This is a genomic window from Mycobacterium sp. 852002-53434_SCH5985345 (genome assembly GCF_001667155.1).
Classification (GTDB): domain Bacteria; phylum Actinomycetota; class Actinomycetes; order Mycobacteriales; family Mycobacteriaceae; genus Mycobacterium.
In genome coordinates, this window is record NZ_LZIE01000074.1 from 169,928 (window position 1) to 226,163 (window position 56,236).

A 56,236-nucleotide genomic window follows, 5' to 3' on the forward strand; every position below is an offset into this window, starting at 1 on the left:
GCGATGATGCCGCTGACGTCGCCCAGCGATTCCCCGCATCGCAACGCCTCACGCGTCTCGTCGACCAAATCGTCGCCCCTGCACAGACCCAGCACCGCAACTGTTCCCGCGTAATGCGACATGGTCGCGTAGTTGAGGGGGCCGAGCGTATGTGCTTGTTCAAGGCCCTCCCGGAAATCCCGCTTGCCCTTACTGCAGTCGCCGAGGCACATGCCGATGATTCCGCGAAGAATTTGCGCCGCAACCGTTTCGTTCGCGGGCACATCCCCAGCCAGTGTCAGTATCGCGTCAATGACCCTTAGCGCGGCGTCGAATTCGCAGTTGGCAAACCGGATGAATGCTAACGAATTGAGGATTATGGCCCTGGTCGCCGCATCGCACACAATGCCGCTGACCATGTCTTCGAGCTCCGATGCCAGCGCCAGGGCCTCGGGAACCCGAATGTCGTTGATACTGAACGACCAGATGAGTCCGGCGGTCGCGAGCGCGAGCGGTGTCAGGTCGGTGGCCTGCGTGCTGAGACCGCGAAGCTCTTCGTAGAGACCGTCGGCGCCATCGGCGTCGCTCACGTAAAGCGCCGTAGAGATCAGCATGGCGCGCGGCGCGATTCGCATCGCGGTCACGTCCTCGTGGTCGTCGGACAGCCCATCTGCGATGCGGCGCGCACTCTCCCATTCCGCGCGGGCGGCGCGGATATCGCGCGGCCGAAGCCGTTCCGCCGCACGCAGATGCCAATGGTAGGCCTGGACGAGTTCGCCGCCCGACTCCAGGTGGGTTGCGATTAATGCCGCGTTGTCGTCGACGGCACCCGCGTCGCGCGCCTCGATCGCGGCGGCCAGCCGGCGGTGGGCCTGCACGCGGACGGCGCTCAGTTGTGACTCGTAGGCGACCGTGCGCACCAGCGGATGGTGGAAGCAATACCGTTGGCGCGGAACGAATTCGATCTGATCGATCAGCTCGGCCGACACCAGCTCGGCCAGGCTCGTGGATGCGCTCTCCGGCAGCAGAGCGTGCAGTGCGTCCACGTCGAAGTGGTTACCGATCACCGCCGCGGCGTTGAGGATCGACTTCGTGGTCGCGGGCAACCGATCGATGCGGGCGGCAAGCACCGCTTGCACCGTGGCCGGAACGGCGATTTCGTCGGCATCGCCCGTCAGGCGGTAGGCACCGCGACCGCCCGAGAGCACGCCGCGGCCCGCAAGGTCGCGAACGATCTCCTCGGCGAAGAAGGGATTGCCGGCCACCGCGGCTGCAATTCGTTCGCCCAGGCCACCCAGCGACTGGTCGCCCCCGAGGAGCTGGCGGACAAGGCGGACGGACGTCGATTCGGTCAGTGGCTGCAGCGTCACCGTCTGGTTCGATCGATTGCGTAGCGCGCCACGGAATTCTGGCCGGTAGGTCATGACGAACATCGACGTCGTCCCGTCGAGGGTGCTCGCGAAATCAGCGAGGACGTCGTCGCTGGGCTGATCGATCCAATGGGCGTCCTCCAGTGCAAACACCGTCGAAGTGGAGCGTGCCCGAACGGCATGCGCCAGGATTTCGATCAGCCGTCGGCGCCTCGCTTCGGCGCTGACCTGCAGGTGAGGGGCCATGGTGTCGGCGATGCCCATGGCCTCGAACAGGATTTGGGCGTCGGCGGAGTCCCGTCCAAGCAAATCTGCGTATTGCATGCTCGTGCGTTCGCGGGCCTCGCTTGCGCTAAGGCCTTCCAACTTGAACATGGCGCGCAGCAGGCGCGACAACGCCCGGAACGCAACCGTGCTGGTGTGCGCTTCGCAGCGGGCGACGACGATGTCGGCGCCTTGACTTGCGGCGATCGTCGTGAACTCCCTGAGCAGGCGGCTCTTGCCCAGCCCGGGGCGACCGACAATCCCAACGAGGCAGCCGGAATGGGCGGCGAACAGGGTTTGCAGCCGGCGCATCTCCGCATCGCGGCCCAGCATCAGGCCTTCCTGGCGGCCCAACACCATCCGCTCGGATTCCATGGCGAGGAGTTGTCGCGCGGGCACGGGTGCGTCGGCACCCTTGACGAAAATGTCTTCGACGGGACCGAGCCGGGCCGCTTCCTCGACGAGGCGTGCCGTGGAAAGCGAGCACATGACTCCACCCGGAGGGGCGGCGGCCTCCATGCGTTGTGCCATTCCGACGGGGTGGCCGACCGCGGTGTATCTTCCTTGGCCTGAACCTATTTCGCCGGCGATCACTGCCCCCGAGTTCAGCCCGACTCGCACCTGCAAGGTGACGCCGGCACGGCGAAGCACCTCGGCGGCAAGCTCTTTGGTGACCGATTGGATCTCCAGAGCGGAAATGCACGCCCGCAGCGCATGATCCTCCAGGGCCACCGGGGCACCGAACAGCGCCATCAAGCCGTCACCGGTGAACTTATCGACGGTCCCGTGATAGCGCTGAACCACGGCCGCCGCACGGTTGAACATCTCGTTCATGATCTCTTGGAGCAGTTCCGCGTCGAGGGCCGCCGCAAGCTTCATTGAGCCGACGACGTCGGCGAACAGCACGGTTACTTGTTTGCGTTCGCCGCTGGCCGGTCTTGGGATGACTGGAGCGCCGCAGACATCGCAGAAGCGCGCCTTGGCGCGCAGGTCGTTGCCGCACAGCCCACATCGGCCGGTGGCCTCGCTGACCGGACTAACCATCCACCGATCTCCTGCGCCGTAAAGCCCTTGCGTGATCCCCATGATCGCCCATAGCGCCCCGCGGGCGGCACATATCCGCGAAACCTGCTCGCTGGAGTTGCCCAGAAGCTGGTCGGACTCCGCCGCGCTTTGCAGGACGACGGCTGACTCGGCACCCGCAAGTGGCGTAGCCGACTACGCTATCCCCTCCGACGGCGGCCGGTGAGCATGACTTTTGTCAGCTATCGGTGAGCGAAGGCGGTGTGCGATGTCCGACAAAGAGGCCAGGATCGGCAGTCACGCGGTGGTGTTGGGGGCGAGCATGGCCGGTTTGCTGGCCGCGCGATCGCTAGCCGACTTCTTCGACACGGTGACGGTCGTGGAGCGTGACCCGCTGCCCGATGCCCACGCCGCCCGCCGGGGCGTGCCGCAGGGACGGCACCTGCACGCTCTGTTGGCCCGGGGAGCACAGGTGATCGAGGGGATGTTCCCCGGCGTCCTCGACGAGATGGTTCTCGACGGCGCGCATCACTTCGACGGCCAGGATCTCTCCGAGCTCTACTACAACGTCGGCGGGCATCTGATGGCGCGGCGCGGCAGCGCCACGGGGCTGACCGCGTACAGCGCGACACGGCCCTTTCTCGAAGACCATGTCCGCACGCGGCTGCGCGAGATTCCCAACGTCACCCTGCTCGACGAACACGTGATCCTGGGCCCGGTATCGACACAGGATCGCCACCGCGTCACGGGAGTGCGGGTGGTCTGCGGCCGCACCGGCGAGCCCACCACGCTGCCCGCCGAGTTGGTCGTCGATGCCACCGGGCGCGCCGCCCGCACCCCGACCTGGCTGGACGACTTGGGGTACGACCGCCCGCATGAGGATCGCGTCGACGTCCAGCTGACCTACGCGAGCCAGGCGCTGCGCATGACGGCGGAAGCGCCGCGGGAGCTCGGCTTCCTCATCGGTATCGTGCCCGGCAGGCCGAGAGGTTGCGGCCTGTTGCACTGCGAGGACGACACCTGGCTGCTCACGGTGATGGGGGTGGCCGGCCAGGAACCGGCGTCGCTCGACCTTGCGGAGATGTGTGATTTCGTGGCGGACTGCGCGCCGGCCCACCTGCTCGCCGCGGTGCGAGCCGCCGAACCCATCGGGGAACCGGTGCGGCACCGGACGCCATGCAGTCGATGGCGCCGCTACGACAAGCTGCGGCGCTTCCCCGAGGGCCTGCTGGTCATCGGAGACGCGATCTGCAGCTTCAACCCGGTCTACGGCCAGGGCATGACGGTCGCCGCGCTCGAGGCGTTGGCGCTGCGCGACTGCTTATCTGCCGGTACTGACGATTTGGCGCGGCGCTACTTCCGAGCCGCGGCAGCACCGATCCGCCAAGCCTGGCACCTATCGACCAACCCCGACCTTGCCCTGCCCGAAATCCACGGCACCGCACCGCTCGTCGCTCGGCTGTTCAACAAGTACGTCGATCGGGTGCTCACCGCGGCCGAAAGCGACACCGCAGCGCTGAATCAGTTCATCAGAGTGACCTCCCTCGTCGACCCCGCGACGCGACTGTTGCGCCCGAACATGATCTGGCGTGCTGCCCGCGCGCGCCGACCCGGCATCGATGCCGATATCGCGCCCGCCGACGTTCTGGTGGAAGCGCCGCGCTGACGCTAACCCCGGTGGTAGGCCGGCGGCAGCGGCATCCCGAGATCGGCCAACACGCCCCGCAACCGGGTCGGGTAGTCGGTGATGATGCCGTCGACGCCGTCGGCGATCTGTTCGCGCATCGCGGCCGCATCGTCGACTGTCCACGGGATCACCTTCAGCCCCAACGCATGTGCGCGATCGACATACGGCTGGCCGGCTACCAGCTGGTACCTGGGCGAGATGATGTCCGCGCCCACCAGCTTCGCCCCGATCATCGGATCGCCGATGGCGGTGGCGTTCGCCCCGGCCAGCCACGGCGAGTCCGGCACCCAGGTGTCCTCGTTGTACAACGCCACCAACGGAATTGACGGCTCTTCCCGGCGCACCATGGGCAAGGTCCGCCAATCGAAGCTCTGGATCTCCACGCGGCCGACCTTGCCGGCCGACCTGACCGCCGCCAGTATCACGTCGACAAACTGTTGGGGGTCGGCCGAGGTGCCGGGCTTGTCGGCTGCCACCTTCGTCTCGACGTTGTAGCGCACGGCCGCATGGTAGGAATCGGCCAGCGCAAACACCTCCGCCAGGACGGCTATCTTGTTGCCCCGCACAACTTCAGCATCGGGAAATTCGGCCAGCCGCCGCCCGCAGTCCAGCGTGCGAATCTGGTTCAGGGTGAGTTCGTACACCAACTTGCCGACGTAGGGATACTGCGGATCGCCGGCGAAGGCGGGCCCGGTGTCGGCGCATTTTTCGGCGTCGATCGTCGGATCGTGCCACACCAGCGGTTGCCCGTCTCTGGTGATGTTGATGTCGAGTTCAAGTGTGCTGACCCCCAACTCGAGTGATTTCGTGAAGGCCCGCAACGACTCCTCCGTCGTCTCCCCACGCCCGCCGCGGTGAGCCTGCAGGTCGAATTCGGGGGTTTGGGCGCCGGCCGCGGGCGCCAGCACAACGAGTAGCGCCAGCGCGGCACCGAGGCGCACGGGCCGCCGGCGCACCGGAGCTAAGCCCTGCGCTGGCGCGCGATTTCGGCGAGCACCACCCCGGCGGCCACCGAGGCGTTCAGCGATTCGGCGTGCCCGGCCATCGGGATGGACACCACCTCGTCGCAGTTCTGCCGGACAAGTCGCGACAGCCCTTTGCCTTCCGATCCGACGACCACCACCAGCGGGTCGGCGCCGTCGATATCGTCGACGACGGTGTCACCGTCGGCGTCCAGGCCGATCACCCGGATGCCTCGGTCGGCCCAATCTTTAAGCGTTCTGGTCAGATTGGTGGCCCGTGCCACCGGGATGCGCGCCGCGGCCCCGGCACTGGTGCGCCAGGCCACCGCCGTCACAGACGCCGAGCGTCGCTGCGGGATCAGCACACCGTGGCCGCCGAACGCCGCGACCGAACGCACGATCGCACCGAGGTTGCGCGGATCGGAGATGTTGTCCAGCGCGACCAGCAGGGCGGGCGGTGAGTTGATCGCGGTGGTCAGCAGGTCGTCGGGGTGGGCATAGTCGTACGGCGGCACCTGTAGTGCGATGCCCTGATGCAGGTGGTTGCTCGTCATCCGGTCCAGGTCGGCACGCGGCACCTCGAGGATCGAAATGCCCGCATCCGCTGCGCGGGTCACGCTTTCGGTGACCCGCTCGTCGGCCTCGGTGCCCAGCGCCACGTACAACGCCGTCGCCGGCACGCCGGCCCGCAGGCACTCGAGCACCGGGTTGCGGCCGAGCACCGTCTCCGTCTCGTCGGTGGCGCGCTTGGCCGGCCGCCGCGGCGGCGACTGGGCGCGTTTGGCTGCGGGATGGTTCGGACGCAGGTGCGCCGGCGGTGTGGGACCGCGGCCCTCGAGCGCGCGGCGACGCTGGCCGCCCGAACCCACGGTGGGTCCCTTCTTGCTGCCCGCTTTGCGTATTGCCCCGCGGCGCCGCGAGTTGCCGGCCATCTAGTTGTCGCGCTTTTCTTCGCGGGCCGACAGCTCCCACTGCGGCCCGTCCGCGGTGTCGGTGACGTCGATGCCGGCGAGTTTCAGGCGATCCCTGATCTCGTCGGCGAGCGCCCAATTGCGTTGCTCGCGAGCCTTTTCCCGGCTTTCCAGTTCGGCCCGCACCAACACCTCGACCGCGGCCAGCGCGGCCGTCGTCTCGTCGCGGGTTTCCCAGCGCTCGTCGAGCGGGTCGCAGCCCAAGATGCCCATCATGGTGCGGATCGCGCGGGCTTGCTGCAACGCGCCGTCGTGGTCGCCGGTGTCGAGGGCGCGGTTGCCCTCGGCCCGGGCGTGGTGCACCTCGGCCAGCGCGGCCGGAACCGCCAAGTCGTCGTCGAGCGCCTCGGCGAACCGCGGGGTCCATTCGCCGGGCTGGACGGCACCGACGCGAATGCGGACGCGGTGCAGGAATTCCTCAACGCCCACATAGGCTTTCACCGCGTCCTGTAGTGCGGTGTCGGAGAATTCCAGCATCGAGCGGTAGTGCGCGCTGCCCAGGTAGTAGCGCAGCTCCGCCGGTCGCACCCGCTGCAACAGCGCCGGGATGGCCAGCACGTTGCCCAGCGACTTGCTCATCTTCTCGCCGCCCATGGTGACCCAGCCATTGTGCAGCCAGTAGCGGGCGAATCCGTCACCGGCGGCGCGGCTCTGCGCGATCTCGTTCTCGTGGTGCGGGAAGACCAAGTCCATCCCGCCGCAATGGATGTCGAACTCCGGCCCCAGGTAGGTGCGGGCCATCGCGGAGCATTCCAGGTGCCAGCCCGGGCGTCCGCGCCCCCAGGGTGTGGGCCACGACGGCTCGCCGGGCTTGGCGGCCTTCCACAGCGTGAAGTCGCGTTGATCCCGCTTGCAGGTGGCCACGCCTTCGCCCTGATGGACGTCGTCGATCTTGTGACCGGAGAGCTGGCCGTACTCCGGGTAGCTGAGCACGTCGAAGTACACGTCGCCGCCCGCCGGGTACGCGTGGCCGGTTTCGATCAGGCGGTCCATCAATTCGACCATCTGGGTGATGTGCCCGGTGGCGCGTGGCTCGGCCGACGGCGGCAAGACGTCCAGAGCGTCGTAGGCGGCGCTGAACGCGCGCTCGTAGGTGGCCGCCCACTCCCACCACGGCCGGTCGGCGGCGGCGGCCTTGTTGAGGATCTTGTCGTCGATGTCGGTCACGTTGCGAATGAAGGCGACGTCGCAGCCGCGCGCCATCAGCCAGCGGCGCAGGATGTCGAAGGCCACGCCGCTGCGGACATGGCCGATGTGCGGCAAACCCTGAACGGTGGCGCCACACAGGTAGATGGAGACGTGGCCCTCGCGCAGCGGAACGAAATCACGCACGGCACCGGCCGCCGTGTCGTGTAGCCGCAAGCGGGCGCGATCGGTCACGACGTGCCAGCTTACCGGGTGGTTCCGAGTTGCCCGGCGCTGCGCGCGCCTTAGCCGGCGGCGATCACCAATGCGGTGGCGATGGCGGCGCGGCCCTCGCCGCGGCCGGTCAGGCCCAACCCGTCGGTCGTAGTCGCCGCCACCGCGACCGGAGCCCCCAGCAGCTCCGATAGCACGCGCTGCGCCTCGGCCCGGCGCGGACCGACCTTCGGCTGGTTGCCGATCAGCTGCACCGCGGCGTTTCCGACCCGAAAACCGTCCCGGGCCACCAAATCGGCGACGTGGCGCAGCATGTCCGCGCCGCTGATCCCTTTCCAGCGGGGGTCGTCTACCCCGAAAACGGCGCCGATGTCGCCCAGCCCCGCGGCCGACAGCAGCGCGTCGCACAGCGCGTGCGCCCCCACGTCGCCGTCGGAGTGGCCGGCGCAGCCGTCGGCGCCTGGAAACAGCAGACCCAGCAGCCAGCAGGGCCGGCCTGGTTCGATCGGGTGCACGTCGACCCCGAGGCCGACCCTAGGCAGCTCGCTCACCGGCGCACGACCGCTTCGGCCAGCAACAGATCGAGCTGGGTGGTGATCTTGAACGCCAGCACGTCGCCGTCGACCACCTGCACCTGGCCGCCGACATGCTCGACGAGCGAGGCGTCGTCGGTGAAATCGGCGGTGCCCGCGCGCTGGTACGCCCGCAGCAACAAGTCACGGGCGAAACCCTGCGGCGTCTGCACGGCGCGCAGCCCGGCCCGCTCGCGTGTACCCAGGACCACGCCGTTGGCGTCCACGGCCTTGATGGTGTCATGCAGGGGCAGCGCGGGCACGACGGCGTCATGCCCGGCCCGCAAGGCGTCCACCACGCGCACGATCAGTTCCGGCGGCGTCAGGGCACGCGCGGCGTCGTGGACCAGGACGAAATCGGGTTCACCGGCGAGGGCCGCCAGCGCCAGGCTCACCGATTCAGTGCGATCGGCGCCGCCGGGGACGACGGTCGCTCGCTCCCCCAGGGCCCGCGCAGCCTCGTCGACCCGGGCCGCAGGGACGGCCACGACCACGTGGTCGACGACTCCGGATTTCAGCAAACCCTCGACGGCGCGGTCCAACAGGGTGCGCCCGTCGACCTCGCAGAATGCTTTGGGAATGCCTGCGCCCAGTCGCTCGCCCGACCCTGCGGCCGGAACCACTGCGACAACCGTGCCCGAGGAGAGCGTCCCCGTGACCACCGAAGAGTCAGGGCCTTCAGGAAGCGGCGGCCAGAACCTCGTCGAGGATGGTTTCCGCCTTGGCGTCGTCGGTGCTCTCGGCCAGCGCCAATTCGCCGACCAGGATCTGGCGGGCCTTGGCCAGCATGCGCTTCTCGCCCGCGGACAGGCCACGTTCCTGGTCCCGACGCCACAGGTCGCGAACTACCTCGGCGACCTTGTTGACATCGCCGGAGGCCAGCTTTTCCAGGTTGGCCTTGTAGCGGCGCGACCAGTTGGTCGGCTCTTCGGTGTGCGGAGCCCGCAGCACCTGGAACACCTTGTCGAGGCCTTCTTGCCCGACGACGTCGCGGACACCGACGTACTCAGCGTTGTCTGCGGGTACTCGAACTGTCAGGTCTCCCTGCGCCACCTTCAAGACGAGATATTCCTTTTGTTCCCCTTTGATGGTGCGGGTTTCAATCGCCTCGACTAACGCAGCACCGTGATGCGGGTAAACAACGGTGTCGCCGACCTTGAAGATCATCTGATTCGAGCCCCTTTCGTTACTTCAGTCTAACACGGCCGCCCAATCGCGCGTGGAGCAACGATGCAGGTCAGGGGCACAACACGCGCAGATTAGGGGTTGACAGGGGGAGCAGAACGTGCAGTGATGCACATTACCAATGCGTCTATTCGGCCCCGGGAGCGGCCCCTGAGCGCCGTAAGGGAGCCCGCGGGACGGGCTCCCGGGCTGGTCTAACGCCCCGCGCTACCGCGCGCGAAACCTTCCTACTACTGTGCATAGTTGCATCAGTCGAACCGGCCCAGCAGGAGGCATTGAGTGAACCGATTCGAGATCAGCCTCTCGTTCCGGGCCGCGCTCGTCGGCCTGGTAGCGGTGCTCGCGGTCCTGCTGAGTGGCTGCGGGGCCGGCCAGGTATCGCAGATGGCCGTCCAGGAGCCCGCCATCAACGGCAACAAGGTCACCTTCAAAAATGTGGCACTGCGCGACATCCGCATGCAGGCCACGCAGACCGGTGAAGCCGTGCAGCCGGGCCGGACGGTCGATCTGGTGCTGGTAGCCATCAACCAGTCGCCTGACGTGCCGGACAGATTGGTCAGTATCACCAGCGACGTCGGCTCGGTGGCCTTGAGCGGAGACGGCCGCCTGCCCGCCGGCGGAAGGCTGATGATCGGGACGCCGGAGGGACAGAGGGTGGCGCCCGGACCCTTGGGCGCCAACACCAACGCCGCCAAGGCGACGGTCACCCTAGCCAAGCCGGTCAGCAACGGCCTCCTGTACAACTTCACCTTCAACTTCGAGAAGGCCGGCCAGGCCACCGTGCTGGTGCCGGTTTCGGCCGGGTTGAATCCACCCCAGCAAAGCTAGGCGCGCGTAACCGCCTGTCATAGCGGGGATTTGTCGTACCGGCTCGATACCGTCATGGCGTGGCAAATCCGCGCTCGCATTATCGCTGCTCCGAATGCCAACACGTCACCGCCAAGTGGGTGGGTCGGTGCTTGGAGTGCGGTACCTGGGGCACCGTCGACGAGGCGCCGGTACTGACCGCGGTCGGCGGCCGGCGAGCGGGTCCGGCCTCGGCTTCCGCTTCCCGGCCGGTCCCGATTACCTCCGTCGAACCCAACGCCAGCCAGCACCGCTCGACCGGCGTCGGGGAACTCGACCGGGTGCTCGGGGGCGGCGTGGTGCCCGGTTCGGTCACCCTGCTGGCCGGCGATCCCGGCGTGGGAAAGTCGACGCTGCTGCTCAAAGTCGCCCATCGCTGGGCGCTTTCGGGCCGGCGCGCGCTGTACATCTCCGGTGAGGAGTCCGCCGGCCAGATCCGGCTGCGGGCCGACCGGATCGGCTGCGGCGCCGACGAGGTCTACCTGGCGGCCGAATCCGATGTGCACACGGTGCTGGACCACATCGCGACCGTGCGGCCCGCCCTGGTGATCGTGGACTCGGTGCAGACCATGTCCACGACCGAGGCCGACGGCGTCGCCGGCGGGGTCACGCAGGTCCGCGCGGTCACCGCCGCGCTGACCGCCGCCGCGAAGGCCAACGGCGTCGCGCTGATCCTGGTCGGCCACGTCACCAAGGACGGAGCCATCGCCGGGCCGCGCTCGCTGGAACACCTGGTCGACGTGGTGCTGCATTTCGAGGGCGACCGCAACGGGTCGCTGCGGATGGTCCGCGGGATCAAGAACCGGTTCGGCGCGGCCGACGAGGTCGGCTGTTTCACGCTGCACGACAGCGGAATCGAGGACGTATCCGACCCGTCGAACCTCTTCCTGGATCAACGGCCGGCACCCGTCGCCGGGACCGCCATCACCGTGACGCTGGACGGGAAGCGGCCGCTGATCGGAGAGGTGCAGGCGCTGCTGGCGACCCCAGGGGGCGGCTCCCCGCGCCGCGCCGTCAGCGGCATCGACCCCTCCCGGGCTGCGATGATCAGCGCCGTGCTGGAAAAGCACGGCAGGCTGCCCGTCAGCGTCCACGACATCTACCTGTCCACCGTGGGCGGCATGCGGCTGACGGATCCCTCCTCGGATCTGGCCGTCGCGATCGCGCTGGCCTCCGCATACTCCGATCGACCGCTCCCGACGACGGCGGTGATGATCGGCGAAGTGGGGCTGGCGGGCGACCTGCGGCGGGTCAGCGGCATGGATCGACGGCTGGCCGAGGCCGCGCGCCAGGGATTCAGCATCGCGCTCATCCCGGACGGCGACGACCCCCGCCGCGAGATCGTGCCCGATGGGATGCGGGCGCTGCGGGCACCGACCATCGTCGCGGCGCTGCAACACATGAAAGCCATCGCCGAGCCGCGCAACGGCTGGACGCGTAACACCGCGGGGCCGCACAATGACACGCTGTGACACGTCCGACACTGCGTGAGACCGTCGCCCGCCTGGCGCCGGGCACCGGGCTGCGAGACGGCCTGGAGCGCATCCTGCGTGGCCGCACCGGTGCGCTGATCGTCATCGGCAACGACGAAAACGTCGAGGCCATCTGCGACGGCGGCTTCGCCCTCGATGTCCGGTACGCGCCGACCCGCCTGCGCGAGCTGGCGAAGATGGACGGGGCCGTCGTGCTGTCCACCGACGGCAGCCGCATCGTGCGGGCCAATGTGCAGCTGGTGCCGGACCCGTCGATACCCACCGACGAATCCGGGACGCGGCACCGCTCGGCGGAACGCGCGGCGATTCAGACCGGTTACCCGGTGATCTCGGTGAGCCACTCGATGAACATCGTGACCGTCTACGTCGGCGGGGAGCGCCACGTGGTGGCCGATTCCGCGACCATCCTGTCGCGGGCCAACCAGGCGATCGCCACCCTCGAGCGGTACAAGACGCGGCTCGACGAGGTCAGCAGGCAGCTTTCGCTCGCCGAGATCGAGGACTTCGTCACGCTGCGCGACGTGATGACGGTGGTGCAGCGGCTCGAGCTGGTCCGGCGGATCGGTCTGGTGATCGACTACGACGTCGTCGAGCTGGGCACCGACGGTCGCCAGCTGCGGCTGCAGCTCGACGAGCTGCTGGGCGGCAACGACATCGCGCGGGAACTGACCGTGCGCGACTACCACGCCAGCCCGGAGCCGCTGTCCAAAGCGCAGATGACCGCGACACTCGACGAGCTGGACGCCCTCTCGGACACCGAGCTGCTCGAACTCACCGCGCTGGCAAAGGTTTTCGGCTACCCGACCACGGCGGAGGCACAGGACTCGGCCGTGAGCCCGCGCGGCTACCGCGCGCTGGCCAGCATCCCGCGGTTGCAGTTCGCCCACTCCGACCTACTGGTCCGGTCGTTCGGGACGCTGCAAGGCTTGCTGGCGGCCAGCGCCGGCGACCTGCAGTCGGTCGAGGGCATCGGCGCGATGTGGGCCCGCCACGTGCGTGAGGGACTATCGCAGCTCGCGGAGTCGACGATCTCCGATCCGCTTAGTTAGCCGGCTGGGGCCGGCGCGACCGGCGGTGCCTCCGGCGGCGGCGCGGCGGCCGGCTGACCCGGCCCGGGCGCCGGGCCCGGCGGCGGTGGCGGCTGGTTCATGATGAACGGGACCGGCTGCGAGCGCAGGTTGCCCAACTGCACGACGAGGTTGTAGGTGCCCGGCCCGATGGCCGGCCGGGGCAGCGGGCAGTGCGGCGCCGACCCCATCCCCGTCCACGTCACCGCGGTCGTCACCTGCTCGCCCGGGGTGAATGTCTTGATCAGCGTCTCGTTGGAGGGCGCGCAGTCCAGGTTCGACCACAGTCGCTTGTTGTCCAGCGAGTACACGTACGCCGCCAGCACCGCGGCGCCGACATCCCGCTTGCAGGACACCAGGCCGATATTGGTGACGACCATGGTGAACTTCGGCTGATCGCCGATGAAGTACTGGGGCGCATTGGTCAGGCCCTTGACGGCCAGCGTCGAATCGGGGCAGTCATCGCCCTCTTTCAGCACCGGCGGCGGCTGCACCGCTGCCGTCGGGGTGGGCATCTCCGGGTTCTGGCCCTGTTGCGGCGGCACCCCCGGGTTGGGCTGTTCCCCGGGCGCGGCCGGCGGAGGCGCCTGCGGCGCGGGCGAGCCGGGCTTGCTTTGAGCGGAATTCGGTTTGTCGGCACTGGCGGGCTTGGCGCCCGTGTTGTGTCCCATGAAGGCGATGACCGCGGCGACCACGATCCCTAAGACGACGACCGCGACGCCCACGGCCAGGCCACGGCGCCGCCAATAGATCTCGGTAGGTAGCGGGCCACGCGGTTCAAGATCCAGCACGTTTGCAGCGTAGGTCCAGGTCACGTCGAGTTGCCTGACCCGCCTCGGCGTGTCGCGGGGTTTGCTGGCTGACCGCCGTGTTAGTGACGACCGCCCTGGGCCCCGCTGAGGCTGGCTATTCGCCCGCTATTCGCCGATGTCGCCGACGTGATCGACCAGGGCCGCGCGCCCGTCGGCGAGGTGATAGGTGGCGCCCGCTATCGCCAGGGTGCCATCCGCGATCCGTTCGGCGATCGCCGACGAACGCGACACGAGCTGGGCGACCGTTTCACGCACATGCCGTTCCTCGAACTCGTCGACGCGGCTCAGGCCGTCGCGACGGCCCATCAGGACCGAGGGCGCGACCCGCTCCACCACGTCGCGCACGAAACCGCCCGGTATCGCACCGTCGTTGATGGCGGCCAGGGCGGCCTTGACGGCCCCGCAGCTGTCATGGCCCAGAACGACGATCAGCGGCACGTCGAGGACCGTCACGGCGAACTCGATGGAGCCCAGCACAGCCGAGTCGATGGCCTGTCCGGCGGTGCGCACCACGAACATGTCACCCAGACCCTGGTCGAAGATGAGTTCGGCCGCCACCCGGCTGTCCGCGCAGCCGAACACGACCGCGGTGGGCTTCTGCCCGCCGGCCAGGCTGGCCCGGTGTTCGACACTCTGGCTGGGATGCTGAGGCTTCCCGGCGACGAATCGCTCGTTACCCTCTTTGAGTGCTTTCCACGCGGTTACTGGGCTGGTGTTAGGCATGGCTGACATCATGCCGCATCCGCCGGTAAACGGACGGCCAAATATTGCGGCCGATGAGTTGCTCGAGTGGTACGAACGATCCCGGCGCGACCTGCCCTGGCGGGAGCCCGGCGTCACCGCATGGCAGATCCTGGTCAGCGAATTCATGCTGCAGCAGACGCCGGTCTCGCGGGTACTGCCGATCTGGTCGGACTGGGTGCGGCGGTGGCCCACCCCGTCGGCCACCGCGGAGGCCAGCGCCGCCGACGTGCTGCGGGCGTGGGGCAAGTTGGGTTACCCGAGGCGGGCCAAGCGCTTGCACGAGTGCGCGACCGTCATCGCGCGGGAGCACGGCGACGTGGTTCCCGACGACGTCGACACCCTGCTGACCCTGCCCGGCATCGGCAGCTACACCGCACGCGCCATCGCCTGTTTCGCCTACCGTCAACCGGTTCCGGTGGTGGACACCAACGTTCGCCGGGTGGTGGCACGCGCAGTGCACGGGCTGGCCGACGGAGGTTCGGCGTCGGCGGTGCGGGACATGGCCGACGTCTCCGCGCTGCTGCCCACCGACGATAGGGCGCCGCGGTATTCGGTCGCCCTGATGGAACTGGGCGCGACGGTGTGCACCGCGCGAACGCCGCGGTGCGGGTTGTGCCCGCTCACCCGGTGCGCGTGGCGGGACGCCGGTCATCCCCCGGCGCAGGGGCGCGCCCGGCGGGTGCAGACCTACGCCGGAACCGACCGGCAGGTCCGCGGACGCCTGCTGGACGTGTTGCGCGGCAACGACTCTCCGGTCACCCGGGCGGAGCTGGACGTGGCGTGGTTGACCGATACGGCCCAGCGGGACCGGGCCCTGTATTCGTTGCTGGTCGACGGCCTTGTGACGCAGACGGCCGACGGCCGGTTCGCACTGGCGGGCGAAGCGTAATCGCGCGTCAGAGGTCGTTGCCGGCGTAGGACTGGTTGAAGCTTTTGTTGGCCAGCGGGAAGTCGGGGACGATCGTGTCGGCCATCGCGACCGGCAGCGCGGGCCAGTTGAACCATGACGGATCGACGATCTTCGCGCGAGTGATCCGGTTGGCGGCGCTGGTTTCGACGCGGTGGACGGTGGTGCCGCGCCAGCCTTCGACGATGCCGATGCCGCTGCCGGGTGTGCGCGGCGCGGCCACGTCTTCGGCGTATTCGATTGGCCCGCTGTGTGATTCGATCAGATGGCAGGCCAGCTCGGTGGACGCGGCGAATTCCTCGCGCCGCACGGTGTATCGGGCCAGCACGTCACCGCCGGCGGCGTCGGTCTCGGTGACGGGCAATGCGGTGATGGGGTGTTCAAGCCGGGCGTCGGTGCGCATACCGCTGGCCCGAGCGACGTAGCCCAGGCAACCGAGCGCCTGAGCGTCGTCCCGCTGTAGGACGGCGGTCCCGGCGAATCGGTCGTACACCACGGAGTTGCGCAGGGTCAGCTCGGCAACCTCCGCGACGTCGGCCGCAATGGACCGCAGGTCGCCGACGTCGGGTAGCCCCCGCAGCGCGACCCCGCCGGGGCGGATGGCACCACGCAGCAGCCGGTGCCCGGTGACATTTTCGTTGAGCCGCAGCAGTTGTTCGCGGATGCGTTGAGCGTGGGCGTTGGCGAGCCCGAACCCGACGTCGTTGGCCAGCGCGCCCAGATCGGCGGCGTGGTTGTAGAGACGTTCGAGTTCGACCAGTAGCGCCCGCAACCGGTGCACCTCGTCGGGAAGCTCCATTCCGAGCGCGTCTTCGACGGCGAGGCAGTGGGCGAGCGCGTGCGCGGCGGAGGTGTCGCCGCTGACGCGCTCGGCAAGACCGACCGCGGCGCCGGCCGGCCGGCCCTCGAACAGCTTCTCGATGCCGCGGTGGACGAACCACAGTCGGGCCTTGAGCCGCAGCACGGTTTCGCCGGCGACGGAGAAACGGAAATGGCCGGGTTCGATCAACCCCGCGTGCACCGGACCCACCGGGATTTCGTACACGCCGGGACCCTCGACGGTGACGAACGGGAAGCGGCCGGCGCCATCGAACTTGGGGGCGGGCGACGCGTCACCGCGCATGGGATACCAGTCCTCGGGCCAGTGGGCGTGGCGCACCAGCCGGCGCGCCTTGGGGTGGCCCACGCACCGGATGCCGTACAGGTCCGCAATTTCGCGCTCGAACCGGCTGGCTGGAAAGGACAGGTAGGCCAGCGATCGGACCGTCGGGTCATCCTTAGGCACAACGCATTCGAGCTCGACGCGGCGATCGGGATATCCGGCGAGGAACAGGTAGACGACACGTAGAGCGGCACCGTCGTCGTGGGCGGCCACCAGGGCCAACCGAAACCCCTTGCCCAGCAGGTCTTCTGTCGTTTCGGCCAATCTGCCCTGAGACAGCCGGTGGCGCTGCCATTGCGGCTTCATAGCGGTCCCCCGACGCTGCTGGCCGCGGCGGTGAACAGGTCGGTCAGTGGACCGGCGGTGACACCGAGAACGATCGATGCGGCGATGCCGACGAGCAGGGCGGCCGCCACCGTTCGCGGGACGGCGATTTCGGGAGCGGGGCCGGGGCCGCCCAGCAGGATTCGGCCCGAGTTGCGGGCCAGCGCGGCGAAGGCAACCGCAACCAGCGCCATGCCGGTGGCGAGCACCCAGGTGAGCCGGGCGTCGGCCAGCGATCGGCCGATGGCCAGCTCACTGGCGAACATCGCGAACGGCGGCATGCCGAGCAGCACGATCACGCCGACGGCGAGCGACACACCGATGAGGCGGGAGCGTTGCAGCACGGCGCGGATGTCGGCTATCGCGGTCGAGTTGTGCGCGGCCTGCAGCTGTCCGCTAGCCAGGAAGAGGACCGTCTTGCCGATGCCGTGCGCCAGGACGTGCAGCAGCAGCGCGGCGATGGCCAGGGTGGTTCCGGCCGCGGCGGCGATCGCGATCAGGCCCATGTTCTCCATCGAGGAGTAGGCGAGCATGCGTTTGAGGTCCGTTGTCACCGTGAGCATCAGGGCGGCGACCAGCAGCGTCGCCAGCCCGAGCACCAGCAGGCCCGACCGCATGAAAGTGGGTCCGGTGGCCGTGCCGATGATCGGCTTGAGGCGGATCAGTACCGAGAAGGCCACCGACAGCAGCACCCCGCTCATCAGAGCAGACACCGGCGCCGGGGCCTGGCTGTGGGCGTCGGCCAACCAGGTGTGGAAGGGAACCAGCCCGGCCTTGGCGCCGTAGCCGACGAGCAGCAGCCCACCCGCAAGTCGAGCGATGCCCGGATCGAGCCCGCCCGCATGCGCCGCCAGCACATCGAGGTTGAGGGCCGCGCCGGCCGGCGCCCCGGCATGCTCGGCGGCGTAGTAAAGCAGCACCGTGCCCAGGAAGGCGATGGCGATGCCGACCGAGCAGATCACGACGTACTTCCACGTCGCCTCGAGCGCGCCGCGGGTGCGGCGGTGCCCGACCAAAAAGGCGGTGATCACGGTGGTCGCTTCGATCGCGATCCAGATCACGCCGATGTTGTTGGCGCACACGGCGACAACCATCGCGGACAGGAAGCCCGCCGTCAGCGCGCCGTATGCCCGGGCACCGCGCGTGTCCGTGTGACCGTGCGCGAGTTCGGCATCGAGGTACCCGATGCTCGCCCAGGTGGCCAGTGTGGCAACGATTCCGATGACGATCAGCATCGTGACGGTGAGCGCGTCGAGCCGCAGCAGGCCGCCCAACGCGAACCGCGTTCCCGACCCGACCCGCAACGCGAGCGCCGCGCCACACGCGAGCACCGTGACCGCCGAGAGGACGATCAGCGTCGCTGTCGCCCGGCGCCATCCGGCAATCAGGACGGCGACCGAGGCGCCGACCGGGGTAAGGATCGCCGCAAGCAGTAAACCGGTCATCAGTCGTGCAACTCCTGCAACGCGTCCAGATTCGCGCCGCCGAACGCGCGGGACAGCCGGCCCGTCAGTACGCCGATCACGATGACCGCGAACAACACGTCCAGCGAGGCGCCGAGCTCGACGATCAGCGGCACTCCGGCGGTGAGCAGAAACGCGGTGGCCGCGATCCCGTTGTCCAGCATGAGGAATCCCGCGGCCTGCGACACCGCATGCCGCCGCGTGACCATCACGAGCAGCGCGATGAGCACCACCGCGGTGGCGGCCGGGACGGCGGTGGTCGTGGCGGCCGGCTGCAGATTCACCAGGGGCCGGGTGGTGGCGAACGCGGTCAACGTCAGCGCGGCGGTGATCAGGAGCGACGTGGCGGTGTTCACCAACGGGGTGGCTTCCCTGCGCGATCGCGCTTCGGCGCCGCCCGCGCGGGCCAGCAGCCGCGGTAGCACCGCAACCCGCAAGATCAGCACGGCCACACCGACACTGATGAGCGCACCGTCGCCGTCGTACAGCCCCCGGAGGACGGGAATGGCCGCCAGGGCGACCCCCTGCCATGCCAGCAGGCGGATGATGGCGACCAGGTCGCGGCGCCACACGATCAGCACGGCGGCCAGGAGCAGCCCGCCGGCGGCGAGGTCGACGAGTACCGAAAACGAGCCGTACGTCATGTCGGAACCACGAAGAAGTTGGCGGCGACGACCGCAAGCAATGCCAGCAGGAACGATCCGGCCAGCAACTCGGGCACCCGGAACAGCCGCAGCTTGGCGACGAACACCTCGACGGTGGCCAGCAGTCCCGCCAGCAACGCGACCTTGGCCGCCACGGCCGCGACACCGATGACGATGTCAACGACACCGGGGCGGCCCCCCGCAATGCCCCACGGCGCGAACAGGTTTGCCAGCAGCGCCAAGAGCACGGTCAGCCGCATCCCGGCCGCCCACTCGACCAAAGCCAGCCGCGGACCGGCGTATTCGAGGACCATCGCCTCGTGAACCATCGTCAGCTCGAGATGGGTGGCCGGGTTGTCCACCGGCAGCCGTCCGGTCTCGGCGACGATCACGATCACCAGCGCGGACAACGCCAGCACCGCCGCCAGCGACACCACTTGCCCGGGATGGGTGATCGTATGTGCAACCAGCGCACCGAGATTCGCCGATCCCGCTGGCATGGACAGCGCGAACACCGCCAGTAGAATGGTGGGTTCGACCAGCGCGGCGATGGTGATCTCGCGGCTGGCACCCATGCCCCCGAACGAGGTGCCGGTGTCGATGCCGGCCAGAGTCAGCGCGACGGTGCCCACGAACAGCAAACCGACCACGGCGAACAGGTCGGCGCTGGTATCCAGTGGCGATCCGGTGGCGACCAGCGGTGCGATGGCGGCGATCAGCAGTGTGGTTCCGGCGACGATCGCGGGCGCCGCCCCGAATACCACCGTGGTTCCGCGCGGCGTGATCTGTTGCTTGCCAAGCTGTTTGACGATGTCGCGCCATGGTTGCAGGATGCCGCCGCTGGCGCGGCCTTCCCAGCGCGCGCGTACCTGCCGGGTCAGCCCGACCACCAGCGGCGACCCGGCCACGACGCCGCCGATCTGGGCCGCGCCCGCGACATAGGACAGGACATTCATCGGGCTACCACCAGCACGATCAGCACACCGAGCCCACCGTAGGCCAGATACAGGTGCACGCTGCCGGTGTGGGCGCGCCGCACCAGGCCCGCCGCGGCCCAGACCGCCCGGATCACCGGCGCGTAGCAGCGCTCCTCGATCGCGTCCGCGATTCTGGTGCGGTAGGTGATTTTGTCGGCCAGATACCGGGATTCGACGCTGTGGGTGACTTCGATGTCGGTGTCGGGTCGCAGGACGTCATCGAAGATCCGTTGCAGCGGCTCGGCGAACGACGTGGCCGTGTATTGCATTCGCGCGGTGAGATCGTCGGCGCCACAGGCCCACAGCGGCAATGTGGCGGGCGCCGGCCGCCGCGTCCGGCGCCAACGGGCCAGCGCGGCCGCGGTCAGCGTGGCCACCACGACGCCGACTGCGATCGCGCCGGGTGCGATCGAGCCCGGTACGCCCGGCAGGCGCACCATGGCGCCGAGGGTGGTGAATTCCATTGCCCGGGTAGCCGGCAGCGCGGCGACCGCCTGGCGCAGCGCGGGTGCCACCACCGCGGGCGTCACGGCCAGCACCAGGCAGGTGGCCGCCGCGATGGCCATGCCGGCCAGCATGGTGCGGGGCGCCTCGCGTGCCTGGGCGGCCTGTTCGGAGCGCGGCCGCGCCAGAAACCCGATACCGAACGCCTTGACCATTGCCGCCACGCCCAGCCCCGTGGTGAGCGCGACCGCGCCGACCGCGAGCGGCGTGGTCAATGCCAAGACGGCGGAATGCTCTCGCGCAGTGTGGATCAGCGACTGCACCAGCAGCCACTCGCTGACGAACCCGGCGCCCAGCGGCAGCCCGGACGCGCCGAGCGCGGCCACTCCGAAAAGGCTTGTCGTCACCGGCATCCGGCGGGCCAGGCCGCCCAGCCGGTCGAGGTCACGCAGCCCGGTGGCTGCCAATACCGACCCGGCGGCGAGAAACCCGAGGCTCTTGAATGCCGCGTGCGCGACGAGGTGCAGCATGGCAGCCGCCGCGGCGATCGTCGCCGGACCGTTCGCGCCGGCGGCCGCGAACAGCGTGGCCGCTCCCAACGCCAGCGTGATCAATCCGAGGTTCTCGGTAGTCGAATACGCAAGTAGCCGTTTGAGATCCGTGGCCACCGACGCCTGCACCACGCCGTAGAGCGCCGACACCCCGCCGACGACCATCAAGGTCAGCCCCCACCACCGCGGCCCCGGGCCGAGCAGCTGCAAGTCGACGCGGCAAATGCCGTAGACCCCGAGGTTGACCATCGCCGCGCTCATCAGCGCCGAAACGGGACTCGGCGCCTCCGGGTGGGCGCGCGGCAACCACGCGTGCAGCGGCACCAGCCCGGCCTTCGAGCCGAACCCCGCAAGCGTCAGCAGGAACACCGCGGTGCACGCGCCCTGCGGTATCCGGTGCAGGTCGGCGAACCGGTCCGCGCCCCCCGCCGCCGACAACATCAGCAGGCCGACCAGTATCGCCACGAACCCCAACTGGGTCATCACGGCATACACCAGGCCGACCGAGCGGACCATCGGGCGGGTGTGGTCGGTCAGCACCAGCACCAGCGACGCGACCGCCATCAACTCCCACACCAGCAGGAAGGTGGTGACCGACCCCGCGGCGGGCACCAGCAGCATCGCCGCGACGAACGCCGGCAGGACGGCCAGGGTGACGGGGCCCAGCCGCTCGCGTCGGGCGTATCCGATCGTGTACAGCCCGACCATCAGCGCGACCGCCCCGGTGATCGCCATGAAGAATCCGCCCAGCGGATCGAGCCTCAGCTCGACGCCCGCCAGCGGAAGCAACCATCCGATGCGGACGGTGCGCACCGGGCCGAACATTCCGAGCCCACCGGCCCATATCCCCGCCCCACCCAACAGCGAGGTCAGCACGCCCGCGCTGACGTACCCAGAGTACTTGCCATGCAACAGGTTTGGTTCCGGCGCCACGCGGGCCGCCAAGGCATCGGTCACCGGCCGGTCACCGACCGCAGGGCCGCGACGATTTGGCTCGGCGTCGGCGGGCATCCCGGGATTTCCAAGTCCACGCACACCGTCTCGCCGACCGAGCCGGCCACACCGTAGGCGTCGCCGAACACCCCGCGATCGATGGCGCAGTCCCCGCAGGCGATCACCCGTCGGGGTCGCGGCGTGGCCTCGATCGTGGCGCGCAAGGGGCCGACCATGTTGTGTGTCACGACACCGGTCACCAGGAGCGCGTCAGCGTGCCGTGGGGAGGCCACCAGGCGGGCGCCGAACCGCTCGGCGTCATAGACCGGCCCGAAGGCGCCCGCGATCTCCACCTCGCACCCATTGCACGAACCCGCGTCGACGTGCCGAATCTGTAGCGAACCACGCACCCCGGCAGGCGGCTCGGTCATCGCCTCCGGTGGCGGGGCTGCGGGTTCGGCGATCCGGCCGACGCGCAATACTTTGCTGATCCAGCCCATCGGCGCTACCCCGCACCGCCGGCGCGCAGGCCTTCCAACATCGCGACGCGGTCGCTCAGCACCCCGGTGAGCACCTTGCGTGCCACCGTGAGCAGTTCGGCGATGTCCGGGGAGGCGATCGAGTAGATCATCGTGTTGCCATCCCGCAGCGCCTCGACCACCCCGGCCCGGCGCAGAACGCCGAGCTGCTGGGACAGGTTTGATGCTTCGAGCCCGACCTCGGGCAGCAGTTCGGCGACCGACTTGTCACCAACCACCAGAAGCTCCAGGATCCTGATCCGCGCCGGGTGCCCCAGCGTCTTGAAGAACTCGGCCTTGAGCTTGTACAGCGGCTGCGTCACGCAAATCTCCTGAAGACTACAAGCATTCTATATTCGAACGATTGAAGAATTTATCATATGGTGATACAGGTCGTCACATCGAGCGGCCAGGCACTCGGAGTCAGTCGCGTGCAGGCAACGCCGCCAAGAAGGATTCGACCGCGTCGCGGTACACCTGCGGCGCCTCGTCGTGAATCAGGTGGCCGGCTTGGGGGACATGCAAATACGTTGCAGCCGAGTTCATTTCGGCCATTTCCCGCATCTGCCCCGGCGGCGTTACCGAGTTGCCGGCCTCGATGAGCAGCGCCGGGGCCCGCACGGCCCGCCACTGCTCCCAGTAGTGGCGCGTGCCCCATTCGGCGGCGATCTCGATCCACCGCGCGGTATGTCCGTGCAGGCGCCAGCCGGTGGCGGTGCGGTCGAAGGCCTCCAGGAAGTACCGTCCGGCAACGGCCCCGAACTCCTCGAATACCCGCTCTGCGGAACCGAATTCGACTGGCAGCGCGTGTAGCCACGGTTCCCATGGGCCGGTGGTGCGGCCCCGGAAGTCGGGGGCCATGTCTTCAAGCACCAGCGCGGAGACCAGTTCCGGACGCTCCGCGGCCAGACACCACGAGTGCAGCGCGCCCATCGAATGCCCGACCAGCGTGACCGGCGTTTCCAGGGTGCTCACCGCGTCGGCCAGGTCGGCCACGAAACGTTCGGTGCCGACCGGGTTCGGGTCGTCGACGCCGCGCCCCCGATGCCATAAGGCGTCGTAGGTGTACACCACGCCCAGCCGAGTCAGCCACGGGAGCTGCCGCGACCACGTGGTGCCCCGCCCCATCAGGCCGTGCACCAGCACCAACGGCTCGCCTTGGCCGCCGCGGCAAGTCAGCAGTTCACTGGGCATGTCACCATCCTGCGTGCCCCGCCCTGCAGATGGACAGGCCGGGCGAAGGGGTAGCCTAGCGGCATGCCGCCAGTGGTGAAGATCAACGCAATCGAAGTGCCCGCCGACGCCGGCCCGGAGCTGGAGAAGCGGTTCGCACACCGGGCACACGCGGTCGACAACCAGCCCGGCTTCCTCGGCTTTCAGCTGCTGCGCCCGATCAAGGGCGAGGACCGCTACTTCGTCGTGACGCAGTGGGAGTCCGAGGAGGCATTTCAGGCGTGGGCGCAGGGGCCCGCGATTGCTGCCCATGCAGGCGAGCGGGCCAACCCGGTGGCGACCGGGGCCTCGCTGCTGGAATTCGAGGTTGTGATGGACGTTGCCGGCAACAAGCAGGCTGGCTAGCGGGTACTCGGCCCGGCGCCGCGCGGTGGCGTTGAGTGCCGCCGCCGCACTGGTAGTCACGTTCGCGCCCGGTTGCGCCTCCTCCCCCTCACCGCAGGCGAACGCGGCCAATCCCGGTCGGCAGATCGACGTGCGGACGCCGCCCGGTATCCGGGCACAGCAGACGCTGGACATGCTCAACTCGGACTGGCCCATCGGCCCGGTCGGTGTCGGCACCCTCGCCGCGCCCGACATGGTCAAATCGGTGGAGACCACCATGGAGTCGCTTTGGTGGGACCGGCCGTTCACCCTCAACGGCGTCGATCTGGGCGCCAGCGTGGCCACGTTGCACCTGACGTCCTCCTACGGTGCGCGACAAGACATCCGAATCCACACCGACGACGGCGGCTGGGTCGATCGGTTCGACCTCGACACGCAGGCACCAAAGATCGATTCGTGGCACGACATCGATGCGGTGTTGAGCAAGACCGGCGCCCGCTACTCCTACCAGGTCGCCAAGGTCGACAACGGGCGCTGCGATCCGGTGGCGGGTACCAACACCGGTGAATCTTTGCCGCTCGCATCGATTTTCAAGTTGTACGTGCTGCACGCCCTGGCGGGTGCCATCAAGGACGGAACGGTCTCCTGGGACGATCAGCTGACTGTCACCGACAAGAGCCGCGCGGTGGGCTCGTCCGGTTTGCAACTGCCTGCCGGAGCGCAGGTTTCGGTTCGGACGGCCGCCGAGAAGATGATCGCGACCAGCGACAACATGGCGACCGACCTGCTGATCGGAAAGCTGGGCACGCACGCCATCGAAGAAGCGCTCGCCACGGCGGGCCACCACGACCCGGCCAGTATGACGCCGTTCCCCACTATGTACGAGCTGTTCTCGGTCGGCTGGGGTAAGCCGGACTTGCGCACCCAATGGCAGCATGGGTCACCACAAGTCCGCGCTCAGCTGTTGGAGCAGGCGAATTCGACTCCCTACGAACCTGATCCGGTCCGTGCCCACTCCCCGGCATCGTCCTACGGCGCGGAGTGGTACGGCAACGCCGAGGACATCTGCCGCATCCATGCGGCCCTGCAAGCCGACGCCGTCGGCAAGGCCGCACCGGTCAGACAGATCCTTTCAGCGGTCGCGGGCATCCAACTGGACCGCAACGTCTGGCCTTACATCGGCGCGAAAGCCGGTGGGCTGCCCGGTGATCTGACCTTCAGCTGGTACGCCGTCGACAAAACCCAGCAGCCGTACGTGGTCAGCTTCCAGCTCAACTGGCCGCGCGACCACGGGCCGACGGTCACCGGGTGGATGCTGCAGGTCGCCAAGCAGACCTTCGCGCTCATCGCACCGCGCTAGCGGTTGGCGGAGCGGCAGGGTATTCGTCCGATGGCTAAAGTGACGCAGACCACATACCACGCGGGACTTTTGGCCCTTCCCGACGGGGCGGCGCCAGACGAAACTGCATAACCTGCCAGAGTCGGGGGTCCGGACGGAGGTAGCGCGGTCTTGTATGTGCAGATGGGCCTTCGGCGGCAATTGAGAGTGGCTGCGCCTCATGATCGCCGCGACCGCACCGGTCACGCATGCGGTGGCGCGCATCGAGCGGAGACTGGCGAATGACAGCGTTGACACCGCCGCGCGAGGTGATCCAAATCGATGACCGCGAGGCGATGGGATTGCTGGGCAGTATCGACCATGGTCGGGTGGTGTTCACCGAGAGGGCACTGCCCGCGATCCGACTGGTCAACCATCTCGTCGACGACGGGCGGATCATCGTGCGTACCCGCCTGGCAGCCAAGGTGTCCACCGTGGTGCGGTCGGGCGCCGACGCCGGTGTGGTGGTGGCCTACGAGGCCGACTGCCTCGATCCCGAGCGGCGGGCCGGCTGGACCGTGGCGGTCACCGGGTGGGCAACCACGATCACCGACCCCCAGCAACACGCACGCTACGAACGACTTTTACGCCCGTGGGTCAACATGACCATGGACACCATGATCGCGATCCAGCCGGAGATCATCACCGGCATCCGCATCGTCGACGACGCTGGCGGAGAATAGCCGCCTCGGTCGGTCCGGCCGCAGTCAGAGGCGTAGCGTCCAGCGGCCATTGCGAAAGTGCAGTCCGGTGCGACTCATCGGTGCAACGTCGATGCCCCAGAACGATTTCGGGGGTGAGTCGAGGCCGTGCAGGATCGCCGCCCGGATCACCGCGGGGTGCGTCACCGCGACGGCGGCCGACGCGCTCTCGGTCAACGAATTCAGCCATCCGGCCACCCGCCGCATCAGGTCGGTGATCGACTCGCCGCCGTGCGGCGCCCGGGTGGGATCGGTCAGCCAGACCCTCAGGTCGCCGGGGGGCACGTCCTGAAGCCCCTTCCCCCGCCATCGACCACAATTCAGGTCGGCCAGCAGCGGGTCGGTTGCGGCATCCAATCCCAGCAGCTCCGCCGTTTGCCGGGCCCGTCGCTCGGGCCCGGTGAAATGTCGTGCGTCACGGCCTAATTGGGCGACGGCTTCGGCCTGCCGACGGCCCATGTCGTTGAGGGGTTCGTCGGCGGGGAAAAGCGCGGCCGCCATGGCATCGGTCATCGCGTGCGACACCAAGGTCAGCCGGACGACCTCCGTCACGCCGCGATGCTCGATGCCCGTCCACTCCCGGCGCGCTCCTGTCGCAGCCGCCCGGCGAGCGTCGCGAACACCACGCCGATGGTCGCCCACAACACCAGCTGGGTGGCCAGCGACAGCATCCGGAATTCGTAGAGGACGTCGGCGGGAAAGCCCGGATAGACGATCGCGCCCGACGCGTCGCGCTGCGGTCCGGGCGTCTCGTCGACGTTCGGCAGCAACATCATCACCACCGCAACCGCCGCGACGTATCCGCCCACCGCGAGCAGCCGGCCGTTCCACGCGCCGAACCGAGCCGTCAGCCCCCGCGCCAGCCACGCCGCGGCGGCGGCCAGCACCACTGACGCCAGCAGCATCACCAGATACCAGCCGGTGCGCGCCCCGATCGTGTCCGCCTGCCCCACCGCCGGTGGGTTCGGCGGATACTTCACGAACGGCACCAAATAGACCGCGACGAACGCGGCCGTCGCCAGCAGCAGCGAAAGCGCCCGCGCCCCAACATTTGTCGCACGCGCGGCGACGACGCAGAACAGCACTCCGAACAGCGCGCCCATCGCGAGGCCGAAGACGAGCACACCGAAGCCCAACCCGGCAGTGGACTGGACTCCGCGGCTGAACAACTCGGCGCCGTGCTCGTGCACGCCATGGGCGTTCTCGGCGTCGGCGCGGCCGTCCTCGAAAGCGATCGCGCGGCCGATCACCGGCTCGGCGCAGACGCGGGCGAAGGCGAACGCCAGCACCGCGCCGACTGCACCGGCCAGCAGGCCGCGTCCGATCAGACGCTTCTCCACGCGATCAGTGGCAGGGGAAGCCGAGCAGGTGCCGCGCGTCGTGCATGAACTCGTGCACGTGCGAATCGCTGCCGAAGAGCGACACCGCGCCCTGGTCGACGCCGACGAAGTAGAGCGCCAACAGCGCCAGGAAAGCGGTTGCCGCCAACCAGACCGCGGCACTTGCCGCCGACAGGTCAACCGATCGGGTGCGGCTGCCGGTCAGCTCGGGATTCGACACGATGGCACTCCTTCCGGGGATATACGCGTCCCCGTTGGTGATGACGAGCCATGGGTCTGACTATCGACAGTGGCGCGACCGTTCTGGACTTTCACCAGATTCCGTTGCCCGTCAGGACGAAGTCAGTGTAAACCGGGGGTCAATGCTGCGGCGGTGGGGCGCCGTAGCCCAGCTGGCTCGCCGTGTATTTCGCGGCCTCGGTGACCGGTGTGGCCTGAACCGCCGTGCCGTACGCGCAGATCTCGGTCCACACGTCACCGATCTCGGTCGTGTCGAAACGCATTGCGACAATCGCGTTGCCGCCGCGTTTACGCGCCTCGTCGATCAGCCGGCCCATCGCTTCGTTGCGGCTCTCGGCCAGGTTCTTGGTCATGCCGGCCAGCTCGCCGCCGAACATGGCCTTGAAGCCCGCACCCATCTGGGAGAACGCGTTGCGCGAGCGGACGGTCAACCCGAATACCTCGCCGCAGACGCGCTGAATCTCCCAGCCCGGAAGGTCGTTGGTGGTGACGATCAGCACAGGCGGACTCCTTAGCTGCGAAACGGGCGGTTAATCCCGTCAGAGATTAACCACCCGTTTGCTGCAGTGCTACGGCGTTTCAGGGGCCGCGTGCGCTCCGGCCTTCGCCAGGTCCGGCTCGGCCGGCGGCTTGCGGGCCCCGGTGAAGGTGAACACCGCGTCCTCGCCGGGGCTCTCGCCGTCCCAGTTGTCCACGTCGACCGTGACGATCTGCCCCGGCCCGACCTCCTCGAAGAGGATCTTCTCGGACAGCTGGTCCTCGATCTCGCGCTGGATGGTGCGCCGCAGCGGGCGGGCACCCAGCACCGGGTCGAAGCCACGCTTCGCCAGCAACGCCTTCGCCTTGTCGGTCAGCTCCATGGCCATGTCCTTGGCCTTGAGCTGCTTGCCGACGCGCTCGATCATCAGGTCGACCATCTGGATGATCTCGTCCTTGGTCAGCTGGTGGAAGACGATGATGTCGTCGATGCGGTTGAGGAACTCCGGGCGGAAGTGCTTCTTCAGCTCGTCGTTGACCTTCTGCTTCATCCGCTCGTAGTTGTTGTCGCCACCACTCTGGGTGAACCCGAGGCCGACCGGCTTCGAGATGTCGGACGTACCGAGGTTCGAGGTGAAGATCAGCACGGTGTTCTTGAAGTCCACCGTGCGTCCCTGGCCGTCGGTGAGGCGGCCGTCCTCGAGGACCTGCAACAGGCTGTTGTAGATCTCCTGGTGGGCCTTCTCGATCTCGTCGAACAGCACCACCGAGAACGGCTTGCGCCGCACCTTCTCGGTGAGCTGGCCGCCCTCTTCGTAGCCGACGTATCCCGGCGGGGCGCCGAACAGCCGCGACGCGGTGAACCGGTCGTGGAACTCGCCCATGTCGATCTGGATGAGCGCGTCGTCGTCGCCGAACAGGAAGTTGGCCAGCGCCTTGGACAGCTCGGTCTTACCGACACCGGACGGGCCGGCGAAGATGAACGATCCCGACGGCCGCTTGGGGTCCTTCAGGCCGGCGCGGGTGCGGCGGATCGCCTTGGAGACCGCCTTGACGGCATCCACCTGGCCGATGATCCGCTTGTGCAGCTCGTCCTCCATGCGCAGCAGGCGGGTGGTCTCCGCCTCGGTGAGCTTGAACACCGGGATGCCGGTCCAGTTGCCCAGCACCTCGGCGATCTCGTTGTCGTCCACCTCGGCAACCACATCGAGATCGCCTGAACGCCACTGCTTTTCACGCTCCGCGCGCTGGGCGACAAGGTTCTTTTCGCGGTCGCGCAGGCTGGCGGCCTTCTCGAAGTCCTGGGCGTCGATGGCCGATTCCTTCTCCCGGCGCGCGTCGGCGATCTTCTCGTCGAACTCGCGCAGGTCTGGCGGCGCGGTCATGCGGCGGATCCGCATCCGGGCGCCGGCCTCGTCGATCAGGTCGATCGCCTTGTCCGGCAGGAACCGGTCGTTGATGTAGCGGTCGGCCAGGGTGGCCGCGGCCACCAGCGCCGAGTCGGTGATGGACACCCGGTGGTGCGCCTCGTAGCGGTCGCGCAGACCCTTGAGGATCTCGATGGTGTGCTCCACCGTCGGTTCGCCCACCTGCACCGGCTGGAAGCGGCGCTCCAGGGCGGCGTCCTTCTCGATGTACTTGCGGTACTCGTCGAGCGTGGTGGCGCCGATGGTCTGCAGCTCACCGCGGGCCAGTTTGGGCTTGAGGATGCTGGCCGCGTCGATCGCGCCCTCGGCGGCACCGGCTCCGACCAGCGTGTGCAGCTCGTCGATGAACAGGATGATGTCGCCGCGGGTGTTGATCTCCTTGAGCACCTTCTTCAGGCGTTCCTCGAAGTCACCGCGGTAGCGCGAGCCCGCCACCAGCGAACCGAGGTCGAGCGTGTAGAGCTGCTTGTCCTTCAGCGTCTCCGGCACCTGACCGTGCACGATGGCCTGCGCCAGGCCCTCGACGACGGCGGTCTTGCCGACGCCGGGCTCGCCGATCAGCACCGGGTTGTTCTTGGTGCGCCGGCTCAGCACCTGCATCACCCGCTCGATTTCCTTCTCACGGCCGATGACCGGGTCGAGCTTGCCTTCCATCGCGGCGGCCGTCAGGTTGCGCCCGAACTGGTCGAGCACCAACGAGGTTGACGGGCTGCCCGATTCGCCGCCGCGGCCACCGGTTCCGGCCTCCGCGGCCTCCTTGCCCTGGTAGCCGCTCAGCAGCTGGATGACCTGCTGGCGCACCCGGGTCAGCTCGGCGCCCAGCTTCACCAACACCTGGGCGGCCACGCCCTCACCCTCGCGGATGAGACCCAGCAGGATGTGCTCGGTGCCGATGTAGTTGTGGCCGAGCTGGAGCGCCTCGCGGAGGCTCAGCTCGAGAACCTTCTTGGCGCGCGGCGTGAACGGGATATGTCCCGACGGCGCCTGCTGGCCCTGGCCGATGATCTCCTCGACCTGGCTGCGGACGCCCTCGAGGGAGATGCCCAGCGACTCCAGCGACTTGGCGGCGACGCCCTCGCCCTCGTGAATCAGGCCCAACAGGATGTGCTCGGTGCCGATGTAGTTGTGGTTGAGCATCCGGGCCTCTTCTTGCGCCAGGACGACGACCCTGCGGGCACGGTCGGTAAATCGTTCAAACATCGGTGGTTACCTGCTCTCCCTCACCATCGGTACTAGCCTCTCAGTGGCCCACCGGTCCCCGTTGGGGCCGGAATCGCATACCTGCCATCCACTGTAATGGTCGGCCTGCCAGGGGGCATAACCTTGCGGTTCCTTGCTCTTCAAGACCCGCAGGGCCGGTTTAGGGCGATTCCCCTGTGATTACAGCGCCGTAACTGAATCAACGTGGCGGAGTGGCAATTCGTTTCCTTACTCACCGGCGACATTTTTCGCGGCCAGCGAAACGACAAACCGGCGCCCAGGCCTGCCGCCCGGACGCCGGTTGAGAGGTTTGTCAGGTCGCCGCGTGGAACGCGTCGATTACGTCGGCCGGGATGCGGCCGCGCGTCGAGACGTTGTGACCGTTTCGGCGAGCCCACTCGCGGATCGCCGCGCTCTGTTCACGGTCGATCGCGCCGCGGCCGCGGCCGGAACCGGAACGCCCACGCCGGCGACCACCGACCCGACGGCCGGCTTCCACCCACTGCTTCAGGTCGCTGCGGAGTTTCGCGGCATTCTTGGACGAAAGGTCAATCTCATAGGTCACCCCGTCGAGCCCGAATTCGACAGTTTCGTCGGCTGCGCCCGCACCGTCGAAATCATCGACCAAGGTGACGGTCACTTTTTTCGCCATTAGCTTATCCTCGCATTTCGTCCTGAACAGTTGCCGAGCAGATTGGGTGAGCCTCCCCGGGTCATCAATCTGCCATAACAACGCAGCATACTCAATCCGGCCCCAAGCCGCACAGTTGCACTTTTCAAGTGGAGTGCGGCCGAACAATCGGGAACAAAACTGTCTCTCGAATTGACAGTCCGGTCAAAGACATCAACAACCGATCGATACCCATTCCCGTTCCGGTACACGGCGGCATCGCATACTCGAGGGCGGCGAGAAAGTCTTCGTCGAGCACCATCGCTTCGTCGTCGCCGGCCGCCGCGGCGCGGGCCTGCGCGGCGAATCTCTCCCGCTGCACGACGGGGTCGTTCAATTCGGAGTAGCCGGTGGCCAGTTCGACGCCGCGCACGTAGAGGTCCCACTTCTCGGTCACACCGGGGATGCTGCGGTGCTGGCGCGTCAAAGGCGTTGTCTCAACCGGGAAGTCCCGCACGAAGGTGGGCGCGGTCAACGTATCTCCCACCGTGTGCTCCCAGAGTTCCTCGACGAGCTTTCCGTGCCCGTAGCCGCGATCGCGGGGAATCTCGATTCCGAGCCGGTCCGCGATGGCCCAAAGCCGCTCAACCGACGTCTCGGGTGTGATCTCTTCGCCGAGTGCCGCCGACAGCGACGGGTACATTTGAATCGACGCCCATTCTCCGTCTATGTCGTAGACGCTCCCGTCGGGCAGCGGTAGTTGTCTGGTTCCGATCGCCTCATCGGCGACCTCTTGAATAAGCTCACGCGTGACGACTGCCGAATCGTCATAGGTTCCGTACGCCTGGTAGGTCTCCAGCATGGAGAATTCCGGAGAATGGGTGGAATCGGCGCCTTCGTTTCGGAAGACTCGATTTACTTCGAAGACCTTGTCAAAACCCCCGACGATGCAGCGCTTCAGGAACAGTTCCGGCGCGATCCGCAGGTACAGATCCATGTCGAGAGCATTGGAATGCGTGACGAACGGTCGCGCCGCCGCGCCCCCCGCCAGCGTCTGCAACATCGGCGTTTCGACTTCGAGAAACCCGCGCCGTTCGAGCGAGTTGCGTATGGCGCGCACCACGGCGATCCGCTGCCGCGCCACCGTCCGGGCCTGGGGCCGGACGATGAGGTCGACGTAGCGCTGCCGCACCCGCGCCTCTTCGCTCATCTCCTTATGGGCCACCGGCAGCGGTCGCAACGATTTCGCGGCCAGTTGCCATGAATCGGCCAGGACGGACAACTCGCCGCGGCGTGAGCTGATCACGTTGCCGTGCACGTAGACGATGTCGCCGAGGTCGACGTCGGCTTTCCACGCATCGAGCGCTTCGGGGCCCACCTTGTCGAGGCTGATCATCACCTGGAGGCTGGTGCCGTCACCCTCCTGAAGTGTCGCGAAGCACAATTTCCCGGAGTTGCGCGCAAACATCACCCGGCCCGCGACGCCGACGACGTCGTCGGTCGCGGTGTCGATCGGCAGGTCGGGATGGTCGGCGCGGACCTGCGCCAGGGTGTGGGTGCGTTCGATCGCGACCGGATACGGCTCACGGCCCTCCGCCAACAAGCGAGCGCGCTTGTCCCGGCGGATGCGGAACTGCTCGGGCAGGTCTGCTGGGTCGGCGTCACTCACGACGTGCCAGCTTAAATGACCGGTCTTCGAGCTTGCGTTGACGTGGTCTCAGCGCGCGGTTTTCAGCCGACCGCGCTGGGTGTCCCGGTTGCGCTCGAACACCAGGCGCAGTCCCTGCAGGGTGAGGTGTTGGTCGTAATGGCTGGCGGTGTGCAGCTCGGGCAGCAGCAGCGGTGCCGTGTGTCCCGTCGCGACCACCGCGACATCGTCTCCGGCAAAGCCCTCGACGTCCTCGCGAATGCGCCCGACCAGACCGTCGACCAGACCGGCGAAGCCGAATACCGCTCCGGCCTGCATGCATTCGACGGTGTTCTTGCCCACCACCGAACGCGGGCGGGACAGCTCCACCCGGCGCAGCGCGGCGGAGCGGGCCGCGGCGGCGTCCGAGGAGACCTGCACGCCCGGGGCGATCGCGCCGCCGAGAAATTCGCCCTTGGCCGAAACCACGTCCACGCAGATCGAGGAACCGAAGTCGATGACGATGGCGGCGCTTTGAAACCTGTGAAATGCAGCCAGGCAGTTGACGATTCGGTCGGCGCCGACTTCTTTTGGATTATCGACGAGCAGTGGGATGCCGGTGCGCACCCCCGGTTCGATCAACACGTGCGGCACCGACGGCCAGTACTGGTCAAGCATGATCCGCACTTCGTGCAGCACCGACGGGACGGTGGAGAGGGCGGCCGCGCCGGTGAGCCGCTCGGAGTCGTCGCCGATCAGGCCGTCGATGGTCAGGGCCAGCTCGTCCGCGGTCACCTCGGACTCGGTCCGGATCCGCCAGTGCTGCACGACCTTTGCGTGCTCCTTGGACCCGGAGATCAGCCCCACCACGGTGTGGGTGTTACGGACGTCGATGGCGAGCAGCACTGTTACCGCGCAACGATTCGGGGATCCAGCAGCTCGGCGGCGTCCGCGGGCACGAATGCCGGATCGTGGCCCAGGTCGATCGCCTTGTTGTCGGCGTCGACGAACACGATCCGCGGCTCATACGACCGCGCCTCGGCCTCTTCCATGGTCCCGTACGCGATCAGGATCACCAGGTCACCGGGGTGCACGAGATGGGCTGCGGCGCCATTGATTCCGATCACGCCGCTGCCCCGCTCCCCGGTGATCGCATAGGTCACCAGGCGGGCGCCGTTGTCGATGTCGACGATGGTCACCTGCTCGCCCTCGAGCAGGTCCGCAGCTTCCATCAGGTCGGCGTCGATGGTCACCGAGCCGACGTAGTGCAGGTCAGCCTGGGTGACGGTGGCGCGGTGGATCTTCGACTTGAGCATCGTCCGTAGCATCAATTCCTCCAAGATGATTCACGGGTGTCCCGATATCCGTCCGGCCCCACGGGTGCCGGCGAAGTTTCGATCTCGATCGAGATGTTGTCCAGCAGTCTGGTGCTGCCCAGCCGGACCGCGACGAGCAACCGGCCGATTCTGTTGGCCCCCAACGGGCCCAGGTCCGCGTCGCGCAACTCGAGGTAGTCGACCGTGAGCTCAGGCACCGCATCGAGCACCGCGCGCGCCGCGGCCAGCGCGGCCTGCGGCCCGGCGTCGGCGGCGTGCGCCGCCGCCGTGAGCGCCGCCGAGACCGCCACGGCCGCCTCGCGCTGCCCCGGGTCGAGGTAGCGGTTGCGCGACGACATGGCCAGCCCGTCGGCTTCGCGGACGGTGGGCACACCGACCACCGCGACGTCGAGGTTCAGGTCGGCGACCATCTGTCGAATCAGCACCAGTTGCTGATAGTCCTTCTCGCCGAAGAACACTCGGTCCGGGCGCACGATCTGCAGCAGCTTGCACACCACGGTCAACACGCCGGCGAAGTGGGTGGGTCGCGGACCGCCCTCTAGGTCGGCGGCCAGCGGACCGGGCTGCACGGTGGTGCGCAGACCGTCGGGATACATGGCCGCCGCCGTTGGGGCGAAAACAATTTCGACGCCTTCGCCGCGCAGCAGCGCCAGGTCGTCATCCAGGGTCCGCGGGTAGGCGTCCAGATCTTCCCCGGCACCGAACTGAAGCGGGTTGACAAAGATCGACACCGCCACCACCGAGCCGGGCACCCGCTTGGCGGCGCGCACCAGGGTGAGGTGACCGTCGTGCAGCGCGCCCATGGTCGGCACCAACATCACCCGGCGGCCGGTGTGGCGCAGGGCCCGGCTGACGTCACTGACGTCCTGCGGCCGCGAGTACACATTGAGGTCGCCGGCCTTGAAGGCGGGCGGCTTGCCTGGTCTCATCCCGCCAGGACCTCGACGACGTCGGCGGGGGCGTGGGCGCGCCGGGCGGTCCGCAGGGCGTTCACCCGGTACGCCTGCGCCAGTTCCGGGTCGGCCTGGTCCAGCGCGGCAAGGTGCCCGGCGACCGCGGCGGCGTCACCGCGCGCGACCGGACCGGTCAGCGCGGCCTGCCCGCGTTGCAGGGTGTTCTCCAGCGCCGCCCTGGCCAGCGGGCCGACGATGCGTTCGGCGATCCCGCCCGGCTGGTCGTCGACGGACTGCTGCCCGAGCAGTTCGCTGCCGCGCAGCGCGGCCCGCAACGCCTCGAGCGCGTCGGCGAGCACCGTCACCAGGTGGTTGCCCGCATGCGCCAGGGCGGCGTGGTAGAGCACGCGCGCTTCCTCACGCACGCAGAACGGTTCGCCACCCATCTCCAGGACGAGCGACTGACCGATCGCATAGCCCACGTCGTCGGCCGCGGTGATGCCGAAGCAGGTGTCGGGCAGCCTGCTGATGTCCTCATCGGAGCCGGTGAACGTCATCGCCGGGTGAATCGCGAGCGGTATGCAACCGTCCTGGGCCAGCGGCGCGAGAATGCCCACCCCGTTGGCGCCGGACGTGTGGACGACGATCGTGCCCGGCCGCACCGACGACGTCGCGGCCAGCCCGGACACCAGGCCGGCGAGCTCGCTGTCGGGAACGGCCAGCAAGAGCAGCTCGGCGCCGGCGGCCACGTCCGGCGGGGCCACCACCGGGGTATCGGGCAGCCAACGCTGCGCCCGCTGTCGCGACACGTGGGAGATGGCGCTGCACGCGACCACGACGTGGTCGGCGCGCTCCAGCGCGACCCCGAGCGCGGTGCCAACCCGGCCGGCGGAGATGACCCCCACCTTGAGCCTGGCCGGGCGCAAACCGTCGAACTGCACCATCGCAGACGACCTCACAGATTTCTTCGTTCGTTCCGGTCCCACGTGGTGGGTACCGTTCGGTCACTAAAACTGTAGTCGATTACCGGGCGGCACCCAATGTGAGGAAGCTCCCAGCTCAGCCGTCGCGGCGCCGGCGGCGGCCGCCCTCGGACGGCTGCACCTGCAACCGCGCCAACAGGTCGGCAACCGACTGGCCTCCGGTCGAGGGGCCCTCGCCCATCCCGTTCAAACCCTCCGCCTGCGGGTCCACGCCGCCGTGTCGGGGCGTGTGTTCCGGCGCGGGCGGCGGTGCCAGGCGCGGTGGTTGCTCGGCGGCGGGGGGTGGCGACTGTGGTGGCGGCGGTGGCGGGGGCGTGGCCGGAACGGGCGGCGGCGGTGCGAAGGCCGGCTCGTTCGTGGGCGTGAAATTGCGCACGCCATAGTCGCGGTATTCCGCCGAGTGGCGCGATCGCGCCCGGCGCCGCGATTCGCCGTACGGCGGCGTCACCGGCTGGGCGGGCGGGCCGGCCCAGGCCTCGTCCGACTCGGTCTGCCGGGCGCGCCGCCGCCGGCCCGATGTTTCGTCGGCCGGTGTCACGGACGATTCGGAGCCGGTCCAGCTACTGCCCGGCGTTCCGGGCGGCAACCACAGTCCCGACGCACCCGCCGGCTGCCAGCCCTGCACTTGCGGCTGAGGCGCCGGCTCCGGCTGCGGCGGGGGCGGTGGCGGCTGCTGCTGCTGGGGCGGCGGAGGGCGAGGTTCGAACCGCGGCTCCGGCTGGGGCGGCGACGCGCTGTACGACGGCTCCGGCTGGGGCGGGGGCGCCGGCTCCTGCGGCGCTTCGTACTGGTGAGGTACCCGCTCGCGGCGGGGCTGCGCCTGCCGGGGTGGCAACAGCGGTTCCTCGGGCACGTCGATGATCGCCGTTTCGTCGGCACGGCCCGGCTGGTTGTCCTGGGGGACGGAGGTGACCCGGTCGCTGGCGACCCAGTCATAGGGCGCGTCACGCGGGGTTTCGCCGTTGCGGTCCCACTCGCTGTAGGCGCGCTCGCGTGGCGCCTCGGTCTCTGGCGTCTCCAAGGCCGGGCGCTGCGCGAGGTCGGTGTCGAACAGGATCTCCAGGCTGGTGCGCAACGCGCTCAACTCCGCCCGCAGCTCGGCCAGGTCGTCGGCGGCCTGAGCGCGCAGCTCGGAAGCCAACTCGCGGCGCAGCTGGGACTCCACGGTCAGTTCATACTCGCGACGGGCCGAAATTTCGCGATCCAGCTGCAGGTCGTACACCAGCTTCAGGTCGCGGACGCGGGATTGATCCGCGTCGCTCTGGCGGCGGTACAGCACCGATACGAAGGCACCGGCGACTGCGGCCCACAGCGCCAGGATTACAGCGAGCTTGAGGAGTTCCACCCGATTGGTGAAAACCAGTGCGGAACTGGCCCCCATCGCGAGGACCAGCAACGCGGTCAAGAGCACCCAACCCGGCCTGCGGCCGCCGCGCCGAACGCGGGCGCCGCGGGACAGAACGGTCATGGCCTGACTGTACCTGCGCGAGGTCATTCAGCGTGTCGCCCTAGTCCGGCGATTCTCACGCGGGTTGTCGACGGCATACGTGTGGGCTAGTTTTCCGCGCCTTCACCGTGCTCGGTCTGATCCGGCGGGGACTTGCAGCAATGCTGCAGCCACAGCGCGGCGACGAGTAACGCCAGCGCGCTGACGGCCGCGACCACGGCGCCGCTGGTGTCCTCGGCGGCCGAACGCAGCCAGGACCGCCGCGGCAGGAAATACACGAGCACGCCGACCCACCAGCCCAGCACCAGCGCGCCCACCCAGGCCGACGCCTTGGCGACCATGAGGCTGCGCGCCACCGCCAGCGGGTGCAGCCAGCCGGTGCCAACGCCGATTTCGCCGTCGGTGATCTTGGCCCGCACGTGGCGCGCCCATAAGGCTTCCGCGATGGCCACCGCCAGCAGCGACAGGCCCGTCCAGACCGTGATGGGCGGAAACCACCGGTAGAGGGCATTCACCAGCAGATAACCCACCACCGCAGCGGCGACGACCGCGGCCGTGAGGTCACGTTTGCGGGTCGGGCCCATCAGGCTTCCGGTCCCGGGCCGGCCCGGTCGAGCGTCAGGCTGGTCAACCGAACGCTTTCCCGGTCGGCCGGCTCCAGTTCGGCGAGCAGGCTCGCAACCGGTCGCGGGCCCTCGCCGACGGTCAGCTGGGCATCGGGGTCGATGGCAATCCACGGGATCATGACGAAGGCCCGCAAATGGGCCAACGGATGCGGCAGCGTCAGGTTGTTCTCGCGGGAGACCACCTCCGCCTCGCCGTAACAGGCGATCAGGTCGACGTCGAGGGTGCGCGGGCCCCAGCGCTCGCCGCGCACGCGGCCCGCCGCCCGCTCGAATTCCTGGGCTCGGCGCAGCCAGCACTGCCCGTCGCACCCCGGATCGTTGGCGATCAGCACCGCGTTGAGAAACGGCGCCTGATCGACCCGGCCCCACGGATCGGTCTCATACACCGGCGACACCGCGAGCACCTTCTCATCCAGCCCGTCGACGACCGACTGCAGGCGCGCCAGTCGGTCGCCCAGGTTGGAGCCGATGGACAGCACCACCCACGTCATAGGCGCCGCTCCACCGGAACCACCGAACCGCGACCACCGCGCCGCGACCGCCGCACCACCACCGCGACGTCGGCGAACTGCTGCGGGATCGGGGCCTGCGGCTTGTGCACCACCACCTCGACGGCGTGCACTCTGTCGTCTTCCATCACCCGGTCGGCGATCTCGCCACCGACCGCTTCGATCAAGTTGCGCGGCGGTCCGGCCACGACGTCGGTCGCCAGCTCGGCCAGGGCGGCGTAGTCGTAGGTGTCGGCCAGCTCGTCGCTGGCGGCGGCCCCGGCGAGGTCGATCCACACGGTCATATCGACAACAAACTCTTGCCCGTCGGCCCGCTCGTGATCGAAAACTCCGTGTCTTCCACGAATCGTCAACCCCCGCAATTCGATTCGATCAGCCATTGTCTCCAGCCAGGTCGGTCTGCTGCGTTTCGCTCTGCGTCCAGGTCCCCACCACCTTGAGCGCGTCGGTCGTGGCCCGCACGTCGTGCACGCGAACACCCCACGCTCCGTACAACGCTGCCAGCGCGGAGATCACCGCGGTCGCAGTCTCGCGGCCGGCGGGCGGGCGCGGCGAGCCATCCGGCCCGGCTAACAACGTACCGAGGAACCGTTTGCGTGAGGCGCCCAGGAGCACCGGGATCCCCGTGTCGACCAGCTGCGGCAACGCGCGCAGCAGCGCCCAGTTGTGTTGACCCGTCTTGGCGAACCCGAGCCCCGGATCGATCACCATGTTGGCGGGGTCCACGCCGGCGGCCACCGCGGCATCAACGCTGGCGAGCAGCTCGGCGCGCACTTCGGCGACCACGTCGTCGTAGTGCGGGGCCGCATGCGGGCGATCGGCCGACACCGACCGCCAATGCATAAGCACCCAGGGCACCCCGGCGTCGGCCAGCAGTGGCGCCATCGCGGGATCTGCACGACCGCCCGACACATCGTTGACGATCCGCGCGCCATTCTGCAGCGCCGCCCGCGCGACGCCCGCGTGCATGGTGTCGATACTCACCGTAATTCCCTCTGCCACAAGCTCTTTGACGACGGGGATCACACGAGCGGTCTCCACCCCCGGGTCGATCCGGGTGGCGCCGGGGCGAGTCGACTCCCCCCCGACATCGACGATGTCCGCGCCGTCGGCGGCCAGCGCCAGTCCGTGCGCCACTGCGTCGCCGGTGTCGAGATAGCGGCCGCCATCGGAGAACGAGTCGTCGGTGACGTTCAGGACTCCCATAACCCGCACAGGCGCCGACTCACTTACGCAGGATGAGATCGAGGGCTTCGGCTCGGGAAGCGGCGTTGGATTTGAACTGTCCGCGTACCGCCGAGGTGGTGGTGACCGCGCCGGGCTTGCGGACGCCGCGCATGGCCATGCACAGGTGCTCGGCCTCGATCACGACGATCACGCCGCGCGGATCGAGTTTCTTCATCAGGGCGTCGGCGACCTGGCTGGTCAGCCGCTCCTGCACCTGCGGTCGCTTGGCGTAAAGGTCGACCAGTCGCGCGATCTTCGACAGCCCGGTCACCCGGCCGTCGTTGCCAGGGATGTAGCCGACGTGGGCCACACCGTGAAACGACACCAGGTGGTGCTCGCAGGTGGAGTACAGCGGGATTTCCTTCACCAGCACCAGTTCATCGTGGTCTTCGTCGAACATCGTGTTCAGCACGCTGTCGGGATCGGTGTAGAGCCCGGCGAACATCTCCTGGTAGGCACGGGCGACGCGAGCCGGCGTTTCCCGCAGACCGTGCCGGTCCGGGTCCTCGCCGATGGCGTACAGCAATTCCCGGACCGCGGCTTCGGCGCGCGCCTGGTCAAACACCCGAGTCGTGGGAGTGGCTGTGTCGGGCCCCAAACCAGTTAAGGCCATCGAATCCTCCGTTCGTCAGCCGTGCGCCGGTGGGTTGGATCGGCTCACGTCGTCGTCCTGCTGGTCGGGAGACTTTCCACCATTCGGGTCGGGCAGCCCGGGCGGCGGGTAAGGCGGATACGGCGGGTAAGGGGGCTGCGCCTGACCCTGCGGACCGTGCTGACCCGGACGAGCGGGGTGGCCCGGATAACCCGGGTGGTTCCCCGCCGGCTGCGGCCAGTAGGGCTGCTGCGGGGCCTGGGGCGGCGGATACCAGTTGGGCTGTTGATCATGTGGTGGCCATCCCGGCGCGTGCCAGCCCGCCGGCGCACCGTAGTCCGGTTGGGTGGGGCCGTGCGGCACGCCCGGGCGGGGGCCGTTCCCTTGAGAACCATTGCCGCCGTTGTTGTTTCGGTCGGCGTCCGCTCCCGCGGCCGCGGCGGCTTGGCTGGCCCGCGCGATGGCCGCCTTGAAAGCCGGTTCGGGAACCGGTGGTGGCCACGGCTCGCCGCGCTCGATGGCCAGCTCGCCGGGCGTCTTGATCGGCGGTTTGTCGGACGGGATGCGGCCACCGAAGTCGTCGAACATGGTGAGTCGGGGCCGCTTTTCGACGTCGGCGAAGATGCCCTCCAACTCGGCGCGGTGCAGCGTTTCCTTTTCCAGCAGCTCGCCGGCCAGCGTGTCGAGTACGTCGCGGTATTCGGTGAGGATCTCCCACGCCTCGGTGTGGGCCGCCTCGATGAGCTTGCGGATTTCGTCGTCGATGTCGCGGGCGACCTCGTGGGAGTAGTCGGCCTGCGTCCCCATGGTGCGGCCCAGGAACGGGTCGCCGTGTTCGGTGCCGTATTTGACCGCACCCAGCTTGGAACTCATCCCGAACTCGGTGACCATCGCGCGGGCCACCTTGGTGGCCTGCTCGATGTCGGACACCGCGCCGGTCGTCGGCTCCCGGAACACCAGTTCCTCGGCCGCACGCCCGCCCATCGCGAACACCAGCTGCGCGATCATCTCCGAGCGTGTCCGCAGGCCCTTGTCTTCCTCGGGCACCGCCACCGCGTGACCGCCGGTGCGTCCGCGGGCCAGGATCGTGACCTTGTAGATCGGCTCGATGTCGGGCATCGCCCAGGCGGCCAGGGTGTGGCCGCCCTCGTGGTAGGCGGTGATCTTCTTTTCCTGCTCGCTGATGATGCGGCCCTTGCGGCGCGGCCCGCCGATCACCCGGTCCACCGCCTCTTCGAGCGCGGCGGTGGTGATGACGGTGCCGTTCTCCCGTGCGGTCAGCAGCGCGGCCTCATTGATGACATTGGCCAGGTCGGCACCGGTCATGCCGACGGTCCGCTTGGCCAATCCGTCGAGGTCGGCGTCGGGGGCGATGGGCTTGCCCTTCGAATGCACTGCCAGCACCGCGCGGCGACCCGCCAGGTCCGGGTTGGACACCGGGATCTGCCGGTCGAAGCGGCCGGGCCGCAGCAGCGCGGGGTCGAGGATGTCGGGCCGGTTGGTGGCCGCGATCAGGATGACGCCGGCCCGCGGGTCGAACCCGTCCATCTCGACCAGCAACTGGTTCAGCGTTTGCTCCCGCTCATCGTGGCCACCGCCGAGCCCGGCGCCGCGCTGGCGGCCCACCGCGTCGATCTCGTCGACGAAGATGATGCACGGGTTGTTCTGCTTGGCCTGCTCGAAAAGGTCGCGTACCCGCGACGCGCCGACGCCGACGAACATCTCGACGAAGTCGGACCCGGAAATGGTGAAGAACGGAACTCCCGCTTCCCCGGCCACGGCACGGGCCAGCAGCGTCTTGCCGGTCCCGGGTGGGCCGTAAAGCAGCACGCCCTTGGGGATCTTGGCGCCCAGCGCCTGATAGCGGCCGGGGTTCTGCAGGAAATCCTTGATCTCGTAAAGCTCTTCGACGGCCTCGTCGACGCCCGCAACGTCGGCGAACGTGGTCTTGGGCATGTCCTTGTTGAGCAGCTTGGCGCGCGACTTGCCGAAGCCGAAGCCCATGCGGGCGCCGCCCTGCATCCGGGAGAACATCACGAACAGGCCCACCAGCAACAGCAGCGGTAATACGTAGACCAGCAGCTCGCCCAGGATGCTGCCCTGGTTGACGACCGTACTGACCTTTGCGTTCTTAGCGCTCAGCGCGTTGAAAAGGTCGACCGCGTACCCGCTCGGGTATTTGGTGATGACCTTGTCGGAATTGTCGGTGTCGTTGTTGCCCTTTTTCAGGGTCAGCCGCAGCTGCTGCTCGCGATCGTCGATCTGAGCGCTCTTGACGTTGTCGCCGTTGATCTGCGCCACCGCTACCGACGTGTCGACTGGCTTATAGCCGCGGGTGTCGTCGCTGAAGTAGAAGAACGACCAACCGAGCAGCACCACGACTGCAATCGCCGTGATGGTGCGAATAACGTTTTTCCGGTTCATCAATCATCGGCCTTGCCGGCCAGGTCCTTCCCCGATATACACGCAGCTAGAAACGTCCAGGTTACCGCTAGTGGCGATCGCCAGCTCCGGCAGAGCCGGAGCGCAACGGGTCGCCACCATTGTCGCCGCGGCGATCGCCAGCTCCGGCAGAGCCGGGCGCTGGGGGTACCGCCCGCTTGCGGGGGCCGGGTCATCGCCGTTGTCGATATAACGAGCGGGGGTTCCCCCGGGGGCGTGCCGAGCGTCACGCCAGCGCGACGGTGGCCGGTGGTGGCCACGCCAGCGTGACGTTCGATGGCGGGCGGACCCTTCTAGAGTTTCGCTACTCGTAATACCGGGCCTCGATCACATTGCCGTCCGGATCGGTGAAGTAGTACCCCTGCGGCGCCCAGCCGCGGGCCCCAAAAGTGCGACTCAACCGCGCGCTGGTGTCCACTCCTTCGGCTTGCAGACGCTGATCCAGTGCCTCGTACTCGGCCTTCGACAAAGCCAGGCAAACGTGGTTCACCGGATAGCCGGCGCTGCCTTGCGCCCGTGTCATCGACTCGGTGGTGGCGACAGCGGCACGCGGCGACAAGTCGATGATCGATTCCTCACATACCCGCACGCTGGGGAACGGCGCATCGCCCGCCTCGAACTCGGCAAACCGGACCGGCTCCAAGCCAACCACCCTGGTGTAGAAATCCATCGACGCGCGCGGATCTCGCGTCCAGAGGACGACGTGGTCGAGCCGCTTCATTTCCGGGTTCACCTGCCTTCAGTCGTGCGAGCGCTCACGGCGATATCTACCAGGCGACCAAAGCCGTTGGAATGCAAATCGCGATCAAACGCGAATACTTCTCAGCCCGGTGGGGGGTGTGCTTTGGTGACATGGTGCTCAAATCAACCGAACGGTTAGTCGAGACCAACGGTGTGCAGCTGCGGGTGGCTGAGGCGGGAGAGCGCGGCGCACCCGCGGTGATCTTGGCCCACGGCTTTCCCGAACTGGCCTATTCGTGGCGCCACCAGATACCGGTCCTCGCCGAGGCCGGCTACCACGTGCTGGCACCGGATCAGCGCGGCTACGGCGGCTCCTCGCGCCCGGACGCCATCGAGGCTTACGACATCCACCAGCTGACGGCCGACTTAGTCGGTCTTCTCGACGATGTCGGCGCCGAACGCGCTGTCTGGATCGGACACGACTGGGGCGCCGCCGTGGTGTGGAATGCGCCATTGCTGCACCCGGATCGGGTCGCCGCCGTCGCCGCGCTCAGCGTCCCGGCGGTGCCCCGCTCGCACGTTGCGCCGACGAAGGCGTGGCGCAAGATGTTAGGCGACAAGTTCTTTTACATCCTGTACTTCCAGGAGCCGGGCGTCGCCGACGCGGAGCTCAACGGTGATCCCGCCCGCACGATCCGCCGGATGCTGGGCGGGCTGCGCACGTCGGATGACCCGCTCTCCGCGGCACGCATGGTAGCGCCGGGTACCGAGGGATTCATCGATCGCCTTCCGGAACCCGACCGGCTGCCGGACTGGCTCAGCCAGGATGAGCTCGACCACTACATCAGCGAGTTTTCTCGCACCGGGTTCACCGGCGGCCTGAACTGGTATCGCAATTTCGACCGCAATTGGGAGACCACCCCGGAGCTGGCCGACGCCAAAATCACTGTGCCTGCGCTCTTTATCGGTGGGACCGCCGATCCGGTGCTGACGTTCACCCGCGCCGACCGCGCGTCGCAGTTGATCACCGGCCCCTACCGTCAGGTCATGATCGACGACGCGGGACACTGGCTGCAGCAGGAGCGCCCGGACGAGGTGAACGCGGCCCTACTGGACTTCCTCAACGAATTGGAGCTGCGATGAGTGCCCCCCTGCGCTTCGGTGTCTTCATCACACCGTTTCACCCGATTGGCCAATCGCCAACGGTGGCTTTGGAATACGACATGGAACGCGTGGTCGCGCTGGATCGGCTCGGCTTCGACGAAGCCTGGTTCGGCGAACACCACTCCGGTGGCTACGAATTGATCGCCTGCCCGGAAGTTTTCATCGCGGCGGCGGCCGAGCGGACGAAGCACATCCGGTTGGGCACCGGGGTGGTTTCGCTGCCCTACCATCATCCGCTGATGGTGGCCGATCGCTGGGTGTTGCTCGACCACCTCACCCGCGGCCGGGTGATGTTCGGCACCGGCCCCGGCGCGTTGCCATCGGATGCCTACATGATGGGCATCGACCCGGTCGACCAACGGCACATGATGCAGGAGTCGTTGGAAGCGATCCTCGCGCTGTTCCGCGCCGGGCCCTCCGAGCGAATAGACCGTCATGCCGACTGGTTCACCTTGCGTGACGCGCAGTTGCACATCCGGCCCTACACCTGGCCCTACCCGGAAATCTCAACGGCGGCAATGATTTCGCCGTCCGGGCCGCGGCTGGCGGGTGCACTGGGCACGTCGTTGTTATCACTGTCGATGTCGGTGCCGGGTGGCTACGCAGCTCTGGAAATCACCTGGGACGTGGTGCGCGAGCAGGCCGCAAAAGTCGGACGCGACGAGCCAAATCGGTCCGACTGGCGTGTTCTGAGCATCATGCACATCGCGGACAGCCGCGAGCAGGCCATCGACGATTGCACCTACGGGTTACAGGATTTCGCCAACTACTTCGGCGCGGCGGGGTTCGTCCCGTTGGCCAACGCCGTGGAGGGCGCCCAGACACCGCACGAGTTCGTCGAGGATTACGCGGCCAAGGGCAATTGCTGCATAGGTACCCCCGACGACGCGATCGCCCACATCGAAGACTTGCTCGACCGCTCAGGCGGGTTCGGCACGCTGCTGATGCTCGGCCACGACTGGGCGTCCCCCGAGGCGACTTATCACTGCTACGACCTGATGGCGCGCAAGGTGATTCCCCATTTCAAGGGCCAGCTCGAGGCGGCGCGGTCATCCCACGACTGGGCCAAGGGCAATCGCGACCAGCTGATCGGCCGAGCGGGTGAGGCCGTGGTGAAAGCCATCACTGAGCATGTCGAGGAGCAGAAGGGCGCGGGAAGCTGATGCGCGCGGCGGTACTGCGAGATGGACGGATGGTCTACCGGGACGACGTGCCGGAGCCCGTGCCCGAGGCAGGGCAGGTGCTCGTCGGCGTGCGGGCGTGCGGAATCTGCGGGTCCGACCTGCATTTCGCCGCTCACGGCGCACAGGTGCTGGAAATGAGCAATCGAGTGGCCGCGGGTGCGGGCGGCATGCACGTCGACCTGGGCCACGACGTCTTCATGGGACACGAGTTCAGCGCCGAGGTGCTCGACGCCGGGCCCGACACCGAAACCCACCCGCCGGGAACGCTGGTCACCTCGCTTCCGGTCTTGCTGTCCGCCAAGGGCGTGGAGCCAATCGTTTACAGCAACAGCACAATCGGCGGCTACGCCGAACGAATGCTGCTCTCGGCACCGCTGCTGCTCCCCATCCCGAACGGCCTGGACTTCAAACATGCGGCGCTGACCGAGCCGATGGCGGTGGGGTTGCACGCCGTCAACAAGTCCAACATCGCGCCGGGCGAGACGGCGCTGGTCATCGGCTGCGGCCCGATCGGCATCGCGATCATCGCTGCCCTGCGTGCCCGAGGCGTCGAAAACATTGTCGCGGCGGACTTTTCGCCGAAGCGGCGCGAACTCGCCGCCGCCATGGGCGCCCATCGGGCGCTCGATGCCGCACAGGGTTCGCCGTTCGACTCGGTCAAACCCGCGGTGGTGTTCGAGGCGGTGGGAGTGCCGGGGATCATCGACGACGTGTTGCTTCGGGCCCGGCCCGGCACCCGCCTGGTAGTCGCCGGTGTTTGCATGCAGCCCGACACAGTGCATCCGTTCTTCGCGATTGCCAAAGAGATCAGTGTTCAATTCGTGCTCGCCTACACCCCGGAGGAGTTCACCGACTCGCTGCGCGCGCTGGCCGAGGGCGACATCGACGCGACCCCGCTGATTACCGGCGAGGTCGGCCTCGACGGGGTCGGCGCGGCCTTTGACGACCTCGCCGACCCCGAGCGACACTGCAAAGTCCTCGTCACTCCTTAGGCCGTCAGGCCCAGCTGGAGCCGACGGCGCTGTCGGTGCTGGCCATGTTGCTGCCGGCGCTCTGCACCTTCTGCCCGTGGGCGTTGGCCTGCTCATAGATCACCTGGAAGTTGCGGCCCAACTGGGTGATGAACTCCTGGCAGGCCACCGAACCGGCACCGCCCCAAAAGTCCCCGGCCGCAAGCACATCGCGAACGATGGCCTGGTGCTCAGCCTCCAGAGACGCGGCCTGCGCGCGGATGGTGGCCCCGTGAGTGTCGACATCGCCGAATTGATAGTTGATGGTCATCGTCAATCGTCTCCTGTTTTGGTTGGTGGGCTAGCTGCCCAGGATCTGCTGTGAGGCCTGCTCTTGCTGCTCGTAGTTGTTCGCGTCTCGAACCAGTCCGTCGCGGACGCCGTGCAGCATGTTGACGATGTTGCGGAACGCTTGATCGACCTGACCCATGGTGTCGTACGAGGTGGCCTGCGCCTGACCGCTCCAGCCGGAGCCGGCGATGTTCATCGAGGACGCCCACATCTTGCGAGCCTCATCCTCAACCGTCTGGGCGTGCACCTCGAAGCGGCCCGCCATCGCCCGCATTTCGTGCGGATCGGTCATGAATCGTGTTGTCATTACATGTCTCCTTCGAAAGTTGTTGTCAAGCTGGAAGTTTGGCTGCCGATGCGTTCAGTCTTTTCTCCTTTCCGTTATCCGACCACGCGCGGCAATACGCTGGCAGGAGCCGGCATGGTGGCGCCGAATCCGCGCATCTCCATGCCGCCCGTTTGGGTCGCGGAGCTATGCGGGGGTCTCAGCATTCGAGCCGCCGCGCCGGCTCCCGACAGGGGAGCCCCGGCGGGTGCGGCAACTTGGGAAGTCGCCGCGGTCCAGTTCGGGGGAACCGAGAGGCCCCCGACGGATGAGGCCTGGCCGAAACTTGCCGCCGGCGACAGCCTCTGCGGTGCGGGTACTAGCGGCTGGCCGGGACGGAAACGTTGCATATCGGCCAGCCCCACCGGGGAGGATGCGCCCACGCCGCTCGCAAGGCCCGCGTTGGACGCGGTGATCCCGCCCAGTCCCGATGTGGCGGTGCCGCCACCCTGTCCGAAGGGCATGCCGAGCAGGCCGGTGAGACTGCTGATCGCCGACGGGAAGCTACTGGCCAGCGACGAGGCGGACGAACTGAGCGTCGACGGCAACCCCATGGTCGCTTGGGTGGCCAACCCCTGCATGTTGGCCTCGCCGGCCGCCATGGCGCTGGCCGCGACCCCGCCGGGATTGGTGGTGGGCGGGGCGACCGTCATCGGCGCCAGCATGGCCGCCGCCGCCGAGGAGCCGGCGTAGGCGTACATGGCCATCGTGTCCTGGGCCCACATCTCGCCGTACTGCGCCTCAGTGGCCGCGATCGCCGGTGTGTTGATGCCCAGAAAGTTGGTCGCGATGAGCTGCATCAGCAAGGCGCGGTTGGCCGCGATCACCGGCGGAGGCACGGTCGCCGCAAACGCCACCTCGTGCGCGACGGCGGCTGCGGTCGCCTGCATACCAGCCTGCTCGGCCTGCGCCGCCGTGGCGTGCATCCAGGCCACGTAGGGGGATGCGGCGGCCGCCATCGCTTCCGACGACGGGCCCTGCCAGGCGGCATCGGTGAGCTCGAGGATCGCCGTCCCGTAGCTCGTCGCGGCTGAACGCAGCTCCGCGGCGAGCCCCTCCCACGCGGTCGCCGCCGCCAGCATTGACACTGGGCCGGGGCCCGCGTACATCAGGCCCGAATTGACCTCCGGGGGCATCGCACCGAAATCCATGACTACCTTCCTTTTCTCTATGTCGTTTCGCTATGCCAGCGCCGGCATGGGCTTCGGGCCGGCAGCTTTGAGGGCGGCGTGCGCCTGCACGACGTGTTCGTTGGGCATGCCGGCGGGCAGGTGCATGGGGGCGACGTGTTCGGCCGGTATCGCGGCGGCCGCCAGCGGCATCCGGTGGACGGGCGCCGTCGGCGCCAGCTGCGAAGGCGAGATGTGCTGACCGGCCGCCAATTCCGCACCTGCGACGTGGCCGGCGGGCGCCGGGTGAGCGCCGTAATTGGCATTGGCGTAGCCGCCGTGCTGCGGTGCCGGGTGGGCGCCGTAATTGGCATTGGCGTATCCGCCGTGCTGCCGTGTCATGTGGCCGTAATTGGCATTGGCATAGCCGCCGTGCTGCGGTGCGGGGTGGGCGCCGTAATTGCCAGCGCCGTAACCGCCGCCCCCTTGCCAGCCCGCGCCGACGGGCGTCGCCGCCCCCAGGGGTCCGGGCGCGGCCGGGCCCGAGCCGACCGGGGCGCCGGGCACTGCCCGGCCCGGGGCGTTCGGGGTCACGCGGCGCGGCGCAGGTGGCGAAACGTGAGCGGGCGCGGCGGGTGCGGGGCGAGCGGGCGCGACAGGCGCCATACGGGCGGGGGCGACGTGGCCCCCCACCATCTGCGTCCGATTGGCAGCCTCGGTGGCTGCGTACGAATCGGCGCTGCGTCCCAACGCGCTGACGAACTGCTCATGAATCATGCTGGCCTGGGCGCTGATCGCCTGATACTGCTGGCCGTAACCGGCGAAGGCGGCCGCAGTCATCGCCGAGACTTCGTCGGCCGCCGCCGGAACCACTCCGGTGATCGAAAACGCGGCCATCGAGTTCGCGGCGGTTACCGCGGAGCCGATCGCCTGCAGCTGGCCGGCCGCGGCTAGCAGCAGGTCCGGCTGTGTGGTCACGAACGACATGTGTCTTCTCCTCATTGAATGCCTGGATCTGGGGTGTCCCGTCGTGCTTCCGGAGACTATGTCATAAATTAGGAATCTATGTCTAGTACTAAGTACTAATTTCTTATTTTTCGTCATCGACTCGCAGATCTAGATGCTTTGCCCGTCTTTCGGCACCGGGTTACTCTGGACGGATGCCACGCACTAACTCCGCAGGCTGGGGACTCAAGCGCCTGCTCGAGGCGACGCTGAACCGCGACATCACGGTCGAGCAGTTGCGCGACGCCTGTGGCGTCACCAAAGGACGGTGGTATGGGGGCGCCGGTCGCGCGAACGCCGACGACTTCCCCGACGCCGAGGAGGCCAGGCGCGCCGCGCACGCGTTCGGGCTCAGCGCTACCTGGCTACAGGTGGAACTGGGCCTGATCACGCCCGAAGATGTGCATGCGGCGTTGGGTGACGGGCAGTCGCTGGATCCGTTCCGCGCCACGACCCGCCAGCGAGTGTTGATGCCGAATCCCACGGCGGAGGGCTCGGGCGGCTGAGTCGCTTCCGGTCGACGCTGCGTGTCAGTGCCGGGGCATGCTATCGAGCGTATGTTCGATACACCGCCGAATCCCGCCGCCCTGGTGGAGCTGATCGAGTAGTCGCACCGGCAGGAACCATGCTGGTGGCCCGCCGGCTGGCTGCGGTAGCAGCATTGCTGCGGCATCGGGTGGCCACCGCCGAGCGGCCCGAGTTGGACCATAAATACGCGGCAATCGACGGCTTCGAGCAGACCGCTGCCGAGGTCGCCGCCGCGATGAACCTCTCGCCCGTGGCGGCGGGCTATCTGGTGTCGTACGCGGAGGCGCTGGACACCAGGCTGCCGAAAGTTGCGGCCCTGCTCGGGAAGGGCCGGACGGACTGGCGCACGGTGCGCTTGATCATCAGCCGCAGCGATCTGGTCACGACGAGAAACTGATCAGGTGGTCATCAACGTGGTGGCCAGCGAACGGACCGTCCATTCCGATGGCGCCGAGCCCGGCTACTGGAGGGCGACGGCGTCATCCGCCGAGCAAGTGCGCCAACTGGCCGCGGCCGCATCCTTTCGTCGCCGATCCGATGACGAGTCCGGTCGAGGCCCTGCGCTATCAACCGTCCGCCGTCCGGTGCCGCGATCTCACCTGTCGCTTCCCCGGGTGCAGCCGGCCGGCCGTTGTCTGCGACCTCGACCGCACCATTCCGTTCAGCCACCGCAATCCGGCTGCGGGTGGCGGACCGTCGCGGACAACCTCAAATACCTTTGCCGACAACATCATCGGTTCAAATTGCTTTAGCGAGCGGTCGTGTTCCTCTAGCGTGTGGTCGTGACAACAACAGAGCAGGTGCAACCGGCATCCATTCCCACGTCCCGCAAAGTGTTGTGCGCCGTGTACGCGCTGATCGCGGTGCTGGCGCTTGTTGCGACGTGGAGTCAGACCGTCGCGTACACACACAGCGGCCTTGCCGCGTTCTTCGACAATTTCTGGCACGACACAAGGGTCAACGCGTCGTCGCGCAATCTCACCGCCGACGCCCTGATGCTAGGTATGTCCGTCGCCATCCTCATGGTCGTCGAAGCCAGGAAGTACGGCGTGCGATTCGTCTGGCTCTACATCGTCGGCGGGTTCTTCGTCGCCATCAGTGTGACGGTTCCACTCTTCCTTATCGCTCGCGAGATTCGGATCGGTGCAGCAGAACCCCCGCGTCTTCGCCCGTTCGATGTGATCCTCCTGGCCGTGGCTGGTGCCGGTGTCTTGGCCCTGACCTTTTGGGTTGACATGGGGTGAATTACTCAAGAGAGTAATTCCGCGTCGCTCCCATCATCGACTTAAACCCTTCGGCGAGTGGCGCGATAAGCAACTGGCCGACGGCACGGTAACTCTTGCGGGATATCCGCTCTCAAAACGGCGCCGCGGCGCGACTTCAAATCAGAAACCCCATAGCTGCACGCCGTTAGACGAATATCCCTAAAATCCTGTGCAGTCAGCCATATCACCCGACATCGTCGACAAACAGGTACGGACATGACTGAAGCGAACCAAAAGGGCGAAAGCGTTAGTCATCCGGAAGTGTGGGCAGCGTGAGCCAGCCAACGGGCACGGGCGGCCAAGGCCCGCGTCGGACTCCCATGACGCTTGCCATATACCGTGACTTACGCGTCGCCATGGTCGTACTAATGGTGATGCTCGCTGCGGGCGTGATCATCGAAAGGATATCGGCACCCTGCTGGCAATCGGCCATCAGCACTTACTATTACACGTCCGCGCACAGCATCGTCGTCGCCGCGCTCCTGGCGCTCGGCACGCTATTCATCATCTATAGGGGCAGCACCGACACCGAGGATGTCTTGTTGACTCTGGCCGGGGTCAGCGCATTGACCGCCGCGATAGTGCCGCAGCCTCGACCCGACGACCTGTGCCCCGGGCCAGCTAATCTGCCGCTCGACTTCGACGACAATGCCAAGGCCGCCATGCTGCCCAATGTTTGGGCGGTCGCCATCGCATTGGGTCTGGGCTATTTGGTGATCTGGTCGGTGATGCTGGACCAATGGAGGCGCGGTCGCCCCCCGCGGAAGCGAAGGCCGGGGGGAATAGTGTCGCTGTGCGTTTTCTGGCTGATTATGGTGCTCGGCCTGATTGCGCTGATCTTCTTTCGGGACACGTTCAAGGAGTACGCACACGGTGCAGCCGCAGTACTACTGCTCTCGGCCTTCATCGCCACCACGTTCTGCACCGCATACGTCGTCGGGCGAGAGGACCCGTCGAAGTCACCGCATCAGCGCGGTTACAAGCGCATCTACTGGGGGATTGCCTGGCTGATGCTGGCTACGTTAATTGCAGTTCTCTGGGTTCATTACTCAAGAGGGTTGGGCGGCCATTGGGGCCTTCTGGCCGAGGTGGCGCTGATCCTCGAGTTCGCCGCGTACTGGGTGGTTCAAACGATCGACCTGTGGACAACACCTGACCGGATTATGCGCTTTACCAAACGTCCTCCGCCGTGTCTGTAGTGCTGGCCGTCGCGGACGGGCACGAAATCGCGGCGCGCAATTCCGTAATCACATGCGCGACATGCTCTTCGCATTCAAAGGCACACCTAGCACCAGCCCCTTCTGCACTTGGGTGAACGATCCCAAAGAGCCCGAAGAACTACCGCCGGACTGGATTCCCGACGAGCCGGCCGTGGAACCCGTCCCGGACGATCCCACCCTTCTGACGCGCGGAGCGAGTGCGTCTCGAATCAGCCCCCCGCGGGTGGTTGAGCAATGACCGTGGGCTTGAAACCGTATCGCGGCGCGACGAAGTGGGCCGCTGCACTACGCCCCGTCCCGCCAACAGGCATCATCGGCACCCCGCCAACCGCGTTCGTGGCAGGTTCCATAGCCGACGCAGCAGTGAGGCCGTTGAGAGCCAAGGTGACCGGTGGCGCCGCCGGGGCCGCGCTGGTCCATGCCGCCGGCACCGACAACCCACCGATCGATGCGGCCTTGCCGACGGCTCCGCCGATCGAGCCGATCGAACCCAGGCCCGGCCCTGCAATGGCCGCGGGCAGAGCCGCTTCCGCGGCTTTGGCGGCACCCTCGGCCGCGGACTTCGCGGCGGGGATCATGCCCTGGGCAATACCTTGGATGTCTTTGAACGAGGTGGTGAATAGCCGGGTCGGCGAAATCAACCGGATGAACGCGTCAAAGGGCGTACTGGCGTCAAGGGTTTGCGACCCGGTCAGACCCTCCAACAAATCACCCAACGGACCGCTGACGACGAGCCCGTCGCCCTCGGGGTTGAGGGCGATTCCGCCGAGGGAAAACGCGGGATTGGGATTGTTCGCCGACCCGGCCAGCGACGACAACGCCTGAGGCACCGTGTCTAGCCCCTGCATGCTGTTACCTCCACCGCTGCCGGCCGCTTGGGCCACCGCCGCGGCCTGATTGGCGGCCCCGGCCGGGTTGGTGCTGGGCGCTGCGGGCTCGAACGGTGCCAACGTCGACGCCGCGGCCGACGTGCCGGCGTATCCATACATCGCGGCGGCGTCTTGAGCCCACATCTCGCCGTATTGCGCCTCGGTCGCCGCGAGCGCCGCGGTGTTCTGCCCGAGGAGGTTCGTCGCCAGCAACTCCATCAGCAGCGCCCGGTTGGTGGCAATCACCAGCGGGGGCACCGTTTCGGCGAACGCCGCCTCGTAGGCTCCCGCTGCCGCCACCGCTTGGGCGGCGGCATGTTCCGCCCGCCCCGCGGTGCCCCGTAGCCACGCCACTTGCGGCAGGGCCGCCGTCAGCATGGACGACGCAGCCGGCCCCTGCCATGGCCCGTCGGTAAGGCCCGCAATCGCCGAGCCGTATGAGGATGCTGCGGAATGCAACTCGGCGGCCAGCCCGTCCCAGGCCGCCGCGGCGGCCAGCAGCGGTCCCGAGCCGGGGCCGGAATACATCAGCGCGGAGTTGACCTCCGGCGGCAACTGCGCGAAATCCAGCATGTGTGCTCGCCTAACCGACCGCGGCCGTGTTGGCCATCTCCGTGGCGGCGTACGAGCCGGCACTGATGCCGAGCGTCGTCGCCAGCTGATCACGAACCGCGGCGGCCTCGGCGCTGATCTCCTGGAAGAGCTTTGCGTGCCAGGAGAACTGCGCGGCGGTCAGCATCGACACCGCATCAGCGGCGGCGGGAACGATCCCGGTCGTCGGGCCTGCCACGGCCGAGTTGCCCTCCCGCACGGCCTCATTGATGCTGTGCAGTTCACCGGCCGCCGCATCCAGGATTTCCGGTTGCGCCATCAGATAAGACATTTCCCCTCCTCTAATTCCCTTCGAATCAACAGCTTTCAGCCCGCACGCATGCATCGAGCCGGGCGCCTGGCCACGTTAGGTCAGTCGCGTCCAGAGAAGACAGTCTCAGGCTCGCCAATTCATTACCGAGTCGATAACTGTTCACTTTGCTGGACAGAAATGCTGGAACATTTGGGTTGGATATGAAAGATATTGCAAACCAATATGTTTGGAGTCATATATGTACTTATATGTGGCCGCCACGCCAGCCCGAGAGATTTGCCATCCACGGCGAGAGCAACTGAAACGCTTGCACAACAATCGTTTTCGAACCCGTACGCCAGCCGAACAGGACGGCGGGGGCCGGCCCGTAGCATCTGCGGCGCCCCAGCGGCTAGGGTGCCAGGCATGCCGGTCGCAAATAAAGCCCCGAGGTTTGCCCGCACGCTGATCGCCTTGGCCGTCGCCGGATTGGCGGCCGCCATGGTGTCGGCCTGCGATTCCCCGCCTTCCGCGCCCGCGCCGGGGGTCAATCCCCGTCAGGTCACGGTCTTCGGATCGGGGCAAGTCCAGGGCGTCCCGGACACCCTGACCGCCGACGTCGGAATCGAGTTCACGGCACCCGACGTGACCGCAGCGATGAACCAGACCAACGACCGACAGCAAGCGGTCATCAACGCGCTGGTCGGCGCGGGCGTCGACCACAAAGACATCAGCACGACCGAGGTCACGCTGCAGCCGCAGTTCAGCAATCCCGGACCCAACGGCACCGAGACCATCACGGGGTACCGCGCGACCAACGCCATCACGGTCAAGATCCACCCCCCCGACGCCGCGTCGCGGATGCTGGCCCTGATCGTCGGCACCGGCGGCGACGCCACCCGGATCAAGTCGGTCAGCTACTCCATCGCCGATGACTCGCAGCTGGTCAAGGATGCCCGCGCGCGGGCGTTCAACGACGCGAAAAACCGCGCCGAGCAGTACGCCCAGCTGTCCGGACTTCGGCTGGGCAGGGTGCTGTCCATTTCGGAGGCGACGGAACCAACACCCGGGGGACCACCCGCGCCCCCGAAGGCCATGCCGAGCATGGTCCCGCTGGCACCCGGGCAGCAGACGGTGAGCTTTTCGGTGACCGCGGTGTGGGAGTTGGACTAGCGCGATGGCGGCGACCCGCCGCGCCCGGCTTCGCCGCGCTTGCGATCGCCGACTAGCGACTACTGCTGGTACACCCTCGGGTCCAACGTGCCGATGTACGACAGGTCGCGGTAGCGCTCGTCGTAGTCCAGGCCGTAGCCCACGACGAAGTCGTTCGGGATGTCGAAGCCGACGTAGGCGATGTCGACGTTGGCCCCCTTGGCATCGGGTTTGCGCAGCAACGTGCAGACGCGCAAGGAACGCGGATGGCGGCTGGTGAGGTTGCGCAGCAGCCACGACAGCGTCAGGCCCGAGTCGACGACGTCCTCGACGATCAGCACGTCGCGGCCCTGGATGTCGCGGTCCAAGTCCTTGAGGATTCGCACCACACCCGAAGACGACGTCGAGGTCCCGTAGGAGCTGACGGCCATGAACTCGAACTGGGTGGGCACCGGAATCGCCCGGGCCAGGTCGGTGACAAAGATCACGGCGCCTTTGAGCACGGTGATCAGCAGCAGATCCTGGCCGGTCTCGGTCATGGCGTCGCGGTACTGCCCGCCGATCTCCTCACCGAGTTCGGCGATCCGCGCCTGGATCTGCTCGGCAGTAAGCAGCACTGACTTGATGTCCCCCGGGTACAGCTCCACAGGCTGGGCGGGGGTGATCGCCGAGGAGATCTGGGCCACGCCCACAGAGTGCCACGCCAACGGCCGAATAAC

The 56,236-nt window shown here is 67.8% G+C and carries 57 protein-coding genes and 3 pseudogenes (1 of these 60 only partly in view); 17 read left to right on the top strand and 43 right to left on the bottom strand.

The genetic code is table 11. From position 1 onward, the window contains the following. Positions 1–2,657, bottom strand: the 5' portion of a protein-coding gene (locus A5756_RS18325; RefSeq protein ID WP_066955422.1) for an adenylate/guanylate cyclase domain-containing protein. Its footprint begins 538 nt before the window's first position; only the first 2,657 of its 3,195 coding nucleotides appear in the window; the start codon lies at positions 2,655–2,657; its stop codon lies off the left edge, out of view. 247 nt (positions 2,658–2,904) lie between these two features. Between A5756_RS18325 and A5756_RS18330 the strand changes: the two genes are divergently transcribed. Continuing rightward, positions 2,905–4,302 carry an NAD(P)/FAD-dependent oxidoreductase gene (locus A5756_RS18330; RefSeq protein WP_066955425.1) on the top strand — a complete coding sequence of 466 codons (1,398 nt, stop codon included), beginning with the start codon at positions 2,905–2,907 and terminating at the stop codon, positions 4,300–4,302. Positions 4,303–4,304: 2 nt separating this feature from the next. Here the strand turns inward: A5756_RS18330 and A5756_RS18335 are convergent, their stop codons facing one another. From A5756_RS18335 to carD, 6 genes are read right to left on the bottom strand one after another with little or no spacing between them, the layout of a single operon-like run. Continuing rightward, positions 4,305–5,279 carry a glycerophosphodiester phosphodiesterase gene (locus A5756_RS18335; RefSeq protein WP_232001846.1) on the bottom strand — a complete coding sequence of 325 codons (975 nt, stop codon included), beginning with the start codon at positions 5,277–5,279 and terminating at the stop codon, positions 4,305–4,307. A 5-nt stretch (positions 5,280–5,284) separates the two neighbouring features. Further along, positions 5,285–6,217: a 23S rRNA (guanosine(2251)-2'-O)-methyltransferase RlmB gene (gene rlmB, locus A5756_RS18340; protein ID WP_066955427.1), complete on the bottom strand. Its 933-nt coding sequence runs from the start codon at positions 6,215–6,217 to the stop codon at positions 5,285–5,287. Next, on the bottom strand, positions 6,218–7,636 hold the full coding sequence (gene cysS / locus A5756_RS18345; RefSeq protein WP_066955430.1) for a cysteine--tRNA ligase: 1,419 nt from the start codon (positions 7,634–7,636) through the stop codon (positions 6,218–6,220). It abuts the gene before it with no gap. A 50-nt stretch (positions 7,637–7,686) separates the two neighbouring features. After that, positions 7,687–8,166: a 2-C-methyl-D-erythritol 2,4-cyclodiphosphate synthase gene (ispF, locus tag A5756_RS18350; protein ID WP_066955433.1), complete on the bottom strand. Its 480-nt coding sequence runs from the start codon at positions 8,164–8,166 to the stop codon at positions 7,687–7,689. Continuing rightward, entirely contained in the window at positions 8,163–8,849 is a 687-nt protein-coding gene (gene ispD, locus A5756_RS18355) for a 2-C-methyl-D-erythritol 4-phosphate cytidylyltransferase (RefSeq protein WP_066955436.1), read from the bottom strand. The genes ispF and ispD overlap by 4 nt, the downstream gene beginning before the upstream one ends. A gap of 16 nt (positions 8,850–8,865) precedes the next feature. Beyond that, the gene (gene carD, locus A5756_RS18360) at positions 8,866–9,354 is read right to left on the bottom strand and encodes an RNA polymerase-binding transcription factor CarD (RefSeq protein ID WP_007166539.1); all 489 of its coding nucleotides are present in this window, start codon (positions 9,352–9,354) and stop codon (positions 8,866–8,868) included. A 297-nt stretch (positions 9,355–9,651) separates the two neighbouring features. On the opposite strand from carD, the gene A5756_RS18365 reads away from it, so the two are divergent. Genes A5756_RS18365 through disA form a run of 3 tightly spaced genes read left to right on the top strand, consistent with a single transcriptional unit; the run spans position 9,652 to position 12,760 of the window. Beyond that, positions 9,652–10,200 (top strand): hypothetical protein, encoded by a 549-nt coding sequence (locus A5756_RS18365; protein WP_066955440.1) that lies wholly within the window; start codon positions 9,652–9,654, stop codon positions 10,198–10,200. Between the two features lie 59 nt (positions 10,201–10,259). Next, positions 10,260–11,690 (top strand): DNA repair protein RadA, encoded by a 1,431-nt coding sequence (gene radA, locus A5756_RS18370; RefSeq protein ID WP_066955444.1) that lies wholly within the window; start codon positions 10,260–10,262, stop codon positions 11,688–11,690. Then, positions 11,687–12,760: a DNA integrity scanning diadenylate cyclase DisA gene (disA, locus tag A5756_RS18375; protein ID WP_066955447.1), complete on the top strand. Its 1,074-nt coding sequence runs from the start codon at positions 11,687–11,689 to the stop codon at positions 12,758–12,760. Before radA ends, disA begins: the two co-directional genes overlap by 4 nt. Here the strand turns inward: disA and A5756_RS18380 are convergent. Next, positions 12,757–13,569 carry a hypothetical protein gene (locus A5756_RS18380; protein WP_156659631.1) on the bottom strand — a complete coding sequence of 271 codons (813 nt, stop codon included), beginning with the start codon at positions 13,567–13,569 and terminating at the stop codon, positions 12,757–12,759. The two genes, disA and A5756_RS18380, sit on opposite strands and share 4 nt — an antisense overlap. Positions 13,570–13,695: 126 nt before the next feature. After that, positions 13,696–14,313 carry a carbonic anhydrase gene (locus A5756_RS18385; protein WP_066955452.1) on the bottom strand — a complete coding sequence of 206 codons (618 nt, stop codon included), beginning with the start codon at positions 14,311–14,313 and terminating at the stop codon, positions 13,696–13,698. Between A5756_RS18385 and A5756_RS18390 the strand changes: the two genes are divergently transcribed. Further along, positions 14,312–15,223: an A/G-specific adenine glycosylase gene (locus A5756_RS18390; RefSeq protein WP_066955455.1), complete on the top strand. Its 912-nt coding sequence runs from the start codon at positions 14,312–14,314 to the stop codon at positions 15,221–15,223. The genes A5756_RS18385 and A5756_RS18390 overlap by 2 nt on opposite strands. Before the next feature lie 7 nt (positions 15,224–15,230). On the opposite strand, the gene A5756_RS18395 is transcribed toward A5756_RS18390, so the two are convergent. The 8 genes from A5756_RS18395 to A5756_RS18430 all read right to left on the bottom strand — a co-directional run bounded on the left by A5756_RS18395 (position 15,231) and on the right by A5756_RS18430 (position 23,451). Beyond that, on the bottom strand, positions 15,231–16,709 hold the full coding sequence (locus A5756_RS18395) for an NADH-quinone oxidoreductase subunit C (RefSeq protein WP_066955458.1): 1,479 nt from the start codon (positions 16,707–16,709) through the stop codon (positions 15,231–15,233). Next, positions 16,706–18,172 carry a proton-conducting transporter membrane subunit gene (locus tag A5756_RS18400; RefSeq protein WP_066955461.1) on the bottom strand — a complete coding sequence of 489 codons (1,467 nt, stop codon included), beginning with the start codon at positions 18,170–18,172 and terminating at the stop codon, positions 16,706–16,708. The genes A5756_RS18395 and A5756_RS18400 overlap by 4 nt, the downstream gene beginning before the upstream one ends. Further along, a complete protein-coding gene (locus A5756_RS18405) occupies positions 18,172–18,834 on the bottom strand; it encodes a hypothetical protein (protein ID WP_066955464.1) in 663 nt (220 codons plus the stop codon). The genes A5756_RS18400 and A5756_RS18405 overlap by 1 nt, the downstream gene beginning before the upstream one ends. Next, positions 18,831–19,781 carry a respiratory chain complex I subunit 1 family protein gene (locus tag A5756_RS18410; protein ID WP_066955990.1) on the bottom strand — a complete coding sequence of 317 codons (951 nt, stop codon included), beginning with the start codon at positions 19,779–19,781 and terminating at the stop codon, positions 18,831–18,833. Before A5756_RS18410 ends, A5756_RS18405 begins: the two co-directional genes overlap by 4 nt. 5 nt (positions 19,782–19,786) lie before the next feature. Continuing rightward, on the bottom strand, positions 19,787–21,718 hold the full coding sequence (locus tag A5756_RS18415; RefSeq protein WP_066955993.1) for a proton-conducting transporter membrane subunit: 1,932 nt from the start codon (positions 21,716–21,718) through the stop codon (positions 19,787–19,789). Between the two features lie 41 nt (positions 21,719–21,759). Beyond that, entirely contained in the window at positions 21,760–22,239 is a 480-nt protein-coding gene (locus tag A5756_RS18420; protein ID WP_066955467.1) for an NADH-quinone oxidoreductase subunit B family protein, read from the bottom strand. 5 nt (positions 22,240–22,244) lie between these two features. After that, positions 22,245–22,580, bottom strand: coding sequence for a lsr2/espR transcriptional regulator (locus tag A5756_RS18425; protein WP_066955470.1), 336 nt, complete (start codon positions 22,578–22,580; stop codon positions 22,245–22,247). A gap of 100 nt (positions 22,581–22,680) precedes the next feature. After that, on the bottom strand, positions 22,681–23,451 hold the full coding sequence (locus A5756_RS18430) for an alpha/beta fold hydrolase (protein ID WP_066955472.1): 771 nt from the start codon (positions 23,449–23,451) through the stop codon (positions 22,681–22,683). A 63-nt stretch (positions 23,452–23,514) separates the two neighbouring features. Here A5756_RS18430 and mhuD point away from each other — a divergent pair, with 63 nt between their 5' ends. The 3 genes from mhuD (at position 23,515) to A5756_RS18445 (ending at position 25,875) form a co-directional block, all read left to right on the top strand. Next, a complete protein-coding gene (gene mhuD / locus A5756_RS18435; protein ID WP_066955475.1) occupies positions 23,515–23,835 on the top strand; it encodes a mycobilin-forming heme oxygenase MhuD in 321 nt (106 codons plus the stop codon). After that, the gene (locus A5756_RS18440; RefSeq protein WP_066955478.1) at positions 23,810–25,174 is read left to right on the top strand and encodes a serine hydrolase; all 1,365 of its coding nucleotides are present in this window, start codon (positions 23,810–23,812) and stop codon (positions 25,172–25,174) included. Before mhuD ends, A5756_RS18440 begins: the two co-directional genes overlap by 26 nt. Before the next feature lie 260 nt (positions 25,175–25,434). After that, positions 25,435–25,875, top strand: a complete 441-nt coding sequence (locus A5756_RS18445; RefSeq protein WP_066955481.1) for a pyridoxamine 5'-phosphate oxidase family protein — start codon at positions 25,435–25,437, stop codon at positions 25,873–25,875. A 24-nt stretch (positions 25,876–25,899) separates the two neighbouring features. On the opposite strand, the gene A5756_RS18450 is transcribed toward A5756_RS18445, so the two are convergent. The 19 genes from A5756_RS18450 to A5756_RS18540 form a co-directional block, all read right to left on the bottom strand. Then, a complete protein-coding gene (locus A5756_RS18450; RefSeq protein WP_066955484.1) occupies positions 25,900–26,445 on the bottom strand; it encodes a histidine phosphatase family protein in 546 nt (181 codons plus the stop codon). Further along, on the bottom strand, positions 26,442–27,233 hold the full coding sequence (locus A5756_RS18455; RefSeq protein WP_066955487.1) for a CbtA family protein: 792 nt from the start codon (positions 27,231–27,233) through the stop codon (positions 26,442–26,444). The genes A5756_RS18450 and A5756_RS18455 overlap by 4 nt, the downstream gene beginning before the upstream one ends. Positions 27,234–27,237: 4 nt before the next feature. Beyond that, positions 27,238–27,453: a CbtB domain-containing protein gene (locus tag A5756_RS18460; RefSeq protein WP_066955490.1), complete on the bottom strand. Its 216-nt coding sequence runs from the start codon at positions 27,451–27,453 to the stop codon at positions 27,238–27,240. Between the two features lie 139 nt (positions 27,454–27,592). Then, positions 27,593–27,973 (bottom strand): YbjQ family protein, encoded by a 381-nt coding sequence (locus tag A5756_RS18465; protein ID WP_066955493.1) that lies wholly within the window; start codon positions 27,971–27,973, stop codon positions 27,593–27,595. Between the two features lie 69 nt (positions 27,974–28,042). Continuing rightward, the gene (gene clpC1 / locus A5756_RS18470; protein WP_066955496.1) at positions 28,043–30,577 is read right to left on the bottom strand and encodes an ATP-dependent protease ATP-binding subunit ClpC; all 2,535 of its coding nucleotides are present in this window, start codon (positions 30,575–30,577) and stop codon (positions 28,043–28,045) included. Positions 30,578–30,890: 313 nt separating this feature from the next. After that, entirely contained in the window at positions 30,891–31,229 is a 339-nt protein-coding gene (gene lsr2 / locus A5756_RS18475) for a histone-like nucleoid-structuring protein Lsr2 (protein WP_066955505.1), read from the bottom strand. A gap of 124 nt (positions 31,230–31,353) precedes the next feature. Then, complete coding sequence (gene lysS / locus A5756_RS18480; protein WP_066955508.1) at positions 31,354–32,856, bottom strand: lysine--tRNA ligase; 1,503 nt, start codon at positions 32,854–32,856, stop codon at positions 31,354–31,356. A gap of 48 nt (positions 32,857–32,904) precedes the next feature. Further along, entirely contained in the window at positions 32,905–33,720 is an 816-nt protein-coding gene (locus tag A5756_RS18485) for a type III pantothenate kinase (RefSeq protein ID WP_066955511.1), read from the bottom strand. A 2-nt stretch (positions 33,721–33,722) separates the two neighbouring features. Next, positions 33,723–34,142 carry an aspartate 1-decarboxylase gene (gene panD / locus A5756_RS18490; protein ID WP_066955514.1) on the bottom strand — a complete coding sequence of 140 codons (420 nt, stop codon included), beginning with the start codon at positions 34,140–34,142 and terminating at the stop codon, positions 33,723–33,725. Beyond that, positions 34,142–35,080 carry a pantoate--beta-alanine ligase gene (gene panC / locus A5756_RS18495; RefSeq protein WP_066955517.1) on the bottom strand — a complete coding sequence of 313 codons (939 nt, stop codon included), beginning with the start codon at positions 35,078–35,080 and terminating at the stop codon, positions 34,142–34,144. Before panC ends, panD begins: the two co-directional genes overlap by 1 nt. Beyond that, the gene (locus tag A5756_RS18500) at positions 35,077–35,988 is read right to left on the bottom strand and encodes a Rossmann-like and DUF2520 domain-containing protein (RefSeq protein ID WP_066955520.1); all 912 of its coding nucleotides are present in this window, start codon (positions 35,986–35,988) and stop codon (positions 35,077–35,079) included. The genes panC and A5756_RS18500 overlap by 4 nt, the downstream gene beginning before the upstream one ends. Positions 35,989–36,103: 115 nt before the next feature. Continuing rightward, positions 36,104–37,495, bottom strand: a complete 1,392-nt coding sequence (locus A5756_RS18505; RefSeq protein ID WP_066955996.1) for a DUF6779 domain-containing protein — start codon at positions 37,493–37,495, stop codon at positions 36,104–36,106. An 86-nt stretch (positions 37,496–37,581) separates the two neighbouring features. Beyond that, positions 37,582–38,058, bottom strand: a complete 477-nt coding sequence (locus A5756_RS18510) for a DUF3180 domain-containing protein (protein WP_066955524.1) — start codon at positions 38,056–38,058, stop codon at positions 37,582–37,584. After that, complete coding sequence (folK, locus tag A5756_RS18515) at positions 38,058–38,591, bottom strand: 2-amino-4-hydroxy-6-hydroxymethyldihydropteridine diphosphokinase (RefSeq protein WP_066955527.1); 534 nt, start codon at positions 38,589–38,591, stop codon at positions 38,058–38,060. Before folK ends, A5756_RS18510 begins: the two co-directional genes overlap by 1 nt. Next, positions 38,588–38,989, bottom strand: coding sequence for a dihydroneopterin aldolase (folB, locus tag A5756_RS18520; RefSeq protein WP_066955530.1), 402 nt, complete (start codon positions 38,987–38,989; stop codon positions 38,588–38,590). The genes folK and folB overlap by 4 nt, the downstream gene beginning before the upstream one ends. Beyond that, entirely contained in the window at positions 38,982–39,815 is an 834-nt protein-coding gene (folP, locus tag A5756_RS18525) for a dihydropteroate synthase (RefSeq protein ID WP_066955533.1), read from the bottom strand. The genes folB and folP overlap by 8 nt, the downstream gene beginning before the upstream one ends. Positions 39,816–39,834: 19 nt before the next feature. Next, entirely contained in the window at positions 39,835–40,449 is a 615-nt protein-coding gene (folE, locus tag A5756_RS18530; RefSeq protein WP_066955536.1) for a GTP cyclohydrolase I FolE, read from the bottom strand. Positions 40,450–40,464: 15 nt separating this feature from the next. After that, the gene (gene ftsH, locus A5756_RS18535) at positions 40,465–42,852 is read right to left on the bottom strand and encodes an ATP-dependent zinc metalloprotease FtsH (RefSeq protein ID WP_066955539.1); all 2,388 of its coding nucleotides are present in this window, start codon (positions 42,850–42,852) and stop codon (positions 40,465–40,467) included. 322 nt (positions 42,853–43,174) lie between these two features. Continuing rightward, positions 43,175–43,591: a VOC family protein gene (locus A5756_RS18540; RefSeq protein WP_066955998.1), complete on the bottom strand. Its 417-nt coding sequence runs from the start codon at positions 43,589–43,591 to the stop codon at positions 43,175–43,177. Between the two features lie 131 nt (positions 43,592–43,722). On the opposite strand from A5756_RS18540, the gene A5756_RS18545 reads away from it, so the two are divergent. The 3 genes from A5756_RS18545 to A5756_RS18555 are packed head-to-tail and all read left to right on the top strand — an operon-like array spanning position 43,723 to position 46,891. Then, positions 43,723–44,694, top strand: a complete 972-nt coding sequence (locus tag A5756_RS18545) for an alpha/beta fold hydrolase (RefSeq protein WP_369828686.1) — start codon at positions 43,723–43,725, stop codon at positions 44,692–44,694. Next, on the top strand, positions 44,691–45,878 hold the full coding sequence (locus tag A5756_RS18550) for an LLM class flavin-dependent oxidoreductase (protein ID WP_066955542.1): 1,188 nt from the start codon (positions 44,691–44,693) through the stop codon (positions 45,876–45,878). The genes A5756_RS18545 and A5756_RS18550 overlap by 4 nt, the downstream gene beginning before the upstream one ends. After that, positions 45,878–46,891 (top strand): zinc-binding dehydrogenase, encoded by a 1,014-nt coding sequence (locus tag A5756_RS18555; RefSeq protein WP_066955545.1) that lies wholly within the window; start codon positions 45,878–45,880, stop codon positions 46,889–46,891. The genes A5756_RS18550 and A5756_RS18555 overlap by 1 nt, the downstream gene beginning before the upstream one ends. A 4-nt stretch (positions 46,892–46,895) precedes the next feature. Here the strand turns inward: A5756_RS18555 and A5756_RS18560 are convergent, their stop codons facing one another. The 4 genes and pseudogenes from A5756_RS18560 to A5756_RS26725 form a co-directional block, all read right to left on the bottom strand. Beyond that, positions 46,896–47,180, bottom strand: a complete 285-nt coding sequence (locus tag A5756_RS18560; protein ID WP_066955548.1) for a WXG100 family type VII secretion target — start codon at positions 47,178–47,180, stop codon at positions 46,896–46,898. Between the two features lie 30 nt (positions 47,181–47,210). Further along, on the bottom strand, positions 47,211–47,507 hold the full coding sequence (locus A5756_RS18565) for a WXG100 family type VII secretion target (RefSeq protein ID WP_066955551.1): 297 nt from the start codon (positions 47,505–47,507) through the stop codon (positions 47,211–47,213). A 74-nt stretch (positions 47,508–47,581) separates the two neighbouring features. Continuing rightward, positions 47,582–48,676 (bottom strand): PPE family protein, encoded by a 1,095-nt coding sequence (locus A5756_RS18570; RefSeq protein ID WP_066955554.1) that lies wholly within the window; start codon positions 48,674–48,676, stop codon positions 47,582–47,584. Positions 48,677–49,339: 663 nt separating this feature from the next. Further along, positions 49,340–49,621 (bottom strand): annotated as a pseudogene (locus tag A5756_RS26725) (PE family protein); the annotation flags it as partial. A 173-nt stretch (positions 49,622–49,794) separates the two neighbouring features. Here A5756_RS26725 and A5756_RS18580 point away from each other — a divergent pair. The 5 genes and pseudogenes from A5756_RS18580 to A5756_RS26510 all read left to right on the top strand — a co-directional run. Then, positions 49,795–50,145, top strand: a complete 351-nt coding sequence (locus A5756_RS18580; protein ID WP_066955561.1) for a hypothetical protein — start codon at positions 49,795–49,797, stop codon at positions 50,143–50,145. 51 nt (positions 50,146–50,196) lie between these two features. Next, a pseudogene (locus A5756_RS25540) lies at positions 50,197–50,910 on the top strand (DUF222 domain-containing protein); the annotation flags it as partial. Positions 50,911–50,949: 39 nt separating this feature from the next. Continuing rightward, entirely contained in the window at positions 50,950–51,411 is a 462-nt protein-coding gene (locus A5756_RS18590) for a DUF2834 domain-containing protein (protein ID WP_066956001.1), read from the top strand. Positions 51,412–51,752: 341 nt separating this feature from the next. Further along, entirely contained in the window at positions 51,753–52,631 is an 879-nt protein-coding gene (locus A5756_RS18595) for a hypothetical protein (protein WP_066955567.1), read from the top strand. Positions 52,632–52,668: 37 nt separating this feature from the next. Beyond that, positions 52,669–52,890, top strand: a pseudogene (locus A5756_RS26510) (hypothetical protein); the annotation flags it as partial. On the opposite strand, the gene A5756_RS18600 reads toward A5756_RS26510, so the two are convergent. Next, positions 52,862–54,094, bottom strand: a complete 1,233-nt coding sequence (locus tag A5756_RS18600; RefSeq protein WP_066955570.1) for a PPE family protein — start codon at positions 54,092–54,094, stop codon at positions 52,862–52,864. The pseudogene A5756_RS26510 and the gene A5756_RS18600 overlap by 29 nt on opposite strands. Positions 54,095–54,104: 10 nt before the next feature. Continuing rightward, complete coding sequence (locus A5756_RS18605) at positions 54,105–54,404, bottom strand: PE family protein (protein WP_066955573.1); 300 nt, start codon at positions 54,402–54,404, stop codon at positions 54,105–54,107. 387 nt (positions 54,405–54,791) lie between these two features. Here A5756_RS18605 and A5756_RS18610 point away from each other — a divergent pair, with 387 nt between their 5' ends. Then, on the top strand, positions 54,792–55,538 hold the full coding sequence (locus tag A5756_RS18610) for an SIMPL domain-containing protein (protein ID WP_066955576.1): 747 nt from the start codon (positions 54,792–54,794) through the stop codon (positions 55,536–55,538). A gap of 59 nt (positions 55,539–55,597) precedes the next feature. On the opposite strand, the gene hpt is transcribed toward A5756_RS18610, so the two are convergent. After that, positions 55,598–56,209, bottom strand: coding sequence for a hypoxanthine phosphoribosyltransferase (hpt, locus tag A5756_RS18615; RefSeq protein WP_066955579.1), 612 nt, complete (start codon positions 56,207–56,209; stop codon positions 55,598–55,600). Positions 56,210–56,236 lie beyond the last annotated feature (27 nt).

What these genes read in the sequence shown, in the direction of transcription:
- A5756_RS18600 (WP_066955570.1), bottom strand. Translation starts at nt 54,094, where the DNA reads ATGCTGGATTTCGCGCAGTTGCCGCCGGAGGTCAACTCCGCGCTGATG.
- A5756_RS18385 (WP_066955452.1), bottom strand. Translation starts at nt 14,313, where the DNA reads ATGCCTAACACCAGCCCAGTAACCGCGTGGAAAGCACTCAAAGAGGGT.
- A5756_RS18550 (WP_066955542.1), top strand. Translation starts at nt 44,691, where the DNA reads ATGAGTGCCCCCCTGCGCTTCGGTGTCTTCATCACACCGTTTCACCCG.
- panC (WP_066955517.1), bottom strand. Translation starts at nt 35,080, where the DNA reads ATGAGACCAGGCAAGCCGCCCGCCTTCAAGGCCGGCGACCTCAATGTG.
- folE (WP_066955536.1), bottom strand. Translation starts at nt 40,449, where the DNA reads ATGGCCTTAACTGGTTTGGGGCCCGACACAGCCACTCCCACGACTCGG.
- A5756_RS18540 (WP_066955998.1), bottom strand. Translation starts at nt 43,591, where the DNA reads ATGAAGCGGCTCGACCACGTCGTCCTCTGGACGCGAGATCCGCGCGCG.
- ftsH (WP_066955539.1), bottom strand. Translation starts at nt 42,852, where the DNA reads ATGAACCGGAAAAACGTTATTCGCACCATCACGGCGATTGCAGTCGTG.
- A5756_RS18430 (WP_066955472.1), bottom strand. Translation starts at nt 23,451, where the DNA reads ATGCCCAGTGAACTGCTGACTTGCCGCGGCGGCCAAGGCGAGCCGTTG.
- A5756_RS18545 (WP_369828686.1), top strand. Translation starts at nt 43,723, where the DNA reads ATGGTGCTCAAATCAACCGAACGGTTAGTCGAGACCAACGGTGTGCAG.
- A5756_RS18510 (WP_066955524.1), bottom strand. Translation starts at nt 38,058, where the DNA reads ATGGGCCCGACCCGCAAACGTGACCTCACGGCCGCGGTCGTCGCCGCT.
- folB (WP_066955530.1), bottom strand. Translation starts at nt 38,989, where the DNA reads ATGGCTGATCGAATCGAATTGCGGGGGTTGACGATTCGTGGAAGACAC.
- mhuD (WP_066955475.1), top strand. Translation starts at nt 23,515, where the DNA reads ATGCCGCCAGTGGTGAAGATCAACGCAATCGAAGTGCCCGCCGACGCC.
- rlmB (WP_066955427.1), bottom strand. Translation starts at nt 6,217, where the DNA reads ATGGCCGGCAACTCGCGGCGCCGCGGGGCAATACGCAAAGCGGGCAGC.
- A5756_RS18405 (WP_066955464.1), bottom strand. Translation starts at nt 18,834, where the DNA reads ATGACGTACGGCTCGTTTTCGGTACTCGTCGACCTCGCCGCCGGCGGG.
- A5756_RS18445 (WP_066955481.1), top strand. Translation starts at nt 25,435, where the DNA reads ATGACAGCGTTGACACCGCCGCGCGAGGTGATCCAAATCGATGACCGC.
- clpC1 (WP_066955496.1), bottom strand. Translation starts at nt 30,577, where the DNA reads ATGTTTGAACGATTTACCGACCGTGCCCGCAGGGTCGTCGTCCTGGCG.
- A5756_RS18595 (WP_066955567.1), top strand. Translation starts at nt 51,753, where the DNA reads ATGACGCTTGCCATATACCGTGACTTACGCGTCGCCATGGTCGTACTA.
- A5756_RS18395 (WP_066955458.1), bottom strand. Translation starts at nt 16,709, where the DNA reads ATGAAGCCGCAATGGCAGCGCCACCGGCTGTCTCAGGGCAGATTGGCC.
- A5756_RS18565 (WP_066955551.1), bottom strand. Translation starts at nt 47,507, where the DNA reads ATGACAACACGATTCATGACCGATCCGCACGAAATGCGGGCGATGGCG.
- folK (WP_066955527.1), bottom strand. Translation starts at nt 38,591, where the DNA reads ATGACGTGGGTGGTGCTGTCCATCGGCTCCAACCTGGGCGACCGACTG.
- A5756_RS18330 (WP_066955425.1), top strand. Translation starts at nt 2,905, where the DNA reads ATGTCCGACAAAGAGGCCAGGATCGGCAGTCACGCGGTGGTGTTGGGG.
- A5756_RS18605 (WP_066955573.1), bottom strand. Translation starts at nt 54,404, where the DNA reads ATGTCTTATCTGATGGCGCAACCGGAAATCCTGGATGCGGCGGCCGGT.
- carD (WP_007166539.1), bottom strand. Translation starts at nt 9,354, where the DNA reads ATGATCTTCAAGGTCGGCGACACCGTTGTTTACCCGCATCACGGTGCT.
- folP (WP_066955533.1), bottom strand. Translation starts at nt 39,815, where the DNA reads ATGGGAGTCCTGAACGTCACCGACGACTCGTTCTCCGATGGCGGCCGC.
- panD (WP_066955514.1), bottom strand. Translation starts at nt 34,142, where the DNA reads ATGCTACGGACGATGCTCAAGTCGAAGATCCACCGCGCCACCGTCACC.
- A5756_RS18560 (WP_066955548.1), bottom strand. Translation starts at nt 47,180, where the DNA reads ATGACCATCAACTATCAATTCGGCGATGTCGACACTCACGGGGCCACC.
- A5756_RS18390 (WP_066955455.1), top strand. Translation starts at nt 14,312, where the DNA reads ATGGCTGACATCATGCCGCATCCGCCGGTAAACGGACGGCCAAATATT.
- A5756_RS18420 (WP_066955467.1), bottom strand. Translation starts at nt 22,239, where the DNA reads ATGGGCTGGATCAGCAAAGTATTGCGCGTCGGCCGGATCGCCGAACCC.
- A5756_RS18580 (WP_066955561.1), top strand. Translation starts at nt 49,795, where the DNA reads ATGCCACGCACTAACTCCGCAGGCTGGGGACTCAAGCGCCTGCTCGAG.
- lsr2 (WP_066955505.1), bottom strand. Translation starts at nt 31,229, where the DNA reads ATGGCGAAAAAAGTGACCGTCACCTTGGTCGATGATTTCGACGGTGCG.
- A5756_RS18505 (WP_066955996.1), bottom strand. Translation starts at nt 37,495, where the DNA reads ATGACCGTTCTGTCCCGCGGCGCCCGCGTTCGGCGCGGCGGCCGCAGG.
- A5756_RS18500 (WP_066955520.1), bottom strand. Translation starts at nt 35,988, where the DNA reads ATGGTGCAGTTCGACGGTTTGCGCCCGGCCAGGCTCAAGGTGGGGGTC.
- A5756_RS18555 (WP_066955545.1), top strand. Translation starts at nt 45,878, where the DNA reads ATGCGCGCGGCGGTACTGCGAGATGGACGGATGGTCTACCGGGACGAC.
- A5756_RS18400 (WP_066955461.1), bottom strand. Translation starts at nt 18,172, where the DNA reads ATGACCGGTTTACTGCTTGCGGCGATCCTTACCCCGGTCGGCGCCTCG.
- A5756_RS18570 (WP_066955554.1), bottom strand. Translation starts at nt 48,676, where the DNA reads ATGGATTTCGGTGCGATGCCCCCGGAGGTCAATTCGGGCCTGATGTAC.
- A5756_RS18610 (WP_066955576.1), top strand. Translation starts at nt 54,792, where the DNA reads ATGCCGGTCGCAAATAAAGCCCCGAGGTTTGCCCGCACGCTGATCGCC.